Origin of the sequence: Bacillus sp. GMs2/2 (assembly GCF_050172095.1) — a bacterium.
GTDB classification, from domain to species: domain Bacteria; phylum Bacillota; class Bacilli; order Bacillales; family Bacillaceae_G; genus Bacillus_A; species Bacillus_A cereus.
Genome location: NZ_JBNLYE010000011.1, coordinates 1 through 47,245, shown reverse-complemented (window position 1 = coordinate 47,245; position 47,245 = coordinate 1). Strand labels below are relative to the sequence as shown.

The following is a 47,245-nucleotide window of genomic DNA, read 5'->3' as shown; positions in this document are numbered from 1 at the left end:
TCATATCCTTATAAAAGTCGTATTCAGTTAGTTCTCTTTTTTTTTCATTCGCTTCATTATTATACTGCATGAGTTTTTCTGAAGACTGTATTAATGCTTCATTCTTCATTTCTTTCCCACCTTATTATGCACTCACTACGACGTTTTGAAATGTCTTCACCCAATTCCCTTTTTCTTCGTGATGCACTAATTTATTTTCCATATGTTCAATATGCATTTCTGTTATTTCTATCTTATTACATATTTTTTCACTCGCATCCTTTAACGCATGATTCATTCTAATCCCTATATTCATTTCCAGCAAATCGAGAGAACTTAACATTTGATCCATTTTTTTCATTACATCTTCTTTCTGAACCATCGCCATATACAAAACGCCTCCTTCTTTGCTTTTCCTTTGTCATGTAATTTCGCCGAATGATTCACCACTCCTGCCCACATGACAAAACTAGTTGTTATTCGTCAAAGAAATCATTTCGTATGTCATTTATAGAAATGGTAACAATACAAAAAGGAGGTGTATTACAATGGCAAAGAACAAAAATGAAAAAAAGAAAAACCAAAACAAACAACAAAATAAACCCGAGACTGGCAATCCAAAGCTAGATGGTCCAAACTTCCCTGCTACATAAAGCGAGACTTTATTACGAACATTTAAATTTCAAATCATCCTTAATCTCCTACTAGCATTACGTTTTGAAATTAAAGTTGTAGCACGCATAGCAGGATTTTTTCAAATTAAGAAGTCCCGTCTTCAAAATGGAAGACGGGACTTCTTTTTTATTATATCATGAACTCATCGATTCTTTTAGCAAAACGGTTTACGATAGATAGCCTATAGATTTGTTCTCTCTTTCTTCTATACCATTCTGTTATATTAACTTCCCCTTTAGGTTCTTCAAGTACAAATAGCACATTCATTTTCATATTTGCACAAAACCAATCTCTCATTTTTATTTCTTCATGTAAAATAACAGGATAAATATCTCTAAGTGTTGGCGTATAAGACTTTCGAGTTTCCTTTGCGTAAACTTCATAATCTTCTCTAGACCCAGTATGTGTAGTTTGCAGTGCAAACTTATAAAACGAACCATTATAAATTGGATGAAACAATAACCATGCTAATTTTTTTCCTAGTTCTATACGCTTTTGTAACGTTTCAAATTGATAAACCGAAAACCCATACATTCTCCCTTCAATTGTTGGGAAGATAACTGCACTAATATGAAGTCTTTCTTGTACTTTAAAAAGCGCAGTATGGAATACATGTTTTTTAAAATATGTGTTCTCAATGACTGGTTTTTGAATTTTATTTTGTTCATTTATAATAAGCGCTGTCATAAGTCTATTCATATCTCTTCTTTCCCAGAAAAGTAACCATTCTTTTTCCATAAAAATTGATACATTGAAGTATTGCAACAAATGAAAGAGAGGTGCATGTCTCTTCTTACTTTCCTCATACAATAATAGCTGAGGAAATGCATCTAAAAAAATAATCCAATTAGCCTGTTCGTACAGAAGAAATAAATGTTTTTTTACCGTTCTAGGTAAAACAGTAGCATAATATCTCCCTTCTAAATCAGTCATATTCCAGCCCGCATTTCTCGAAACCATACTCGCTAAAAAGGCCCACCTGATTTCACTATTTCTTAAATAATATTCTTGATAAGATTGTGTCCGAGAAATATTGTCCACATTAGCTATTTCTGTTTTCTTTTTAATATTGTGAATGATTGCTTTTTCTTCCTCTGTACAAAAATTTTTTTCTCGATTTTGTTTAATTTTCATATAATCATTCCATGTAAACATAAATAAGTCATCATACCTTTCATCAAAAAGGTCACATCTTTTTTCATTTTTTGATATAATCACCTTTGTAAGTAATTCTTAGCAAGTTGGGGGTGGACACACTATGACCATTCGTTACCCAAATGGAAAAAGGTATAATCAAGCTTCACAACCTCAAAAAACACCTATAAAAACACATACTTATAGTAATAGAGGTATGTCCCTTGAAGAGGAATTGAATGAAACAAATCAATATTACTTAACCCATAATATTGCATGTGTACATAAAAAGCCTACACCTCTTCAAATTGTAAAAGTAGATTACCCCGCTCGAAGTGCTGCAGTGGTAAAAGAAGCGTATTTTAAACAACCTTCTACAACAGATTACAACGGTGTATACAAAGGGAAATACATCGATTTTGAAGCAAAGGAAACCAAAAATAAAACTAGTTTCCCACTTCAAAACTTCCACCTTCATCAAATTGAACATATGAAGCAAGTGGTTGCTCATAATGGAATTGCATTTGTTATTATTAAATTTACACTTTTTGATGAATTTTATTTACTAGATGCAAAACATATTATTGCATTTTGGAATCGTCAAAATACTGGTGGACGCAAGTCGATTACGAAAGAAGAAATAGAAGAGCATGGATCCTTATTATCATGCGGTTATCACCCTCGGATTGACTATATCCGTGTACTAGACATGGTTTATTTTTCGTGATAGAGTCATCACTAAGGCTCTTTTTTCGACTTTTGGGGGAGAGAATGAAAGGTAGGAGAAAGTATAATGTCAGATAATTATCGTTCTCGTACAGAACGAAATCATGTGAAAAATCAAGAGAAAAAAACACATAAAGAAGAAAAACCAAAGAAAAAAGGCTCCTTTTTCAAGAAATTCCTTATAGGTTGTCTACTTCTTGGTATCGTTGGTCTTGTAGCCGGCGTTTCCGCTTTCTTTGTTATGGTAAAGGACGCTCCAAAATTAGACAAATCCAAACTTGTTAATCCTTTATCAACAAAGTTTCTCGATAAAAACGGAAATTTCTTCTATGAATACGGTGCTGAAAAACGAACACATGTTACTTATGATCAAATTCCAAAAGTAGTTGAAAATGCATTTCTTGCAACTGAGGATTCGCGTTTCTATGATCATAATGGAATTGATTTTAAACGAACTACAAAAGCAGTTATGGAAAATGTCACTGGTGGTTTCGGTTCCCAAGGTGGTAGTACGATTACACAGCAAGTCGTTAAAAACTACTTTCTAACGATGGACAAAACTGCTAAAAGAAAAGTGCAAGAATGGTACTTATCTTACAAATTAGAGCAACAATACTCTAAACATGAGATTTTAGAAATGTACTTAAATAAGATTAATTTAGGTAACCGTTCATACGGTATTGCGACAGCAGCGCAAAAATATTATGGTAAAGATTTAAAAGACTTGCAATTACATGAAGCTGCTATGCTCGCTGGTTTACCCCAAGGTCCAAACATTTATGATCCAACAAAAAAGGAAAATGTTGAACGAGCAACAAATCGTCGTAATGTCGTATTATCATTAATGAATCGACATGGTTATATAACAAAAGAAGAAATGAATAACGCCGTTAAGATTCCAGTAACTGAGGGCCTTCAACCGTCTTCAGAAGTAACTGAGATGAAGTATCAAGCATTTTTAGATGCGGTTGTAAAAGAAGTTGAAAAAGAATATCCTGATGTAAATATCGGTTCAGATGGTTTAACGATTCATACAACACTTGATCAAGATGCTCAAGATTACGCCGACAAAATTATGGATGGCAATCTTATTAAGTATCCGGACGATCAATTCCAAGGTTCATTCGTATTTATGGATACACAGTCTGGAGAAGTTCGAGCAATTGGTGCTGGACGTAAAGAAAGTAAGTCTACTTTCAAAGGTCATAATATGGCAACTGATTTAAAACGCCAAGTTGGTTCAACAATGAAACCAATTTTCGACTACGGTCCGGCAATTGAAAATTTACAATGGTCTACATACCATCAATTAAACGACTCAGAGTATACGTATTCCAATGGTAAGAAAATACAAAATGCAACAAAGAGTTACAAAGGTGACGTTTCACTACGTGAAGCTTTGAAAAAGTCATTAAACATTCCAGCTTTAAAGACAGCACAAACAGTTGGTCTTAATAAGTCAAAAGAATTTGCTGAAGGTTTAGGCATGACCTTTAAAGAAGGAAAAGTCTACGAATCAACAGCAATCGGTAGTAACGATAGTTCTCCATTAGAAGTAGCAGGTGCATATGCAACCTTTGGTAATAGTGGTAACTATAATAAACCACACTTCGTAAAAGAAGTAACCTTCCCGGACGGGAAAAAGAAAAGCTTTAAACCGAAAGAACATCGCGCAATGCAAGACTATACAGCATATATGGTTACTGACGTTCTTCGTGACGTAGTAAAACCTGGTTCTGGTGGTACAGGTCCAACAGCATACGTTTCAGGTGTTGACGTAGCAGGTAAAACAGGAACACAAAACTTTGATGAATCAGTTCTTCAAAAATATGACATCCCAGCTGATGCAAACAGAGATAGCTGGTTTGCTGGATATACGCCACAATACACAATGGCTGTTTGGACCGGTTACGAAAAAGATGGTCCAAAAAATTATGTTAGCGATCGCTCCACTAGAATTGCACAGCAAATGTTCCAAGTAATGATGAGCAAATTCGCTACAGATAAATCACGCTTTGAACGTCCTTCTTCTGTACAAGAAATAAACGGAGAGTTATACGTAAAAGGTGCGAAAAAAGATGCAATTAAACAAATTAAAGTAGATGCCCCTAGTGGTCTGAATGTCACTTTTGATGGCGCTAGCACAGTTACACTAAACTGGTCTGGACCAGCAGAAGTTGATGCATATGCAGCCAGCTATAAAGCAACTGACGGTTCAAGTGGTAGCCTATCAATAAGTGGTACGACAGCTACTCTTGGTGGTATTAAACCAGGTGTTACTTACAGCTTCTCTGTAGTAGCGAAAAAAGGTACTGGCACAAGCCCAGCAGTTGGTGCATCCTTCACTGCGCCTGGCGGAACTCCAGATGCAAAAAAAGCTGAAGAAGAGGCTAAGAAAAAGGCCGATGAAGAAGCTAAGAAAAAAGCTGATGAGGAAGCCCAGAAAAAGGCTAATGAAGATAAAGTAAAACAAGACGAAGCTAAGAAAAAGGCTGAAGAAGAGGCTAAGAAACAACAAGAACAGCAACAGCAAGAACAACAACGTAAACAGCAAGAACAACAACGTAAACAGCAAGAAGAAGCTCAAAAGAAAGCTGATGAGGAAGCTAGAAGGAAAGCTGAAGAAGAAGCTAAGAAAAAAGCTGAAGAAGAAGCTAAGAAGAAAGCTGAAGAAGAGGCCAAGAAAAAAGCTGAAGAAGAGGCTAAGAAACAACAAGAACAGCAACACCAAAATCCCGGAGGAGATACACCTCACGCAGACGGTGCTGTTGTTACAACAGAGTCCTAATATACAAAAAAGAAGTCCGTTTCTCTTAACGAGAAGCGGACTTCTTTTTTGTTATCATTTTCTTTACATACAGCTTTTCTATTTCGATATACAACTGCGCTAATTGAATATAAGAATGATAATTACTCGGTTTCTTTATAATGAATGAATATCTTTCCATAAAATTAACAGGTTGCACTTTTAATTTATTCGTATTTATTTGCATTTCATTCAAACTATGAACAGGTTGTTCATTTAGCCAATAGACAACCGATAACAAGTGAGCTGCAAAAAGAATCATTGGTCCCTCAGCCTCTTGCTTATTTCTATTTCGAAACAGTATAGCAATGTCTTCATGCTTATTTTTCCATACATTCAACATCGCTGGAATGCTGTTTTCAATTTCCTTCCATGGCTCATACTGTCTTTCAATATCAAATATAAAGTAAGTATTTTGTATTATCTCTTCAAAAGAATTGTCTGTATGATACTTAATTAAATTTACACTTTCTTTAAAAAATGGTAAACAGTGAAATTCTTTCGGTATTTCTATAACTCGTTCCATCCTTTATTTCACCTTCATTCGCTTCTTTCCTTCACGACATACTTCTAACAGTCTGCATTCCTCACATTGCGGTCGTTGTGCTTTACAATGATAACGTCCAAAGAAAATCATACGATGATGTGTAACTCCCCACTCATCCATTGGTACTTTCTTCATTAATGTTTTTTCTACTTCTAACACAGAGTCTTTCCATCTACACATAGCTAATCGTTTACTCACTCGCTCCACATGTGTATCAACAGCAATTGCCGGAATTCCAAACGCTACGGAAACTACAACATTCGCTGTTTTCCTTCCTACACCTGGTAATTTCGTAAGTTCATCTCGATCGTTCGGTACTTCTCCATTATAGTCATCTAATAACATTCGGCATAATTTTTGAATGTTTTTTGCTTTATTTCTATACAATCCGATAGAGCGTATATCTTGTTGTAATTCTTCTAGAGAAACACTTAAATAATCTTCTGGTGTTTTATATTTTTGAAATAAATTTCTTGTCACTTTATTTACAAGTACATCCGTACATTGTGCAGATAACGCCACCGCGATTACAAGTTCAAATGGATTATCATGAACCAATTCACAATGTGCTTCTGGATACATATCCGCCATTGTGTCTAAACAATAACGGATTTGCGTTTTGTTAAGCATATTTTTCCTCCTATATTACTGCTCCAACCAATTATAAAAAGGCACTTTTCCAGTAAATTTCGTCTCTTGTTTTGTCATTTGTTGTGCCCTTTGTTGATTCGCTCTAAATTTTTGACCTTGATTTTGAGCCTGATCTACCGTTTTAATTCCATTCTTTTTCCACTCAAATAAAATACGATCAATATATCGGAAATTTAGTTTTCCACTCATTACAGCTTCTCTAAGAGCCGCTTGAATTAAATTTGGATGATGTTGATCTTGGTCCTCCCACATCCCTAACGTTTCACATTCGAACGGCGAAAGTGGTCTTCCAAATTCTTTTTCAAATACTGTATATAAATTTACTTGTAGCTGTTTTTTTTCTTTTTGCTCTTCCTCTATTGATTCATCCATTAAGAAATGTAATATTTTTTCCCATAACGGTTGTAAAGAATAACTTTCGCACATCATCGCTTCTGATCTTTGTCCACCTTCTAGTGATAAAAAACCTTTTTGAATCAACGTCTGAATTACTTCCATACATTTCATTTCCGTTATCGTCATCCGTTCAGAAATCTCTGAAGGAGTCGGAAACGAATTACCTGATTCTAAAAATGTGTGTACATGAAGTACAACCATAAATTCCGTCTCATTTAAACCTAATTTTTTATAATGCATCATAAGCAATTTTGGAATTGCAATGCTTCCCTGCTCAAACCACTGTAACATCATTTTCTTTTTCATCACCAAACACCTCGCTCTCTAGTATAACACACCTTTAGCTATTTCTTTTTGCCACAATCCGTCAAAAAAACCTCCCCATTAATAGGGAGGTTTTTTATATTACATGAATGAAATATAAAATTAAGCTTGCACTTTACTTTTCATAAATGTATGGATGCGCTCTAATGCTTTCTCTACTTGTTCAAGAGATGTCGCATATGATAAACGAACATTATTTGGAGCACCAAATCCTGTACCTGGTACAAGAGCCACTTTTTCCTCTTCTAATAGAGCTTTTGCCCAATCATCAACTGTTGCATATCCTGATAAAGCTACAGCTTCTTTTACGTTAGGGAATAAGTAAAATGCCCCTTGCGGTTTAATACAAGTAAAGCCAGGGATTTGAATTAATTTATCATAAATGATGTTTAATCTCTCTTCAAAGGCTTGACGCATTGTTTCCACAGGTTCTTGTGAGCCTGCATATGCCGCAATTGCGCCGTATTGAGCGATTGAAGTAGGGTTTGACGTACTATGACTCGCTAAATTCGTCATTGCTTTAATAAGCTGCTTATTTCCTGCAGCATATCCAATACGCCATCCTGTCATAGAATGAGATTTAGATACACCATTAATAATAAGTGTTTGTTCTTTTAATGCATTAGAAAGCTGGGCAATTGAAGTATATTCTACGCCACCATAAATTAATTTTTCATAAATTTCATCAGAAACGATTAAAATATCATGTTCTAAACATACTTCTCCAAGCTGTTGTAATTCTTCTTTGCTATAAATCATTCCTGTTGGATTGCTCGGTGAATTAATAATAACTGCTTTCGTTTTCTCTGTAATTGCCTCACGCAGCTGCTTTGCTGTAATTTTGTACTCATTGTCTTCTAAACCTTCTACATAAACCGGCTTACCGCCAGCAAGCTTTACTTGCTCTGGATAGCTTACCCAGTAAGGAGTTGGGATGATAACTTCATCTCCCTCATCAAGTAATACTTGGAATAATGTATATAATGCATGCTTTGCACCATTACATACAATAATTTCAGATGGATCATACGCAATACCTTGATCGCGAGTAAATTTCTTCACAATTTCTTGTTTTAACGATTGTAATCCACCTGTTGGTGTATACTTCGTATGCCCTTCTAACATCGCTTTATGTGCAGCATCCATAATATGCTCTGGTGTATTAAAGTCAGGTTCCCCTGCCCCTAATCCAATTACATCATGACCCTCTGCTTTTAATGCTTGTGCCTTTGCTGTAATTTCTAAAGTTGAAGACGGTGTTAAAGCAGCTACTCGCTTTGCTAATTTCATTTGTAGTTCCCCCTACATCTATTTTTCAATGCTATATCGTCTTAAAAATTTTCCATCTTTAAATTCAAGATAGTAATAACTATAACGATTGTCATCATCAATATATGTAACTTCCCATAGTGGTACATCATTTTCAAAGCCTAATTTCACTTTCATAATCTCTTTCGGCTTACTTTTTGATTCCTTACTTTCATTGCCGACTTGCTCTATTGTTCTTTGTATAGCCTCTTTTTCAGAAATACCTTCGCTCTTTTTCCTTACTACAGTATCCCCTTTTTTCTCAGGCACCCAAACGATAAGTTGTTCTCCCTTTTCATCTGTACCTTGCACGACTATATATGCAGATTTTCCGTTGTAATAATCAACAGATTTCACCTTTGTAAGCTTTGCTTTTTCTTTAGCAATTTCTACAAATTTCGACTCTTTTGGAATTTTCTTTCCCATCGCTTTATTATAAACATACGCCCCATATATTCCGCTAGCAACGATAACAATAATGATTGCAAAGATCCACTTTTTCATTGTATCACTACGTTCTGTAAATCGTAAATACAGCTGTTTCTTTATCTTTTTCGTCTAATGCTAGTCCGAACATGAGGTCCTGCTCTTTTAACGTACGATTTAAACTATCAACAATTTTATACAAATCCGACGAATATTTAATACGCGTCGTTGATAGTACTTCGATTTTCTTATCCATGAAAAAACTCCTCCGTTACACAAAAATTTCTAATTATAGAAGAACGCAATGCGGTTACAATAAGAGTACATTCTTTACAACCCCTGCTTCATCACCCATCTATTATAGCAGGACATGTACAGCAAAAAAAGGTTTCAAGTCGAAAACCAACACATTTTGTATACAAGAAGTAAGAAAAATAAAATTCCTCCTACCCACATTTTTTACGCCTGAAGTTTATAAGTACTTCAGGCGTATTTTTCTTCCATTTTTATTCATTTGATGGTTCTTCTAATTGTACTAACAATTCTTCTAATGGTCCTTCATAAAGAGGTACGTTAGGAATCGATTGTAGAAATCGTTTTCCATAGGAAGAACTCGTCAAACGACGATCTAACACTACTACCGTTCCTGTATCTGTATTCGTTCGAATTAAGCGGCCGAATCCTTGTTTGAAACGTAATATTGCTTGTGGGAGCGCTAATTTAGCGAATACATCTTCACCTTGATTTTTTAGCCACTCACCTTTCGCTTCCATCATCGGCTGATGAGGAGGTGTAAATGGTAGACGGACTATAACAAGACAACTTAAGGCATCTCCAGGAATATCTATTCCTTCCCAGAAACTGCTCGTCCCTAATAAAATTGATTTGTCGAACTCTTGAAACTTTCGAATTAAGCGGCTTCGACTTCTATTATTCACACTTTGGGTGAGTAATAAATAACCCTCTAATTCATCATTATTTTTTAAATTCGCATACGCTTCTTTTAACATTTCATACGAAGTGAATAAAACGAGCATTCTGCCTTTTGTGGCTTTTGCTATCTTTGCAATATGTTCCGATACAGATTCAATATATCGCTCATTACTTACTTGCTTAATAAAAGGTACATCCGTTGAAACCATTAATTTCATCTGTTCATCATAACGAAATGGTGACGGAACCTTTAATGTATTTGGAGCGAAATCATGTAAACCAAGTTCCTCTTTTATATAATCAAACGTATCGTTAACTGTTAGTGTTGCGGATGTAAAAATAACACTCTTTTTTTCTGTTAAAAATTCATCAGCAAATCTTTCACCAATATGGACAGGCTGTGCGTATAGAACTGTTGAATGAATCGTCCCTTTCGTTTCAGTCTCCATCCAAGTTACATACGAATTCTTTTCTAATACGAGTAACTGTAATGATTCTGCCATCTTTCTCAGCAACTCAATTAAATGCATAAATTCACCTGTTACAACATGCATCTCCCATTCTAACTTACTTTGCAATATATCCACTTGCTTCTCAAGAGCAGTTACTACCCTTCTTAATTCATATATAAAACGATTTGTTAATTCGACGATACTATCCCACAACTTACCTTTTTCTAGTTCTGCGTTATACCTATAGATGAGCGGCATATTATTCGTTCCTTGCTCTTGCTTTGTTTGTTTAAATATAAAAGTACGTAACATTTGGAAGAGTTCATCCGCATCAAACTTAAGTTCCTTCAAACTATAACTTATCATACGGAAAGTTGAACGAGATGCTTGCTCTGATTTTTTCATCATTTTATATACTTTGGAGAGTACATCTTCTGTTTCTAGCGTCCCAAGACGAGATATAACCAATTGAAAATACATACAAGAGAACTGTTCACCCAATGTTCTACTCGCAGCTTCTTCAATATGGTGAGCTTCATCAAAAATAATATGTTCGCATGAAGCAAACAACGGTTCTTCACTTGAAAAATCTTGAAATAATAACGCATGATTTGTAATAACGATATCTGCAAATAAAGCTTTATTCTTCGCTCGCTGATAAAAACAACGACTAAACCAATTACTTTGCATACCGCCTGGACTATACGCATCGCTACAAATACGATTCCAAAGTAACTTTCCGCCCTCAGGAATATTTAATTCGTCTCGATCACCTGTTTCAGTTTGCAATAGCCAAACTAAAATCTTCGCCTTCGTAAGTGCCATATCATAATTTTTTTCTTCCTCTTGCAAAGCATACTCAAATTTATGTAAGCATAAATAATGCTTTCTTCCTTTTAGAAGAGCTGCCTCAAATGAAAATGGCATTATTTTTTGTAATAACGGAATTTCTTTTTCTAATATTTGTTGTTGGAGTTGTACCGTTTGTGTACTTATAATGACAGGTTCTTCTTTTCTCTTTGCAAAATAAAGACTAGGAAGCAAATAAGCAAGAGTCTTTCCTGTTCCTGTACCCGCTTCAATTAGTGAAAAACGAGAATCTCTTAACGCCGTATATATCTCTTTCATCATCAGTTGTTGACTTTCTCTTCTTTCAAACTTTGGCATATGTGATTCCAATTTATCCATCGTTTTATTCAAGAAAGCATCAAACTTTGATGAACACGTTTCTCCAAGGTTTAAGGAATAGTTCCGCTTTTTCAGCGCAATATTTCGATGTATTTCATACTCCGCTATATCTTCTTTACCGTGCATTACTTTCTTTAAAATATTTTCAGAAAGCACATCAGCTATATCGCTTTGGAACACATCACTTAATTCATAAAGCGATTGCAACGTGACAAGTGGTAACTTTTCAATTTCATTTAAAAATTGTAAAAATAATTCCGCTGTTGCAAGAGCATCACTATCCGCACGATGTGGTTGATCGTGCTCTAGTTCATGCTTCTTAGCTAAATCACGTAATTTATAACTATCGGCTGTCGGCAAAAGAATTTGAGCCAATTCAACCGTGTCGATTTTCGGACAATGTATTTCTGTATATCCAGCTTGCCTTAATTCTTCATTTAAAAAATTCCAATCAAAGTGAACATTATGCGCAACGAAAGCCGCACCTTGTAATAGCTCAACAATCATCGGGGCTACATCTTGAAATAACGGGGCTTGTTTTACAAGACTTTCATCAATCCCTGTTAATTCTGTAATAAATGGTGGGATCTCTCTCTTTGGGTTAACAAAAGACGAAAAAATCTCCAATATCTCTCCATCTTCTACTACAACAGCTGCAATTTGGGTAATTTTATCCTTCCCATCTTTCCAGGAGTTCCCTGTCGTCTCTAAATCAACAACGACATAACGCTTACTCATATATGTAACACCTCAATTTCTTACCTTTCAAACAACAATAATTTATATAATGTTACTATACCACGTTTTATCTCATCTTAATGAAAAGATGCACAAAAAAGCTATCTCCGCAATGGAGATAGCCTTTCTACTTATAATATCGTACCCGCTTTTTCAGCACCTAACATTTCAATAATTTGATTATTATCGTCTAATACTGCAATTTTTGGTTCTTGTTTATGAATCTCTTCTTCCGTAACTAGCCCATAACAAATAATAATTACTTTGTCCCCTGGTTGTACAAGCCTTGCCGCAGCACCGTTTAAACAAACAACACCACTACCGCGTTCCCCTTTAATAACGTATGTCTCTAAGCGAGCACCATTATTATTATTTACAATTTGGACTTTTTCGTTTTCTACAATATTTACTGCATCCATTAAGTCTTCATCAATTGTAATACTACCTACATAATTTAAATTTGCCTCCGTTACAGTTGCACGATGTAACTTTGCTCTCATCATTGTGCGAAACATAGATGCTCCCCCTTATTTAACTGTTAATGTTATATTGTCAATTAATCTTACATTTTCAAACTTAACTGCAATAGCTAAAATGATTCTTCCTTTGACTTTCTCTACCATTGTTAATGACGGATATGCATATAAATCTGCATAATCTACAGTGCCTTTCGTATGCGTCTCAATATACTCTTTCACAAGATTTGTAATGATTTCGGGATTACGTTCACCTGCCTCAATTCTTTCTTTCGCTATACATAGGCTGCGGTATAAATGAAGAGCTTCTTCACGTTCATCTTGTGATAGGTACACGTTACGAGAACTTTTCGCTAAACCATCTTCTTCCCTTACAATATCAACTGGTACGATTGTAACTGGAATATTGAAATCAGTTACAAACCCTTCAATTACTGCAACTTGTTGAGCATCTTTCATACCGAAATAAGCACGCTTTGGCAGCGTAATATTAAATAGTTTCATTAGTACAGTTGCAACACCAGCAAAATGACCAGGTCTTTGTTGACCGCATAATACGTCCGTGCGCTTCACAACTTCTACCGTTGTTGTTTGTTCTGCTGGATACATTTCTTCTACACTCGGATAAAATAAATAATCTACACCGTTTTCTTTTGCTACATTTTCATCTCTATCAATATCACGAGGATATCGATCTAAATCTTCATTTGGGCCAAATTGTAGTGGGTTTACAAATACACTTAAAACTACAGTTTCATTTTCTTCTCTTGCCTTACGTAATAAAGTAGCATGGCCTTCATGTAAATAACCCATTGTTGGAACAAAACCAATACTCTTTCCACTTGCACGAAGTTCGCTCGTAATTTGCTGCATCTCTTGCACTGTAGTTACGATTTTCATTATTGTTTTCCTCCATATAACGCTAAGCATTCTTCCTCTTTCATTGTGAACGAATGTTTTTCTTCAGGAAATTGCCTTGTCTTTACTTCAGTAACATATTGTGAAATCCCACGCACAATCTCCTCTTGAACAGACGTATATTGCTTCACAAATTTCGGAACACGATTTACGCCGTATGAGATAAGATCATGATAAACAAGCACTTGCCCATCTACTTTTTGTCCTGCGCCAATCCCAATTGTCGGTATTGTTAGTTGCTCTGAAATAAGTTCTGCTAACTGCATTGGTACACATTCTAACACAAGCGCTATTGCACCAGCTTCTTCACATTTCTTTGCATCTTCTATTAATTTTTTTGCACTCTCCGCATCTTTTCCTTGCACTTTATATCCACCCAACACTCCTACAGATTGAGGGGTTAAACCTAAATGCGCTACAACAGGAATTCCTGCGTTCGTCAAATATTGAATCGTCGATATAACTTCTCCAGCACCTTCTACCTTCAGTGCGTGTGCCCCGCTCTCTTGAACGATGCGGCGTGCATTCACCATCGTTTCTTGTAATGATACGTGATACGACATAAATGGCATATCAGTTACAATAAACGTCTCTTTCGCTCCGCGGCGTACAGCTTTCGTATGATGAATCATATCCTCTACTGTTACAGGTACTGTTGAATCGTATCCGAGTACAACCATTCCAAGAGAATCTCCAACTAGAATCATATCAACTTTAGCTTCTTCTGCTAATTTAGCAGATGGATAATCATACGCCGTTAGCATTGTAATCGGCTCACCTTGCTCTTTCATCTTCAAAAAATCTGTTTTTGTTTTCAAAAACTACTCCTCCTTTATGCAGGAGAGAGGAGATGGCCGAAATCATATAAAAAAACCCCTCTGGCCATAAAAGGGCAGAAGGGTTGTGTGTTAGTCGGCATTATTCATCCCTCTGTCCCAGTCCGTTATTGGATCAAGGCAGAATCCAAGTTATTATTTTTCGTATGACTTCGAATCATGGTGCAGTTCGCTCTGATACTGCCCACATTCGAACTAATTATAGCAAACTACAAAAAGGAATTACTACATTTTTTCGAAAAAATAATTTTTTATTCTTATTACGGTATATGAAATTTAACAAGAGAGTATATATGCTATACAGTTTTTATGGATAATTCAATCCTGAAAAGATACATGTTTTTTCAACGCATGTTAAAAAAGTCCAAGTTAATTTTTTCTGTAATCAATTTAACTATATAGTATAACTCTTAAACTAATGATGCAGGTTAATTGAGGAAAGTACTTAACAAAGGAGAATTGCAGATGTCTATGAACAGGTGGTTATTTCGATTCAGCAGTTTGCTTGTAATGATTGTATGGTGGATGTCTTTAGGATCCTCCCAAGTATTTGCCTCAGTTCATGTCGTAACACAACCCACCGATTTAACGAAAGTGATTGAGGTTGAACTAAATGATGATTACTTTAATCCAAATGTCATCACGATTCCGCTTGAAGGATCAACAACATTACTATTGAAAAATAAAGGTAAAAACGAGCACACCTTTACAGTGAAAAAACTCGGTATTGACGTCGTAGTCCAGTCAGGAAAAGAAAAGAATATTACCGTGAAACCTAAAAATACTGGTACATATGAATTAATATGTCGATACCATCTTCTTAAAGGAATGACAGGCAAAGTAATCGTCAAATAACATGCCAGGTCAACTCGACGGAAGCTATTTTGAAATGAACTTTAAATATGAAAAGAATTTATTATCATGTTACAAATTCAACTCAAAACTATTGAAATAAAAAGAAGTTCCAAAAGAGGAACTTCTTTTACTTAATTTCGATATCTGCAGAATGAATATGATGTACTTTCCCCTCATGATCCTCCAGAAGTAATACACCATCCTCTGTGATTCCTTTTGCTAACCCCGTAATTGTCTCTCTCATCGTTCGAGCGGTAATTTCTTTCCCGATGCTCACAGCGTAACTTTCCCAAAGAATTTTAATGACAGAGAAACCATTTTGTAAATATTCTTCATATAATTTTTCTAGTTGTAAATAGATTTGTTGCATAAGTTCTGCACGAACAATCGGCTTACCTGATTCAATCGCTAATGAAGTAGCGATGTGCTGAATTTCTTCATCAAAATGTTCTTGCTTTTGATTCGCATTAATACCGATGCCCATAATGACAGCATTAATTTTATCAGGATCCGCTTGCATTTCTGTTAATATACCTACAGCCTTTTTACCTTGAATTAAAATATCATTTGGCCATTTTATTCCTACGTTTACACCTGTACATTTTTCAATTGCCTGTGCAACACTAACAGCCGCTAACAAAGTAAGTTGCGGTGCATGATGAACTGGGATTGACGGGCGTAAAATAATACTCATCCAAATCCCTGTTCCTTTTGGTGAATGCCATTTTCTGCTTAAACGACCTCTTCCCGCTGTTTGTTCTTCTGCTACAACGACAGTTCCTTCTTCTGCACCTTCATAAGCAAGTTTTGCTGCAATGTGCTGCGTTGATTCAACAGTTTCTTCAAAATACACTGTTCTACCAATCCGCTTCGTTTGTAGCCCTAACTGAATTTCATTAGCAGTCACTTTGTCTGGCTTACTTGCAATTCGGTAACCTAATCGGCGCACAGCTTCAAGTTCATATCCCTCACTCCGGAGATCCTCCATATGTTTCCACACAGCAGTTCTTGAACAACCAAGTTTATCACTAATTGTTTGGCCGGATACAAACTCGCCATCCGCTTCAGAAAAAACTTGCAATAACTGCTTTCTTATAGTAGATTGCATCCTTGCAGCCACTCCCTTATACGCTCTTTCTCATTAACTACGTTTCCTTGTACGATTGCTTCTTCGATTTTCTGAAGCATTTCAGCAACCCACGGACCAGGCTTTTTGTTTGCCCAGTTTAATAAATCATTACCAGTCACATTCATTTCTTGACGTTCCTGGATTGGCAATGCATGAAACATTAATTGTACTCGTTCAACAGATGTAGGGTCATAGCTTTCAATCATCGCTTCATGTACTCTCTCTGCCATTTCAGCGATATGAATTCCCGTTTTATAAAGAAGGACTGTATCCCAATCCTTCTCCTTTCTAGTACGAATTGCCAATAAAACTGCAACAATATCTTTTATTTTTTTATTCGAAAACTTCCATTGACGTAAAAAGACAGATGGATGTTCTTCTCCGATACAATATAAGAAAAATGCCCACGCCTCAATATCCGTTTCGAAAGAATCCCATTTATACTGCGTAGCTTTTAACAGTCTCTCTTCTGACATTTGTAAATATGGCAAATGAGAAAATAGCTTCGTCTCTACTAATTCTTTGAGACCTTTCACACAATATGTACCAGTTAACAGTTTCTCAAACTCTACTGTAATACGCTCAATTGCTATATGTTCTAGCAAATGCCCATGCGTTTCAATCGCTTGCTTCGTTTTCATTTCTAATGAAAAACCTAACGTGCTTACAAACCGAATACCACGCATCATTCGCAGGGCATCTTCTTGAAAACGATCCGCAGCATTTCCAACTGTCACAATTTTTCTCTGTTGAATGGCTTCCTGTCCAGCAAATAAATCAACCATTTTGCCTTCTTCTGTCATAGCAATTGCATTCATCGTGAAATCACGACGTTTTAAATCCTCTTCTAATGAACGAACAAATTGAACACTACTAGGTCTTCGAAAATCTTCATATTCGCTTTCTGTTCGAAAAGTAGTTACCTCATAAGGCTCACCATTTTCTACAACAATTACAGTTCCATGCTCAAGACCAACAGGAACATTTCTTGGGAATATAGCCATCACTTCTTCTGGTAGAGCAGATGTCGCAATATCAATATCTCCAATCGGCCTATCGATAATAAGATCTCGTACGCTCCCACCAACAAAGTAAGCCTCATGTCCTTGTTGCTTTAATGTCTCAATAATAGAACTAGCTTTTTTAAATCTTTCCATTTTTGTCATCCCTTAGTACGTCATAGTAAATCGTTTCATATTGTGAAACAATTTTTTCTGAGCGAAATTGCTCATAAACACTTTCTCTTGCTCGTTCTCCCATATTACGGTGAAGTTCCTCGTCCTTTAATAGCTGAATAGCTTGATTTGCCACTCCTGTTGTATCGCCAACTTCACATAAATATCCTGTTTCCCCGTGTTGAATAACCTCTGGAATACCTCCAACCCGCGTTCCGATACAAGGTACACCACACGCCATTGCTTCTAATAAAACAAGACCAAAACTTTCCTTCTCTGATAGAAGCAACATTAAATCACTCATCGCAAGTAGTTCTGCAACATTATCTTGCTTCCCTAGGAATAAAACGCGATCTTCAATATGTAAATTCTTCACTATCTGTAAAATCGTACAGAATTCTGGTCCGTCTCCAACAAGAAGCAACTTCGCATCTACTTCTTTAACAATTTTAGCAAATGCCTGAACAACATCCTGCACACGTTTCACTTTACGGAAATTCGAAATATGAATAAGTACTTTTTCACTCTCACTTATACCGTATTCTTTCTTTAATTGAGACATATTACGCTTGAAATATACACGTTCGTCTATAAAGTTATATACCGTTTGAATTTCTTTACTTGGTTTTACAAGCTCATGTGTTTCGTTAATTAATGAATGCGAGACAGCAGTGACAACATCTGATTGCTCAATACCAAAACGAATTAAATTATTTAACGAAGGGTCGGAACCTAACACAGTAATATCTGTTCCATGTAAGGTTGTAACAATTTTAATACGCTCTCCGATCATTTGTTTTGCTAAATATGCACAAATTGCATGTGGTATTGCGTAATGCACATGTAAAATGTCTAAGTTTTCTCTTTGTGCAACCTCGGCCATTTTACTTGCTAACGCTAAATCGTATGGTGGATATTGAAATACAGAGTATTGATTTACCGTCACTTCATGAAAATAAATGTTTGGATATACTTTATTTAACCGGAATGGTAAACCCGATGTAATAAAGTGAATTTCATGCCCACGTTCCGCCAATTGCTTTCCTAATTCTGTTCCAACAACTCCAGAACCACCTACAGAAGGATAACATGTAATACCTATTTTTAATTTCATTTACATCCCCCTAATAAATCAGCATGTAATAAAACCGGTTTCTTACTCATAAATCCCTCGGCATACAAGACTCCAACTTCTTTTCCAAACATCTTCTCACGAGCGATTACAGTTTCAACGTAACCTTCTGTTAACGGTGTCTTAACACCATCGCTCCCTGTTGAAAACTGACTTTCATACGCTTCTAATGCTTCCACCTTTATAGAGAGGTACTCACTTATATCTATACAAAAATTCGGTTTATGAAAACCATTAATCATATAATTATAAAAAGACTCCACACGATGTGGTGAAAGTTCCGGCATATATTTACGGATTCCTGCTGAAAAAATAGCCTCTTCCACAAGCTTTGCACAATTTGCATGATCTGGATGGCGATCTTCATAGTACGGTGCAAAAACTAGTTTTGGTTTATATGTACGGATCACCTTGACAATTTCACGTATATACTCTTCTTTCATATACAAACCACGGTCTGGCATCGCTAAATTCAGCCTCGTTTTTACTCCCATTATACGAGCTGCAACCTTCGCTTCTTCTTTTCTCAACTCTATCGTTCCATTTGAAGAAAGATCAGCTTCTGTTAAATCACAAATACCTACTTCATACCCTTGCTTTGTATATTTAGCGATGGTACCAGCCATGCCGATTTCAACATCATCGGCATGAGCACCAAACGCTAATATATGTAATCCACTCATAATTGTTCCCCTCATTTTCTTAACTTACGATAATCTAAATCTCCTCGCTCTAATGCGTGCATTAACATTTCAGCACTTGCCATATTCGTTGCAAGTGGAATCGCATATACATCACATAAACGAAGCAATGCATTCACATCCGGTTCATGCGGCTGTGCTGTTAATGGATCGCGGAAGAAAATCACCATATCTAAGTCGTTCTTTGCAATCATTGCACCAATTTCTTGATCTCCACCAAGAGGGCCAGATTGATATCTTGTTACAACTAATCCAGTCGCTTCCATAATACGAAGCCCTGTCGTTCCTGTTGCAAATAATTCATGTTGTTCAAAAATTGGTTTATATGCGTATGCAAACGAAACCATATCATTTTTCTTTTTGTCATGTGCGATTAAGGCAATTTTCATCCGTTGTCTCCCCTTTAGTCGATAATATTTTCTAAACCGTACACAAGATGATCAAGGTTCATTACTGTCTCAATTGATAGTTTTACACCTGACATAAATGATGCACGATTGAATGAATCATGACGAACTGTTAACATTTGTCCATCTCCACCGAACATTACTTCTTGGTGTGCAATAAGCCCTGGCAAACGTACACTATGAATGTGAATACCGTCTACATTTGCACCACGTGCACCTGCTAGTTGCTCTACTTCTTTTGGATGACCTTGCTGCTTTGATTCACGATTTTGACGAATTAACTCTACCGTTTTTACAGCTGTACCAGATGGTGCGTCTAATTTTTGATCATGATGTAATTCAATTACCTCAACATCTTGGAAATATTTCGCTGCCATTTGTGAGAATTTCATCATAAGAACTGCACCAATTGCAAAGTTTGGAGCAATAATTGTTCCTACTGCTTTTTCTTTTGCATTCTCTGTTAAACGTGCCAATTCTTCTTCTGTAAATCCAGTTGTACCAATAACCGAACGAAGTCCACGCTCAACTGCAAGTGTAACGTGTTGTTTCCCCACTTCTGGTGTTGTTAAATCTAACAACACATCTGCTTCTACTTCATCTAAACAAGTATGTAAATCAGCGTAAATCGGTGCATGTAATGCTGGCATGCCAGGTAAATCAGAAATCTTCTCACCACCATGCTTATAATCCACTGCTGCTACTAAATTAAAATGTTCCGTTCTTTCCATAAGAAGAACTGCTTCATGTCCCATACGTCCTCTTGGTCCGGCGATAATTACTTTAATTTCTTTCATTATTCTTTCTCTCCCTCATCAATACGTGTCCAGCGATCTTTATCACGTGTATTAAATTTATTCATTACAATGTTATGTGCTGTCTCTAAATCAATATTTAAACTATTTGCCATACAAATCATAACAAATAATACATCTCCAAGCTCTTCTTCAATACTTCTTTCTTTTTCAGTTGTTTTCTTCGGTTTCTCACCATAATAATGATTTACCTCTCTTGCAAGCTCTCCCATTTCTTCCGTTAAACGAGCCATCATTGCAAGCGGACTGAAATAACCTTCTTTAAACTGACCAATATATGCATCTACTTCTTTCTGCATATCTTTCATCGTTTTTGCTTCCATACTATTCACCTCTAATCCTTCCTCTTTCATGTTAGCCAATTCATCGCGATTTGACAAATATTATTCCCCGCCAAACACCTATTTGCGACCCATTTTTGGATAGACTATAATAAAGTGAAACTTCTTTTGCGTTTTTTTGCAAAAGATTAGTTGAACTAATCGGGTTCCTACGGCTGGTTCTCCTTTCTTCAGAGCTTTATCTCCTACCAGCCGTTGGTACGGGGTAAAGTGAAACTTCTTTTGCGCTTTTTGCAAAAGATTAGTTGAACTAATCGGGTTCCTACGGCTGGTTCTTTGCTTCATCTCCTACCAGCCGTTAGAGCGGGATAAAGTGAAACCTTCTTTTGTGCTTTTCGCAAAAGATCAGCCCACACCAATCAAATTCTTACTATTTTCACTAGCAACTAGAAATTACTTATTATTATGTTTTACTGTTTCAGCGGAGCAATGCAATCATTACATAATTAGGGGGATTTCTATATGACATCAAAATTGAAGATGCGAAATATTATTTTTATTTTAATCGGTTCCGCTATATTTTCTTTCGGTATTGTCAATATCAATATTGAAAACCACCTTGCAGAGGGTGGGTTTACTGGTATTACACTATTATTGTATTTTTTATTTAAGTTTGATCCTTCCTACTCAAACTTAATTTTAAATATCCCTATATTTTTTATTGGTTGGAGGTTACTTGGCAGAACGACATTTTTATATACATTAATTGGCACCTTTAGCGTATCTTTATTTCTATGGATTTTCCAGCGTTACGAAGTACTCAACTTACATTTAAACTTGCAAAATGATATGACACTCGCAGCTTTATTCGCCGGGGCATTTATCGGTATCGGCCTTGGAATAATATTTAAATATGGCGGGACTACTGGCGGTGTAGATATTATCGCACGACTAGCTCACAAATATGTTGGCTGGAGTATGGGGAAAACAATGTTTATGTTTGATGCTGTCGTTATCGTAGTCTCTATTCTTACCTATTTATCATACCGCGAGGGCATGTATACGCTAGTTGCTGTTTTTATCGGTGCTAAAGTCATTGATTTTATGCAAGAAGGAGCTTATGCTGCCAAAGGAGCGACTATTATCTCAGAGAAAAACGATGAAATTGCTGCCAAAATTTTATCTGAAATGGAGCGCGGAGCAACCTTTTTAAAAGCTGTTGGATCGTATACAAAAGTGGAACGTAACGTATTGTATTGCGTTGTTGCTAAAAATGAAATCGTGAAATTAAAGAATATCATTACTTCTGTAGATCCTCATGCTTTTGTCGCTGTAAGTGATGTACATGATGTAGTTGGTGAAGGATTTACGTTAGATGAAAATAAAAACCCTTTACATAATTAAATGTAACTAGAAAAGCGCCTTAGCTTTTCTAGTTTTTTATTACAAGTCTTTTAAGCTTCTCAAAATCCTCATGAATAAGCTCCAATAAACTCCGATTATAAAAAATGGAAGCTGGATGAAAAGTCGGAAAAACATGATATTCTTTCTCTGACCATGTAAACTCTGCACTTTGCATATCCTTTAATTTTTGAATGGGCTGTTTTAATAATTGCCCGTGTACATCTGTGATTTTTTTATTTTTTCCTGTTAAACGTTGAAGACCGATATTTCCAAGCGTGACGATAAGCTTCGGATGTATTTTCTCTAATTCATAATCTAACAAAGGCGCATGGGCAACTATTTCTCCCTGATTTGGCGTTCTATTATACTTTTTTTGTATGATTTCACCATTTCTTTCTTTTTTCTCTCGCCATTTATAAGGTCTACTTCGAACAGCGCTCGTAATATATACTTCTTCCCTTGTAACATCAATACGCTCTAAAAAATCCATTAATTGTTTTCCCGCCCTCCCGCTAAACGGAATCCCATTATGAATTTCTGTTTCACCAGGCGCTTCTCCTAACAACATAAATTTGGGATTTTCAGGACCTTGTCCACTTAAAAAACCTTCTAGTTGATAAGGAGCACTGCGCTCTTGCACTTGTTTTACTAAATGGTCTGGATATTTCATTTCCCCCCACCGCCTTTCCGCATTACTTCTATTATTTCTATTTGCAATACATTATATAATTCAATCCATACAACAAAAAAAGACTATCAAAATTGATAGTCTTTAGTCGTCGCTACGCTGCATACCAGTATACATTAATACGAGACGTAATAATTCAAATACCGCTACAGCTGCAGCTGCTACATATGTTAATGCTGCCGCATTTAATACTTTACGAGCTTGCCCATATTCATCTGTTGATACAATACCTAACGCTTCAATTTGTTGCATTGCGCGCTTTGACGCATCAAACTCAACTGGCAATGTAACGAGCTGGAACACAACACCTGCTGCCATTAAAATGATACCTAATAACAACAAACCAGACATTTGTGCAAATATACCGATTAGGACGAAAATCCAAGACATATTCGAACCAAAGTTTGCAACTGGCACTAACGAATGACGAACGCGCATAAATTTATAATCTTTTGCATCTTGAATTGCGTGTCCTACTTCGTGTGCTGCAACTGCTGTACCAGCAACTGAATGTCCATAATAGTTATCTGTTGATAATCGAACCGTCTTAGCGGTTGGATCATAATGGTCTGATAAATGACCTGGTGTTTCTTCTACAGCTACGTTGTATAATCCATTTTCATCTAAAATTTTTCGAGCCACTTCCGCTCCTGTCATACCTGATGTTGAATAAACTTGTGAATACTTGCTATAGGCACTACGTACTCTTGACTGTGCATACAACGGTATGATCATTATGATCGCGAAGTAAATTAAATAAAACATCATGAACCTCCATTGAAGTTTTAATTATAGTACTTCTCATTCTATTTTCTTCTGCTACTATTGTCAATGAATAAACCTTACAATCCATATCTTTATTTATTGCATTATCTATTTTTAGAATGTACATTACTTTTTCTTTTTTCTCTCTCTCCTTTATACTTTCTCCATCCAACATAAGTTAATGTGAAGAAAATAAGTCCCCCAGTAATTGTCATAAACCAAATGAGAGAGGGTGCAATTTCATCTTTTTTTACTGTGTGAAATATCTTTTGCAAATCCCCTTTAATAATCCCTAATTGCATTTGGCCGCCTTTCGTTTTTAACATAACGTTACGAAATTCATCTAAATAAGATAAATGAACATTTACACGCTGAACCTCGTTTTCTGGCAAAGCAATCATTAAGCTTGGATAAATAATATTGAATTCATTTAAAAACGTATTTAACGTTTGTTGAAACTGCCCAGCATCTTCTTTTTCCATCGCTTTTTCCATTTGAGAAAAGGCATCCATTACTTTCCTTTCTCTTTCCATCCAAAGTGGTTGATATTTCGATACTTGTGCATCAACAGCAAGTTGTAATGCCAGCACATTATCAATTTTAGCTTGCTTACCTAAACCTTCTTCAGAGAGCGATTGTTGCGCCTTATCGTAAGCTAAAGAAATAACTCTAACTTGATCTGGTGTTACTTCCTGCTTCTTTTCATTCCCCTTTATTAAAAATTGCTCCGAGAAATGTTGTAATACTTGTACCGCTTTTTCATCTTCATTACGCTTCACTAACTGTAACGAGTCGTCTAACAACCCTGTTAGCTCATTCCACTCTTCAGCATATATACGTAACGGAAACATTATAATTAGAAATGCTATCAATCCAATTAATGTTCTCTTCATCCCGGTCCCCCCTATAACTACTAGTACAAAATATGTTAATTTGGACAAGAATAGAACAGAACTAGACCGAAAAATATATTATCATTTTACAAAGAAAAAAATTCTCTTTAAGCAGAGAATTTTTTCTGTGACATCCTTTTCTTTTTTACGAAATATCGATATAAACTGTAACAAAGTATACTACCACCTAAAATGAATAATAAAATAGCACACGCAGCATCCATAAAGAACTCTTCTGGTAACATTAATATAATTGGATCTTTTTCAGGATCAAAAACCCAATAATCATTACTAAATAAAAGTTTATGGAATAATACAAAACTCTTTTCAAAATTAATAGCAATTGGTAACATAAGCGCTATCGGAAAAATGATTGTTAAAATCGATCCATGCAGTAAAAACTTTTCATTTTTCTTTTTTAATAAATAAATTCCGCCTATCACTGCAATCATAATTGTCGCATACATCACATATTGAATCTTTACTAAAATATTTTTAACATCTACAAAATGAATACGGCCATTTGTGGACATATCTAATGTTGGCAAATGTAATGCTCCGTCATAAAACGGGGATAAATATGTAATAAGCACATCGTAATTTCTTTTAATTTCATCCTTCGTCATATCCGCTAAATCAGGAATATTTAAAAAATCAATTTCAAAATAATACAGCCATTTTCCATAGATAACTGCCGTTGTTGCGAGTGCAAAAATAGAAAATGCTATGCTATATGAAACAACTAAAGTAATCAATCGATCCAATATTTTTGTACCACTCTTATTTTTCTCCATGTTCTCCCCCTAAATGTTCTAACCATCATAAAGAAAATTGTTTCCTTTGCTCACGTAAGCAACAATAATATGTAATACATAGTACAGCAATACTTAACCAAAACGTAAAATAACCAATTTCCTCTACAAACAAATGCATAATTCCATATCGCGGCATTTGCCAAAATAAATAATCAATTGCATCGTTATGCAACGTCCACACAGCTGCTACTATAAAATGCCATTTTTTTATGCGATAGAATGGAGCATATAAAAATCCTTGTACTGCCATCGCAAAGTGCGAAAGCATTAACATGTAGCCCATAAGGCCAATAGGCCCTTTTACGTAAATCATAATCCCGTTTACAACAACAGCCCAAATACCATATTTTATTAAAGTTACAATCGCTAACGCTTCTATTAATCCCCAGTTTCTCTTTGCCAAAAAAGCAATTAAAACAAAGACAAAAAAGAGACTCGCCATAGGACTATCTGGTACAAACGGCCAAAATATAGGTGACGTTTCTTTCAATTGATTTCCGTACCATATAAATCCGTAAATTGTACCTAATATGTTAACAATTAATAAAAATAATAATACCGAGCGTTGTCTTAACATTGCATACAAGTACACCAATCCGTATGTCCAACACCTTTCAAGCAAAGTAATTCATTCATTAAATCCTACTCTATTATAACAAACTTCATCCAACTAAATAGAAAAGCTGACTACAAATTTTGTAGTCAGCTTTTTATTATTTTTTATTATACTTTGCAACGAATTCCGAAAGCTTCTTCAGTTCCTCATCCGTACCTTTAAATACACCTTTAGGCATTGAACCTTTTCCCTCTTTCGCAATTTTAGCAATTTCTTCTGGCTTTAAAGTTAAGTTTTGCAGTGCCGGTGCTGCTGCCCCGCCCTGTAAATTGTCACCATGACATGTTAAACAAGTATTTTTTTGCATTAATTTATAGCCATCATCATTTTTATCAACTGGCGCTGTTTTTACAATTGCTCCTTGTTTTTTTGCAGCTTCCCAGTCGTGGTGTGCTACAGATTCCCAAGTTAAAAAAATAATCGATGCAATTGCTAAAAGCATAAATCCAGTTGCCACAGGACGCTTCAATGGACGTCTTTCTGGACCTCGATCAAGAAATGGAGCTAACAGTAATGCTCCAAACGCAATCCCTGGCATAATAAATGCTCCAATTACAGTAAATGAACCGGAAGCATAAGAATACTTTAATAACTGATACAAGAATAAGAAATACCAATCTGGAAGTGGTATATATCCAGCATCAGTTGGGTCCGCCATTCTCTCAAGCGGCGACGGATGCGCCACTGTTAAACATAAATAACCGATTAAAAAAACTGCACCAACCATCCATTCTTTTAACAAGAAGTTCGGCCAAAATGCTTCTGTTTTCCCTGGGTATTCAGAATAGTCTTTTGGAATATTTGGTTTCCGAGCTACTGGTACCCGAGAATCTCCTACAAACTTCATCCCTTTGCCGCGATGCATAATCTCCCTCCTTTTGTTCTTTCCCCTTTAATTTAGCAATCTCTTATAGTGGACCGGAAATACCTTGTTTGCGAATCATGATGAAGTGGAAGGCCATTAAACCTAGAAGTGCTGCTGGTAAGAAGAAGACGTGAATAGCAAAGAAGCGAGTTAATGTTTGAGCGCCAACAATTTCGGAATGACCAGCGAGTAATGTTTTAATATAAGGACCAATGAGCGGTGTTTGCTCTGCAATTTGAATCCCTACTTTTGTAGCAAATAAAGCTTTCATATCCCACGGCAATAAATATCCGGTAAAACCAAGACCTAACATAACAAAGAAAATAAGAACACCAACAATCCAGTTTAACTCACGGGGCTTTTTATACGCACCTTGGAAGAAAACTCTGAGTGTATGTAAAAACATCATTACAATTACGAGACTAGCACCCCAGTGGTGCATACCACGAACAATTTGCCCATAAGCAACTTCATTTTGTAAATAGTAAACTGATTCCCAAGCATTTTTAATATCAGGCACATAATACATCGTCAAAAACATTCCAGATAAAATTTGAATTACAGTAACGAAAAAGGTAAGTCCTCCAAAGCAATAGACGAATGCAGAGAAGTGATGTGCCGGGTTTACATGTTCAGGTACTTCATGATCAGCGATATCACGCCATATTGGTGTAATATCCAATCTTTCATCCACCCAATCATAAATTTTATTTAACATCTACTTTGCACCCCCTCTTGGCTTCGCTTTTCCTAGATACAGCGTTCCATCTTTCACTTTAGACTCGTACACATCAAGCGGAGCAAGGGGTGGCGTACCTTTAATGTTAATCCCATCTTTTGTATAACGCCCCCCGTGACATGGGCAAAAGAATTGATTCGGATGTGCTTTGTCCGAATTCCAGTTAACTGTACATCCTAAATGTTTACATACTGGAGAGAACGCAACAATGTCTCCGCTTTCATCTTTATGAACCCAAGCCGATTTTGGTTCTTCAGACTTGTACCAACCATCAACCTGCTTCACTTTAAAATCGAAACGCTTCGGCTCTGTTGTAATATCCTTTACTTGCGCAACAGCAACCATATCTGTTCCCGCTTCTTTTCTTAACACCGGATCAAGCGCAAATCGCGTCATCGGCATTAAAATACCGGCAGCCATAAAGCCTCCTACCCCTGTGAGTGTGTAATTTAAAAATTGTCTTCTTGACACGCGATGTTCTTTGTCGCTCACGAAAATTTCCCCCCTCTATCAGAAATTGTCCCCTCGTGATAAATTATATAAAAAATAAAAACTAGGACACTATCATGATATAATACGCTCATGCACAGGTCAATATCATACTACTCATAATAATAAGAACTTTCTGTTTATTGCGAGTTTCCCCATTTCTCTTCCAACATCACCATTATATTTTTTATATGTGCATGAATAACTTCTCTTTTTGCTTGATCACTAAATTGTTCTAACGCTAATGAAGGAAACCAAAATAAATCTCCCTGTAACTCTTGCATATCCTCTTTCCATGAAAAATCACTTGTAACATAAGCAATATGCTTAAAACCTTCACTTCGTAAATGATTTGTCCATTCTTGCAAACGACCTTTTTCATTCTTTTGACTTTCTACCAAATACGTAAACGCAGGCAGTAAAAGCACTCTTCCTTTATACTCTCTTTCCAATTCCGTGCTCAACAATTCGATAAATTCACCTTGTTCTACAACCATTTTCATTTCTTTTGCTGCCGAAATTGATAACAGCGGTATTACTCCTGTATCAACATACTCTCTTGCTTGCTCAAACTGTTCTACATCTTTTACAATCCACTTCAAATCCCTTCCCTCCTTCACTTGTAAATGACAGAACTTTCACTTTATATATATTAAACCACACTAAAAGAGGTAAAAAAAGAAAAACTACCCAATATAGGTAGTTTTTCTTGATAAAAGTCTGAAATTTGTAAAAATTAATTAATCCAAATAAATTCTATAAAGTCTTTAACTCTGCCGTTAATCTATGAAACGCTTCCTTATCTTGCTTATCTAACGCTTCATCAATTTGTTTCAAAAGGCGTTCTCTCCTAAACGAAAATACACTTTCTTCCAAAAACCTTTCTGCAAGTAAACGATCTTTTTCATTTACTTCAATATGCTTTGGTAAATATGGGTTTTCTTCTAATACAGCTACATAATTCGCATTTTGAAACGATGATTTAAAGTTGAGTTGAATATAAATATCCTCATCTCGATTTAAACGAATATCATGAAACGATTTTTCAGCATCTGTTGTCATAACATTTTGTTTAAAAAAGTGAAACGGTGTGTCTTTCACACAATTCGCTGACATCACTAAGCCACGCGGACAATATTTTGCATGCTCTACGAAGTGGACTTTATGCATCAATTGGTCGTGACTCATTAAATAATTCAGAATCCATACACATTCACGCTGTTTCAGTTGGTAATTATTCAAAAACCATTTTACAAAATCCTTCTTCTCGTTTACAGAAACAGGGGTATTCATAGCAATTAAGTCCCTCCTCTGTCTTTCTCTTTTCTTTTTAGATTCAAGAAGCGGCATTCAGTTTCCTTCCAACTTATGAAAAATCCTCTAAATTATATAACAACTCTTCAATATGAATTTGTGTCGGGTCTAGTTGTAATAACTGGGTAAATACTTCTTTCGCCTCTTTTCGTTTTCCTTCTTCCAATAAGAAATAACCGTACTCTTCTAAGAAGTCTGGATGATTCTTAAAAGAAGTATATGCACTTTCATAGTGTTTTAATGCATCCGAATACATTTCTAATTGTTTTTTTGCATACGCAAGATCCCAAAGTAGTTGTGTATCTGGTTCTCCACTATCAATAGCACGCTCTACAATTGCAATTAACTCTTCGTACTTTTCTTGTTCTTTTAAGATATATGCATATTTTAATGTTGCACCTAAATGCCCTGGATCTAACTCAAGCGCTTTTTGAAGAACTTCCTCTGCTTCTACTATTTTTCCTAATTTCGCCGCAATGTTCGCTAACTCTACATAAAATGGAACTGAAAGCTCATCTACTTTAATTCCTTCATGAAGCGTTTCATAGCTTTCTTGAAGCATTCCTTCTTTTTCATAGCTTTTCGCTAAATACATGTACAGTGATGCGTACTCAGGGTCTAATTCTTTTAGTTCTTGCCAAGCACCAATTGCTCTCTGATATTCTTCACCTTGGTATAATGTAAAGGCATATCCAAATAATGAGTGAATATCTTTTTGTTCCTCTAGGCCTGCTTCATAATAAGAAATCGCTTCTTCCCAGTTTCCGATCGCGCTTAACGTTTCTGCGAGGCGAAGTGCGATCACAACACCACCCATTACTTTATGTTCCGCTAATAGCGATTCATAATAAGTAATTGCCTTTTGTTCTTCACCTTTACTACTATATAATTCTGCTAACCCAAACGTAATAACAGGTTCATCAGGCATCATTTCTTTCGCCTTTAATAGTTTTTGCTCTGCTACATCATCAAAACCTTGCATTTGGAATAAATCTGCAACAAGTAATAACGATTGAACATATAAATCGTCATTTTCTGGAATATCATGAAGCACTTCAATCGCTTCATCTTCTTTATCTAGATCAATATATAATTCTGCTAAAAATACAGTGAATTCACTTTCTTCTGGATACAGTAAACGTAAGTCTTCAGTAATTGCTAATGCCTCATCTGTAAATCCAAGCGTATGATAGTAACGAGCGATATCATACTTCTCTTCATCATTCGCAATTTTTAATTGTTCTTTTAATAATTGTAATCCTTTTTCCGCTTCACCATTTTCAATATATGAAACAGCTTGTTCAAACTTTTGCATAAACGTCTCCTTTAATTCTAAAAAATATTCTCTTCTGTTCATTTATCATAAGCAACTCACTGTTAGAACGCAACCTTTAGAATGAGCATGCTTCTTCTTATACTTCTTCTTACAGAGTAGTTAATTGTTCAAAAGGTTCGGATATGACACCGATACCTTATCATCATCTTCTATTGTACCGCTTTCTTTTATGACCGTGCAAATAACTTCTCTCACTAATTATCAAGCCATACAAACCGTGGTTTACAGAATAACTTAATTAGCAGTCTTCAACCTTTATTTTGAATGCGATAAAAAAGGCTCCTATACTAGGAGCCTTCACAATCTCTTAAGAATATGTTTCTTCTTTCTGTACTTGCTCATTTACAAGCTCTTTCAGCAACTCTATAATTTCATCATTTTCTTCCTTCAAACCGACAGTAATACGAATACCATCATCGATACCAAATGCAGCACCAGAACGAACGATATATCCTTTTTTCATTAATCGTTCGAAAGCTTCATTACCCGGTATACCAAGTTTTAAGAAAATGAAATTTGTTTGAGATGGATAATAGAATACGTTATATTCTTTACAAAATGCATAATACTGATTTAAACCTTCAGCATTCTTTTGCACACAATCTTGTAAAAAGGCTTGATCTTCTAATGCAGCGAGTGCTACAGATTGGGCTACAGTTGATGTATTGAATGGTAACCTAGCTACTTCTAGCTGTCCGATTAACTTCGCATCCCCAATCGCATATCCGATACGAAAAGCAGCTAAACCATATGCTTTTGAAAACGTGCGTAAAACCATAAGATTTTCATACTTTTCAAGAAGTGGTAATGTTTGCGGATAGTCTTCTGCTTCCGCGTATTCATAATATGCTTCGTCCATAATAACGAGAGCCGACTTAGGAACTGATTCTAAAAATGAAAGTAATTTTTGTTTCTCAACATATGTACCTGTTGGATTATTCGGATTACAAATCCATACAATTTTCGTTTTCTCATCTACTTGCTCTAGCATTGCATCTAAATCGTGAATACCATCTTTAAGTGATACTTCACGAACTTCTGCTCCTTCAATAACAGCATGGTGATGATATTGTGAAAACGTAGGATTCGCCATTACAACGTTTGTTCCTTCATGTAATAACGCTCGGCTAATCATTTGAATGACTTCATCTAATCCACTACCAAATAGTAATTGTTCTGCTTTTACACCTAAATGTTTCGCTACTTTTGTCCGAAGTTCAAAGGCATATCCATCTGGATAAAGGGCATATTGGCTCGCTAAAGAAGTTAATGCTTCTGTCACACGTGCTGAACAACCGAATGGATTTTCGTTGGATGCTAATTTCACAATTTTTGATAAACCATATTCTCTTTTTACTTCTTCAATGTTTTTCCCAGGCACATACGCTCTCAAAGTTAACAATTGCTCTTTCACTCTCATTTTTCTTCCCCCAGTCATTTCATTCAATTTGATTACAATACGGTTATAGCCCCTTACTGTAATCTTTTGTCATAACCGTCACTATTACGAGAATACCTCTAAATGAGCACTTCACAGCACTTCGCTATCATTTTAAACCATATCTTTTTGAAATGCCTCTAACGCAATATGAACAGTCTCATCTGAAATAGATACGACATTCACTACCCCATATTCCTGCATAAGCACCATATGAATTGCTCCTGCATTTGCTTTCTTATCTTGTTTCATCAATTGAACGAGGCGCTCTACATTCAAATCTCTTGGCATTTTTGGATAGCCGTATTTCAAGAACCACTGCTTCATATCTTCATAAGCAAGATCAACCTTGTACACTTGCTCACTTAAAAATATGGCGAATAACATTCCAACCGCTACACCGTCACCGTGAGTAATATTTCCATACCCTAGCTCTTTTTCAAGAGCATGTCCTAACGTATGTCCAAAGTTCAAATGAGCACGTACACCCTTCTCTGTTTCATCTTGTGACACAACATTTGCCTTTACAGGAATCGCCTTCGTTAATATATGGATTAACTTCTCATCATGAAGATCCGCTAATGTTTGCACTTCTTCTTTTAACCAATGGTATAGCTCCACATCACCGATAAGAGCATGCTTTATCACCTCTGCATAACCTGAACGCCACTCTTTTTCAGGAAGAGACTGTAAAAACGGTGTATGATATACAACTGCTTCTGGCTGATGGAATGCACCAATCATATTTTTACCTAACGGATGGTTAATCGCTACTTTCCCACCCACTGCGCTATCGTGCGCTAATAAAGTTGTCGGAACCTGCACAAAGCGAATACCACGCATAAACGATGCAGCAACAAAACCAGCTAAATCTCCAATCATTCCGCCTCCAAGTGCAAGAATTAAAGAATTTCTATCTAATTTATTTTCAAGAGCCGACGTATGAGCCGCATAGAAATTTTCGAAAGACTTCTCTTTTTCGCCACTTGGTACAACAAACGAAAACACGTGCTGCTCTACTTGTAATGCATCGATAACTTTCTGTAAATGTAGTGATGCAACAGCTTCATCTGAAATGATCATTACGTTAGATACCGCTGGCTGCATATTTTGAACGATCGTTGTTAAGTTTGACAACGCTTCTTTACCAACATGTACATCATATTCTTTTGATTTCGTTTGAATATGTATGTTTCCCATTAAAATCCCCTCGCATATTCATTATGTTTCTCAATATTTTCACGAATTAGTTCCATACGATCTAATCCGAATTGTTCTATTAAAGCTGTCGCTAATTCCCAAGCCACAACCGCTTCTGCAACGACACTAGCTGCTGGCACTGCACAACTATCTGAACGTTCAATGCTCGCTGTAAAAGGCTCTTTCGTATCAATATCTACACTTTGAAGAGGTTTATAAAGTGTAGGTATCGGTTTCATCACACCGCGCACAACAATTGGCATTCCAGTCGTCATACCGCCTTCTAGTCCACCTGCATTATTTGTTCTTCGTGTATATCCATGCTCCTCATCCCACAGAATTTCATCATGAACTTCACTTCCTGGTCTATGCGCTGCTTCAAAACCAATTCCAATCTCGACACCTTTAAAAGCATTAATACTCATAATTGCAGCTGCTAATTTCGCATCCAGTTTTCGATCATAATGCACGTAGCTACCTACTCCAATTGGCATCCCTTCCACAATTACTTCAACGATTCCACCAATTGAATCACCATTTGCTTTCGCATCATCAATCGCTTGCATCATTTGGTTACCAGCTTCTTCATCTAAGCAACGTACAGGAGATGCTTCTGTAATACTCTTTAATTCTTCAATTGAACTATACGTAATCTCCTTAGCTTGTACACCGCCAATTTCAATTACATGGCCCGCCACTTTAATACCAAGTTCTGCTAACACCTTTTTAGCAACCGCACCAGCAGCAACACGCACCGTCGTTTCGCGCGCTGACGAACGTTCCAGTACATTCCTCATATCTCTATGACCATATTTAATCGCACCATTTAAATCAGCATGCCCAGGCCTTGGTTTTGTCACTTTCCTTTTCATCTCTTTTTCTTCTTGCTCAGTTAAAGGCTCCGCCCCCATAATTTTTGTCCAGTGTGCAAAATCACGATTTTCAACAACAAGTGCAATAGGGGAACCTAATGTTTCTCCATGTCTAACACCACTTAAAATTTGCACTTGATCCGTTTCAATTTGCATGCGTCTACCGCGCCCATATCCCTTTTGCCTTCTAGCTAACTCTTCGTTTATATCATCTGCTACTAAAGACAATCCTGCCGGGACACCTTCTATAATCGTTGTAAGTTGTGGACCATGAGATTCACCAGCTGTAATATATCGCATACGTTATTCCTCTTTTCGTATATGTATTTATCTCACTATATTAACTTTTATCATTCTAAAAATATTAAAGAAATTATATCATAAATCGACCATTTTCTTATTCTATATTTCCGATAGGCCTAATTTAAATATCAACATATCATAACAGCTCAAACTTCGTAACTAACTGAAAATAAAAAAAGTGCAAGAAGAATACCCCTATTCTCCTTGCACTTTTTACTATTATCACAGTGATTAAAGCGTTTACAAATTATTTCAAAATAATTAGTAAATCCATTCATTCATTAATTTTGAGTAGTCAACTAATTCTTCTTCTTTAAAGAAAATAGCAATCTCGCGCTCTGCGCTTTCTAAAGAATCAGAACCATGGATAATGTTTTTCGCAACAGTTACACCGAAATCTCCACGAATTGTTCCAGGAGCTGCTTCATGTGGTCTTGTTTTCCCCATCATGTTACGCGCTGTATCTACTACACCTTCACCTTGCCATACCATTGCGAACACAGGTCCAGATGTAATAAAGTCTACTAACTCACCAAAGAAAGGTTTTTCCTTATGCTCAGCGTAGTGTTGTCCAGCAATTTCCGGAGTGACTTGCATTAATTTTGCACCAACTAATTGAAAGCCTTTTTTCTCAAAACGAGCTACAATTTCCCCAATGAAGGCACGTTGTACACCGTCTGGTTTTACCATTAGAAATGTTTTTTCCATAAAAAATCTCTCCACTTCTGAATTATGTATGTAATTGTATATCCCCACACACATATTATCACCCTTATCACAATTGTGCAATAGTTTTGAAATAGAGAGATTATTTTATTTTTTAGAATAAACATTAAAATTTTCGTTTTCCAATATACTTTGCAACATTTTGTAATGCGTACTTTGCTTTTCCACGTGGAAGTGGTTTTATTATTTCTAAAGCTTTATGTAAATAACGTTCACTAAACGCAAATGCTTGATCAATTGCTGTACTATTTTTTACAGCATCAATAATTTCTTGCATTTCACTTGCTGTTGAATTTTCATGTACAGATGTGATTTTCTGACGAAGTACTGGATCTTCCATCGCATATAAAGCAGGAAGTGTAATATTCCCTTGTAGTAAATCTCCGCCAGCAGGTTTTCCAAGTTTCTCTTCTGTAGAAACGAAGTCTAAAATGTCATCAATAATTTGATAAGACATTCCTACAAAATACCCATACCAAAATAGACGATTTACCGTATCACGATTAGCACCAGCAGCAATCGCTCCCAATTGACAACTCGCGGCAATTAATAATGCTGTTTTTCGCTTTATTCTTCTTAAATACGTTCTTAAATTTTGGTCATAATTGTATTTATCTTTAATTTGTTCAATTTCACCTTTACAGACTTCTAAAATAGTATGTGATAACGCTTGATGCGCCTCTGGAATTTCGATATTTGTTATACATTCAAGAGACTTAGCGAACAGATAGTCCCCTGTATACATCGCAATACGATCTCCCCATTTCGCATTCACAGTCGCACTGCCGCGTCGTAAAAATGCAGCATCAATAACATCATCGTGAACAAGAGAAGCCATATGAATAAGTTCTAACGCAACAGCAACATGCTTAATCGCATCTAACTTATAATCTCCAAATTTCCCTGCAAGCAACACAAATACAGGACGAATTCGTTTCCCACCAGCTTCAATAAGCTGTAATGCTGCCTCTTCTACTAATGGCTGTTCAGAAGCGACTGTCTTTTTTAATTCTTTTTCTATCACATTAATATCCGATCGTAAAAAAGAGTACATAAGTTGTAACTTCATATTGTTCACCTTAACCTAAAACTTCTTTTTTCTATTTTGATTCTGGTTTAATACCTAAATGCATCGCTGCTACCCCGAAAGTAAATGGTTTCACTTGCACACGTTCAAGTCCAGCTTGCTCAAACATTTGAGCCAATTCTTTCATCCCTGGGAACGTACTAGCAGATTCTTGAAGCCATGAATATTCTTTATAACTTTTCGCAAACATCTTTCCAAATAACGGCATGATATATTTAAAGTATAAAATATACCCTTGTCGAAAACCAATCATTGTTGGTTGAGATGTTTCTAAACAGATTACTTTTCCACCTGGTTTTACTACACGTGTCATTTCTTTTAATACGTGCATATAATCCGGTACGTTACGTAAACCAAACCCAATCGTCACATAATCAAACGTATTATCTTCAAACGGAAGTTCCATTGCATTCCCATGTAGAAGTTCTACTTGTTTTAATTGTAACGCCTCTACCTTTTGCTTACCGACAGATAACATATTTTCACTGAAATCTAAGCCAACAACCTTTCCTTGTTCACCTACGGCTCCAGCTAGCGCAATTGTCCAATCTGCGGTTCCACAGCATACATCAAGCGCTTGACTACCTGGTTGTACATCCATAATTCGCATCGTTTCTTTACGCCACGCTTTATGTCTTTGAAAGCTAATTACAGAATTCATCACATCGTATTTATCAGAAATCTTTTCAAATACGTCATGTACTCTTTCTTCTTTTGATTGTTGCATGCTCGTACCTTCTTCCAATGTAAAATTGCTTATGTCTTCTATTTATTCCTTAACACAGAATTTATTTCATTTATGTCTGTGTGATTTTCTAAAAATTGTTTTTCTTTCTTTCTCAATTCCTTCATCCAACCATTAATCACTACTTCTGCTTTATCCCCTAAAGCATCTTGCATAGCTTGAAAAACAGGTGAATGTTGCTTATCAGCATACAATTGAATTTCTTTTTGAAGGCGATTTCCACCTAATACGTATGTAATAAATGGCTTCCAATGTGATAAATGAAAATGATCACATGTTTTTTGAAGGAGCGCAGACTCAATCGCTACTACGCTTTTCATTATGTCATCCGTCGTTTCATGCGCTTTTTGGTATAACATAATTTTGTGTTCATTTATCTCTTTAATTCCTTCAGCAAGTGCACGAATTAAAACAATATCACGATTCATAGACAATAAATAATAATATAGTCCACTATAGTAATCGCCTGCAAGTACTGTTAATTGACGACATTTATGGAATTCAATCTCTTCCTCGCCTGCTTTATTTGATACCCTTTCATGCGTATCAAGCGCAATTTGTACAAGCATAATTGTTACTACGTAATGCTCAATTTGTTCTATATGTAAGTTTGCACTCTTTAAAGCACCATATAACAATGCTATCTTTTCTTCATCAATAAATGGTTCTTCAATATAGTTTATAAAGTAAGGATGGCGTAATTTCTCCATCAATTTTTCTTTTATACCCGCATACCCTCCGTAGATGTCACACACAAAAAATCACCCTTGTTTTCTAATTCATAAAACTTATTATAACACATACACTCTATTTTCTATAACCAAAACTTGGCTACACCTGCCATTCATGTAAGCAATCTTTCTAATCTCACTCTGTCTAGTTAAAACTATATCATTTATTTACTAAAAAAAAAAAGAAAAGCAGTTTCCCGCTTTTCTTTACTTCGTTTTAATAAACGATAAAATTTCACTGCGCGCTGCAGCATCATTTTCAAGCACACCACGCACTGCTGTCGTTACTGTTTTCGCACCTGGTTTTTTTACACCACGCATCGTCATACACATATGTTCTGCTTCTACTACCACCATTACACCATGAGGCTCTAGTACTTCCATAATAGAGTTCGCTACTGTTGATGTAATACGTTCTTGCAGTTGTGGGCGACGTGCAATTGTATCTACGGTACGAGCTAATTTACTTAACCCTGTCACCTTTCCACCTTGCGGAATATATGCAACGTGAGCAACTCCATAGAATGGAACTAAATGATGCTCACACATCGAATAAAATGGTATATCTTTTACTAGTACAAGCTCTTCGTGATCTTCTCCGAATACTTTATGCAAATGCTCTTTCGGATCTTCATGCATACCTGAGAACACTTCTGCGTACATTTTTGCAACACGCTTTGGTGTATCAAGTACTCCCTCACGATTTGGGTCATCCCCAATCGCCTCTAAAATAAGGCGTACTGCATGTTCAATTTGTTCTAAATTAACTTTTGCCATCCGCTAGCCCTCCCGAAAACCTAAAAGTGATACGAACACATTCTAGCATATTTATGTTTTTAAAAGCAAAAAGAAGAGTTCCCAAAAAGGAAACTCTTCTTCCCTGTTAATATGTAAGGATTATTTAACCGCATCTTTTAACGCTTTACCAGGTTTGAATGCAGGTACTTTACTTGCAGCGATTTCAATCTCCTCACCTGTTTGTGGGTTACGACCTTTACGAGCCGCACGCTCACGAACTTCGAAGTTACCGAATCCGATCAGTTGTACTTTATCACCTTGTTTTAAAGCTTCTAAGATAGAATCAAAAACAGCGTCTACTGCTTTTGTTGCGTCCTTTTTAGAAAGGGAACTTGCTTCTGCAACAGCATTGATTAAATCTGTCTTGTTCATGCCATTCACCTCCTCCCAAAGATAAGACTGTATAATGATCATAAAATGAGTCTTACTTTCATTTGTAGGCAATTTTTGCAAATTCTATACTACAAAGATGTAGATAAATCATTATCAACGCCTATATTATACGATTCTCCTTTATAATTCAATATTTTTAAGGAAATTGTTACTCTGAAAATGTGAAAATCTGATGAAACTTGACAATTTACAACAATGTATTAGATAATGACTGTTTATTTTTCTATTTTATAATCAAAAAAACAAAAAATCCCTCTACAGTGAGAGGGATTTTTTCTTATAGTATAATCGCAATTAATCCGCCAGATCCTTCATTAATAATTCTTTCTAGCGTTTCTTTTAATTTATATCTAGCATTTTCTGGCATTAAAGATAATTTCGCCTGAATTCCTTCTCGAACAATCGAGCTAAGTGAACGTCCAAATATATCAGAATTCCAAATTGATAACGGGTCATCTTCAAAATCTTGCATTAAATAACGAACTAATTCTTCACTTTGCTTTTCAGTACCAATAATCGGCTCAAACGTTGACTCTACATCTACTTTAATCATATGAATAGATGGCGCTACCGCTTTTAACTTCACACCAAACCTTGAACCGTGACGAATAATTTCTGGCTCATCTAAGCTCATATCCGCTAATGCAGGCGCTGCTACACCATATCCTGTTTGCTTAACCATACGCAGTGCATCCGCCACTTGATCGTACTCTATTTTCGCATGAGATAAATCGAGCATAAGCTTTAATAAATGATCTTTCCCTCGAATTTCTACTCCTACTACTTCTTTTAAAATCTGATCATATAATTCATCTGGCGCATATAAATCAATCTCCGCCACACCTTGCCCCATATCAATGCCAGCTAGGCTCGCTCGATCAATAAATTCATATTGACTAAACTGCCAAACAACGCGATCCACATCACGAAGACGTTTTATATCCTTCACAGTTTCTTGAACTGCTTCTTGATAACTTTGACGCAACCAATGCCCTTCATTTAGCACCATTACCCAGCTCGGAAGATTCACATTCACTTCTAATACAGGGAATTCAAATAGCGCTTCACGAAGTACATTATATACATCTGTTTCTCTTAAACTCTCCACACTCATTGCAATAACCGGGATATCATATTCTTCTGATAAACTTTGGCGTAATTGCTCTGTATCTGGATGATACGGCTGTACCGTATTAATTATCATAATGAAAGGTTTTCCTACTTCTTTCAACTCATTTACAACGCGTTCTTCTGCCTCTATATAATCTCTTCTTGGAATTTCACCAATTGTTCCATCTGTTGTAATTACAACACCAATTGTTGAATGTTCTTGAATTACTTTACGCGTGCCGATTTCTGCAGCTTCATGGAATGGAATAGGTTCTTCATACCAAGGGGTATTAATCATGCGCGGGCCATTCTCATCTTCATAGCCCTTCGCTCCAGGAACCGTATATCCAACACAATCTACTAATCGAATATTCACTTCAAGTCCTTCATCTACTTCGATAGAAACCGCTTGGTTTGGAACAAACTTCGGTTCCGTCGTCATAATTGTACGACCAGCAGCACTTTGAGGCAATTCATCCTGCGCTCTTTGACGGTCAGACTCATTCTCAATGTTTGGAATAACTACAAGTTCCATAAATTTTTTAATGAATGTTGATTTCCCTGTTCGAACAGCTCCTACAACTCCAAAATAAATATCACCGCCTGTTCGTTCTGCAATATCTTTAAAAATATCTACCTTTTCCAAGTGATTCCCTCCCTCAAAATTTTTGGGAATAATTCCGCGTTTATAGTCAACTAATACCTTCTCTAACGTTGCCTATAATATCTGATATAATATAATGGTATTCTAGAAGTTCGGACAATATATCATATAATTTTGTTTAATTTCATATGACTATTAAAAAATATCTTTTGTTTGCATCGTAAGTTGTATAACATAAAAAACCTTTCTTCTAGAACTTATTCACTAAAAGAAAGGTTCATGACTTATCATTTTAAAAAAATTGGTTCTCCGTCCTTTACTGTGTACGGTAAAGAATAAGCTGGTACAAACGGGGATCCTTTTGAAAGTATATTTCGAATATCTTCTCCCTCCGCAAACTGCCCTTCATTTTTTTTCAAAGCGTCATATAAGTCAATTCTATAATCAACAAAAACTTCTCCTTTTTCATTAATTACAAAAGGAAGTCCTTTACCAGAATATGGGCTTGTCACTTGTGGCACATCTTTATATCCTAGTTTTTTGAAATCCAATTCATATACACCATCTGAAATTACTTTTTTAAAAGGTGGATATTGATGTTCATCACGATATATCCTAAGCTTTAAAGATAGTTCCTGAATTTGTTCAGCCATCCTAACATCAATTAACTTTACTGTTGGATTTGTTTCAACGTCTATTAATACGTATTGATATACTCCTCCACTTTCATACGCATTCCCTGGCGCTTCTTGTATGTAACGCGGGGCAATCTGTTGAAAATCGATCGGATACTTTTGATAAATAGGTGTACTCATATCCCTCGTCTTAATTGGCAATATCCCATCATTTTGCTCCTTAAATGTCACAACAGCTTTTTGAACAACCTGTAGCTGATCTTCATAAGGAACCGCATTTTGCTTCATATTTTCTTTCGGATACAGACACCCCGTTAAAAGGCTCATACAACAAAATATTAAAATAATATGTAATTTTTTCACTAGCATCACCTTTTCATACTAATCTAATTTGCTCTGTATGTAGTATTTTCGAGACCATTCCATTTACTGCTGTACAGGTCCACTAAATACAACAAGAAAAATAACAATTCCTGACACAATCATAAGGGTGTACGCTACTAACGCTGTAATCCCTTTCAAAAATTTATTCTTTATTTTATGTCTACTTAATAAAATAAAACTTACTGCAAAAAACATAAATCCAATTGCCCCTAAAGCTAACCACATTTTCATAAGCCCTTCTGACATATACACACCCCTTTTTATTAATCTATTTTTATACTATTTTAACAAATTAAAATCTTTAAACAAATACAAAAAGAACATTTTACTACAAATTGCAAATATATAACTTTAATCAATAGGTTTTCCAGCATTTCTCACCAATCTAGACAAAAATAAAACCGAAGCGATTGTATCTCTCGCTTCGGTTGACCAAATATGCCCAAAAACAGCTCTATTCCCATTCTTTCATGGCTATCATATGCAATCTACAAACTCTTTGTTTCTCATAATTTATTTTTTAAACATTTTGCTTAACGAGCCAAAATCTGTTGGCATATTATTATTAATAATCGCTTTTACAATTTGATCCTCTTGCTCTTTCGGCACTTCACGTCCCGCCATAAGAGCCACTTGATGAATTAATTGACGAAGTACAGTTTCATCACGTAAATTCGCATTTTGCACGGATGATGCTAATTTAAAAATATCCTCTTTATTTACTTTCGCTTCCTTCTCAATATTATTAAAAATGTTATTATCCATTCTTTTCACCCTCTCCTCAAGTTACTCTTCATCCTATGCAAAAATGAAAAAATGGTGAAAAGACCCAAAAAATAAAAAAAGCGACAGAAGTACAAATGTACTTCTGTCGCTTTTCTTTACAGTAAATCAGGTATAGCTTCCACTTCATGTTTTCGAACACGTCCCATCAATGAGCCTACCGCATCTTTTACGTTATTCCCATTGAACAGCACGTCATATAAAGCAGCTGTAATCGGCATTTCAACTTCCATTTTCTCTGCCAATTCATGAGCAGCTTTCGTTGTTCTTACACCTTCCACAACCATACCCATGCTTTCTAACACTTCTTCTAAAGAGTGTCCTTTTCCAAGCATATTTCCAGCGCGCCAATTTCGGCTATGAACACTTGTACAAGTTACAATTAAGTCTCCCATACCAGTTAGACCAGCAAACGTTAACGGATTCCCGCCCATTTTTCTTCCTAAACGAGCAATCTCTGTTAAACCACGTGTCATCAATGCCGCCTTTGCATTATCACCTAATCCAAGACCATCAGTTATACCAGCAGCTAATGCGATAATATTTTTTAACGCACCACCAAGTTCAACTCCAACGATATCTGGATTTGTGTATACACGGAAATAACTATTCATAAATAAATCTTGTACTTCCTCAGCCGCTTCCATACGCTTTGCTGCAGACGTAACTGTTGTCGCTTGTCGTAAACCGACTTCTTCAGCATGACTCGGTCCAGACAGTACAACAACATCTTTAATTAAGTGCTCTGGAATTTCTTCCTCAATCACTTCCGAAATACGTTTTGACGTACCAGGTTCAATTCCTTTGCTCGCATGAATCCAAGTAATTGGTTCAGTAACAATTTCTTTCATCTCTTGTAATACATCTCTGTACGCTTTCGTTGGTACTACTAGCAGTACTGTATTTACATCTACTAATGCTTCTTCTAAAGAAGAGTAGGCTACGATTGTGCTTGGCAATGTAATGCCTGGGAGATATCGACCATTCTCATGTTTCGTATTAATTTCATCCATAAGTTCTGGGCGATTTCCCCAAATACGTACATCATGTCCATTGTCAGCTAATACCATCGCTAACGCTGTTCCCCAGCTACCTGCTCCTACTACTGTGATTTTTGTCATAAAATCACATCCTCTCCATTAGTCTCTTGCTCTAGCGATAATGTGAATCGGCGTTCCTACGAAGCCAAATGATTCACGTAAGCGATTCTTTAAGAAACGCTCATATGAGAAGTGCAATAATTCTGGATCGTTTACAAACACAACAAATGTCGGTGGTTTTACCGCAACTTGTGTTGCATAGAAAATTTTCAGACGGCTACCATTATGAGTTGGCGTCGGATTCATCGCTACCGCATCCATAATTACATCGTTTAATACGTTCGTTTGAATACGGATACTATGACTTTCATTTACCTCATCGATAACCGGTATTAATGTTTGTGTACGTTTTCTTGTTTTTGCAGATAAGAAAACAATTGGTGCGTATTCTAAGAATTGGAAATGAGCACGGATATTTTCTTCAAATGCTTTCATTGTTTTTTCGTCTTTTTTCACTGCATCCCATTTATTTACAACGATAACAACAGCTCGCCCTGAATCATGAGCATATCCAGCGATTTTTTTATCTTGCTCAATAATTCCTTCTTCACCATCTAAAACGACTAAAACAACGTCAGAACGTTCAATCGCTCTTAGCGCACGAAGTACACTATATTTTTCTGTACTTTCATACACTTTTCCTTTTTTACGCATACCAGCTGTATCAATAATTACATAATCTTTTCCATCTTTACTATATGGTGTATCGACAGCATCACGAGTTGTTCCTGCTACATTACTAACAATTACACGCTCTTGACCAAGAAGAGCATTTACAAGTGATGATTTTCCTACGTTTGGACGTCCAATTAAAGAGAAACGAATTGTGTCTTCATCATATCCATCTTCTTCAATCTTTGGAAAATGTTGTGCAGCTTCGTCTAGTAAGTCACCTAACCCTAATCCGTGTGTACCTGAAATTGGGAATGGTTCGCCAAATCCTAATGCATAAAAGTCATAAATGTCACTGCGCATTTCCGGATTGTCCACTTTATTTACTGCAAGTACAACCGGTTTATTTGAACGATATAAAATTTTTGCAACTTCTTCATCAGCTGCTGTTACACCGTCACGACCGTTTGTCATAAAAATGATAACATCCGCTTCATCAATTGCTACTTCAGCTTGTTGACGAATTTGTGTCAAAAACGGCTCGTCTCCAATATCAATTCCGCCCGTATCAATAATGTTAAATTCATGATTTAACCATTCTCCAGCGCTATAAATACGATCGCGCGTTACACCTGGAATATCTTCTACGATTGAAACTCTTTCTCCAACAATTCTATTGAAAATAGTAGATTTCCCTACGTTCGGGCGACCTACTATCGCTATTACTGGTTTCGGCATATACTTTCATCCTTTCAACTTGCTTCTGTTTATTATGTAAAAAACCCTTCTTTGTGCAAGAAGGGATTTGCATTCCAGAATATTTCTCAACGTATCAAAACACCTCACATTATAACACACGTTGCTAATGTTTCACAATAATATATACATTCTCTTGTAAGCGATGTGCAATACCATCTAAAATTGCCTCTAAATTATTTGCAACAAATTCTAGTTCCTCTGTCGATTCGCAAACGAATAAAGGAGCACCACCTGCAAATTTTTCTGGAGTCGTTGTTATAACTGCCAGAATAACACTTTCTAACATCATCTCTTATCTCCCCTTCCTTTCGGGGCTTCCGATGACATATGGACAGCACTTTCTAACGTTGGTACATTTCCTATGACACCTATCGCTTTCTCTGCATCTTGATCTTGCGGCAGGACAAAAATCCCAACCCTGCCATCCTCTAAATCACGCTTTGCTAACGGTACAAGCGCTGGTGTACCAGAATCTCTATAAATCCCTAACGCTACTGAAACATCGTGTAAAATAGCTTGTCGTTGCCCTAAATTTGAGATTGTAACCATCGCATCAATTGATTTCGGCTTTAAAATAAAACCCATACCATATTTCATAATTTCTTCTTGTCTTGCTGGCAATCCAATATTCATAATGTAAATATTATCAATATATAGCCCCGCTCCTTCAAACCGAAGCGGAACATGCTCGATATCAACAAGATCATGTAACCTTCTGCCAGACATTAATTTTTTCGCAATAAAAAATGCGATGATCGCCATAATTACTCCAGCAATCCACGAACGAAACCCTATATATGCAAACGTCGTCACAAACGACGTTAACATCGCCAAATAGTTGCGACTTTCAAAAACTAATGCAATTCCTTCAATGTATGTATTTCCACGCGGTACGAGCTCATACCCATCTAATTGTTGAAGCGTATTTCTTTCCATATTACGTACATCACGAAATTGTGTCGCTGCTAATGTAAGAAATGTAATGGCAGAAAAATCTTTTTTCAAAATAGACGGGATTGCAATCGCTCCTAAAGCAGCTGCAATTAACCCCATTGCAATATGAATAATTTTCCCATGTAGCCTCGTCGGATATTGCCGCGTATCCGTCCGAAGCATTAGCACCCTTGTAACTGTCCCCGCTATTACGCCGCATAAAATGGCTGGTGTATATTCAGTCATGTATTACCCTCGCCTTTCTTTTACGTGTTTTTCTCTTAAACCGTTCCATGTATACTGATGCTTTTGCAATCCAAAACAATATTGCCATGAATAATGTAGAAATGGCGACGATATCAAAAAATGCTAAACTACCGTAATCATATGGAAAATTCAATTTCCTAAAAATAAATGTCACTAGCAGCTCTCCTTGTAACATCCCTACATATAGAGAACATAATCGTAATATGCGATCTCCATGCAATAACACCGATGCATACACAAGAGCACTACTTAGCAGAAACACTCTATCCACCACAATCCAAATCGGATCATATATTTCTAACAGATGAAAACTTGTATATAACATTGCAATAATAAGCGCCGAAAGTAAGCTATATAATTTTTTCCAGACAGAATATAGCGTGATCCCTATAAAAGAAATAATACAAAGTAAAAGAGCATTTACTGATACCACGAATGAGGCGATCGTTACATGTAACGGAGAGCAAATTATAAAAATCAGTATACAAGCGCCTAACTTCCACCGAATAAGGTCCTTTTTCATAAAAAAGGTTACAATGATCCACCCTATCCAAGCTACAAAATAAAAAGTACTTCCATCCATCAACTTCACCTCCTATGTTTTCCATTATGGGAACTTTTTATGAAAGTTAATCCACTTTATTTACGCATAGTTTTTTCTTATAACAGCAACACTTTTAACAAGGAGGTGTTATTCATTATGGGTAAAGATCGCCAAGAACGAAAACTACGAGAATCACGCCGCGTTGAATCCGATCGTGATCAATCACTACAATATCCAGGTGCAACTGGACTTGATACACCAGAACAGGCTCGAAAACAAAACCAGCACT

At 36.2% G+C, this 47,245-nt stretch carries 54 protein-coding genes and 1 pseudogene; 6 read left to right on the top strand and 49 right to left on the bottom strand.

Annotated features, from left to right (window positions below; genetic code table 11):
* Both ACQGS6_RS03745 and ACQGS6_RS03740 read right to left on the bottom strand, forming a co-directional pair.
* Nucleotides 1–109: pseudogene (locus ACQGS6_RS03745) on the bottom strand (YppE family protein); the annotation flags it as partial.
* 15 nt (nt 110–124) lie between these two features.
* Complete coding sequence (locus ACQGS6_RS03740) at nt 125–367, bottom strand: hypothetical protein (protein ID WP_001252036.1); 243 nt, start codon at nt 365–367, stop codon at nt 125–127.
* An 85-nt stretch (nt 368–452) separates the two neighbouring features.
* Between ACQGS6_RS03740 and ACQGS6_RS03735 the strand changes: the two genes are divergently transcribed.
* On the top strand, nt 453–632 hold the full coding sequence (locus ACQGS6_RS03735) for a hypothetical protein (RefSeq protein ID WP_001987054.1): 180 nt from the start codon (nt 453–455) through the stop codon (nt 630–632).
* Nucleotides 633–783: 151 nt separating this feature from the next.
* On the opposite strand, the gene ACQGS6_RS03730 is transcribed toward ACQGS6_RS03735, so the two are convergent.
* Nucleotides 784–1,809 carry a DUF2515 domain-containing protein gene (locus tag ACQGS6_RS03730; RefSeq protein WP_000495653.1) on the bottom strand — a complete coding sequence of 342 codons (1,026 nt, stop codon included), beginning with the start codon at nt 1,807–1,809 and terminating at the stop codon, nt 784–786.
* A 103-nt stretch (nt 1,810–1,912) separates the two neighbouring features.
* On the opposite strand from ACQGS6_RS03730, the gene recU reads away from it, so the two are divergent.
* The gene (gene recU / locus ACQGS6_RS03725; RefSeq protein ID WP_000155598.1) at nt 1,913–2,515 is read left to right on the top strand and encodes a Holliday junction resolvase RecU; all 603 of its coding nucleotides are present in this window, start codon (nt 1,913–1,915) and stop codon (nt 2,513–2,515) included.
* A gap of 66 nt (nt 2,516–2,581) precedes the next feature.
* Complete coding sequence (locus ACQGS6_RS03720) at nt 2,582–5,302, top strand: PBP1A family penicillin-binding protein (RefSeq protein ID WP_426964885.1); 2,721 nt, start codon at nt 2,582–2,584, stop codon at nt 5,300–5,302.
* A gap of 25 nt (nt 5,303–5,327) precedes the next feature.
* On the opposite strand, the gene ACQGS6_RS03715 is transcribed toward ACQGS6_RS03720, so the two are convergent.
* The 10 genes from ACQGS6_RS03715 to panB all read right to left on the bottom strand — a co-directional run bounded on the left by ACQGS6_RS03715 (nt 5,328) and on the right by panB (nt 14,495).
* The gene (locus ACQGS6_RS03715) at nt 5,328–5,846 is read right to left on the bottom strand and encodes a YpoC family protein (protein ID WP_000442650.1); all 519 of its coding nucleotides are present in this window, start codon (nt 5,844–5,846) and stop codon (nt 5,328–5,330) included.
* A 3-nt stretch (nt 5,847–5,849) separates the two neighbouring features.
* Complete coding sequence (gene nth / locus ACQGS6_RS03710) at nt 5,850–6,497, bottom strand: endonuclease III (protein ID WP_000933034.1); 648 nt, start codon at nt 6,495–6,497, stop codon at nt 5,850–5,852.
* A gap of 15 nt (nt 6,498–6,512) precedes the next feature.
* Entirely contained in the window at nt 6,513–7,220 is a 708-nt protein-coding gene (gene dnaD, locus ACQGS6_RS03705; RefSeq protein ID WP_000728552.1) for a DNA replication protein DnaD, read from the bottom strand.
* A 120-nt stretch (nt 7,221–7,340) separates the two neighbouring features.
* Nucleotides 7,341–8,528: an aspartate transaminase AspB gene (gene aspB, locus ACQGS6_RS03700; protein ID WP_000761571.1), complete on the bottom strand. Its 1,188-nt coding sequence runs from the start codon at nt 8,526–8,528 to the stop codon at nt 7,341–7,343.
* 18 nt (nt 8,529–8,546) lie between these two features.
* Nucleotides 8,547–9,050 carry a DUF5590 domain-containing protein gene (locus ACQGS6_RS03695; protein WP_000758739.1) on the bottom strand — a complete coding sequence of 168 codons (504 nt, stop codon included), beginning with the start codon at nt 9,048–9,050 and terminating at the stop codon, nt 8,547–8,549.
* A 7-nt stretch (nt 9,051–9,057) separates the two neighbouring features.
* Nucleotides 9,058–9,228, bottom strand: coding sequence for a YpmA family protein (locus ACQGS6_RS03690; protein ID WP_000358352.1), 171 nt, complete (start codon nt 9,226–9,228; stop codon nt 9,058–9,060).
* A gap of 250 nt (nt 9,229–9,478) precedes the next feature.
* Nucleotides 9,479–12,283: an ATP-dependent DNA helicase DinG gene (dinG, locus tag ACQGS6_RS03685; protein WP_000044957.1), complete on the bottom strand. Its 2,805-nt coding sequence runs from the start codon at nt 12,281–12,283 to the stop codon at nt 9,479–9,481.
* Between the two features lie 131 nt (nt 12,284–12,414).
* Nucleotides 12,415–12,798, bottom strand: a complete 384-nt coding sequence (gene panD / locus ACQGS6_RS03680; protein ID WP_000490182.1) for an aspartate 1-decarboxylase — start codon at nt 12,796–12,798, stop codon at nt 12,415–12,417.
* Between the two features lie 12 nt (nt 12,799–12,810).
* Nucleotides 12,811–13,659 (bottom strand): pantoate--beta-alanine ligase, encoded by an 849-nt coding sequence (gene panC / locus ACQGS6_RS03675; RefSeq protein ID WP_000707027.1) that lies wholly within the window; start codon nt 13,657–13,659, stop codon nt 12,811–12,813.
* Nucleotides 13,659–14,495 (bottom strand): 3-methyl-2-oxobutanoate hydroxymethyltransferase, encoded by an 837-nt coding sequence (panB, locus tag ACQGS6_RS03670; RefSeq protein WP_000853122.1) that lies wholly within the window; start codon nt 14,493–14,495, stop codon nt 13,659–13,661. The genes panC and panB overlap by 1 nt, the downstream gene beginning before the upstream one ends.
* Nucleotides 14,496–14,978: 483 nt before the next feature.
* Between panB and ACQGS6_RS03665 the strand changes: the two genes are divergently transcribed.
* Entirely contained in the window at nt 14,979–15,368 is a 390-nt protein-coding gene (locus ACQGS6_RS03665; RefSeq protein ID WP_000062393.1) for a cupredoxin domain-containing protein, read from the top strand.
* Between the two features lie 127 nt (nt 15,369–15,495).
* Here ACQGS6_RS03665 and ACQGS6_RS03660 read toward each other — a convergent pair whose 3' ends face one another.
* From ACQGS6_RS03660 to ACQGS6_RS03630, 7 genes are read right to left on the bottom strand one after another with little or no spacing between them, the layout of a single operon-like run.
* Nucleotides 15,496–16,476, bottom strand: a complete 981-nt coding sequence (locus ACQGS6_RS03660; protein WP_001192063.1) for a biotin--[acetyl-CoA-carboxylase] ligase — start codon at nt 16,474–16,476, stop codon at nt 15,496–15,498.
* Entirely contained in the window at nt 16,461–17,654 is a 1,194-nt protein-coding gene (locus ACQGS6_RS03655; RefSeq protein ID WP_025967076.1) for a CCA tRNA nucleotidyltransferase, read from the bottom strand. The genes ACQGS6_RS03660 and ACQGS6_RS03655 overlap by 16 nt, the downstream gene beginning before the upstream one ends.
* Nucleotides 17,641–18,786 carry an N-acetyl-alpha-D-glucosaminyl L-malate synthase BshA gene (bshA, locus tag ACQGS6_RS03650; RefSeq protein ID WP_000768305.1) on the bottom strand — a complete coding sequence of 382 codons (1,146 nt, stop codon included), beginning with the start codon at nt 18,784–18,786 and terminating at the stop codon, nt 17,641–17,643. The genes ACQGS6_RS03655 and bshA overlap by 14 nt, the downstream gene beginning before the upstream one ends.
* Entirely contained in the window at nt 18,783–19,487 is a 705-nt protein-coding gene (gene bshB1 / locus ACQGS6_RS03645) for a bacillithiol biosynthesis deacetylase BshB1 (protein WP_000015673.1), read from the bottom strand. The genes bshA and bshB1 overlap by 4 nt, the downstream gene beginning before the upstream one ends.
* An 11-nt stretch (nt 19,488–19,498) precedes the next feature.
* Nucleotides 19,499–19,894, bottom strand: a complete 396-nt coding sequence (gene mgsA / locus ACQGS6_RS03640) for a methylglyoxal synthase (RefSeq protein ID WP_000684765.1) — start codon at nt 19,892–19,894, stop codon at nt 19,499–19,501.
* A 14-nt stretch (nt 19,895–19,908) separates the two neighbouring features.
* Nucleotides 19,909–20,709 carry a dihydrodipicolinate reductase gene (gene dapB / locus ACQGS6_RS03635; protein WP_000658809.1) on the bottom strand — a complete coding sequence of 267 codons (801 nt, stop codon included), beginning with the start codon at nt 20,707–20,709 and terminating at the stop codon, nt 19,909–19,911.
* Nucleotides 20,709–21,050, bottom strand: a complete 342-nt coding sequence (locus ACQGS6_RS03630; RefSeq protein ID WP_002108639.1) for a nucleotide pyrophosphohydrolase — start codon at nt 21,048–21,050, stop codon at nt 20,709–20,711. Before ACQGS6_RS03630 ends, dapB begins: the two co-directional genes overlap by 1 nt.
* Before the next feature lie 480 nt (nt 21,051–21,530).
* Between ACQGS6_RS03630 and ACQGS6_RS03625 the strand changes: the two genes are divergently transcribed.
* Nucleotides 21,531–22,412, top strand: coding sequence for a YitT family protein (locus tag ACQGS6_RS03625; RefSeq protein ID WP_000202121.1), 882 nt, complete (start codon nt 21,531–21,533; stop codon nt 22,410–22,412).
* 28 nt (nt 22,413–22,440) lie between these two features.
* On the opposite strand, the gene ACQGS6_RS03620 is transcribed toward ACQGS6_RS03625, so the two are convergent.
* From ACQGS6_RS03620 to ACQGS6_RS03480, 29 genes are all read right to left on the bottom strand, one after another.
* Nucleotides 22,441–23,082, bottom strand: a complete 642-nt coding sequence (locus ACQGS6_RS03620) for a uracil-DNA glycosylase (RefSeq protein ID WP_000876871.1) — start codon at nt 23,080–23,082, stop codon at nt 22,441–22,443.
* Nucleotides 23,083–23,184: 102 nt separating this feature from the next.
* Nucleotides 23,185–23,868 (bottom strand): zinc metallopeptidase, encoded by a 684-nt coding sequence (locus ACQGS6_RS03615; RefSeq protein WP_058839490.1) that lies wholly within the window; start codon nt 23,866–23,868, stop codon nt 23,185–23,187.
* Between the two features lie 101 nt (nt 23,869–23,969).
* Nucleotides 23,970–24,758, bottom strand: a complete 789-nt coding sequence (gene ypjB / locus ACQGS6_RS03610) for a sporulation protein YpjB (protein ID WP_000831583.1) — start codon at nt 24,756–24,758, stop codon at nt 23,970–23,972.
* Nucleotides 24,759–24,865: 107 nt separating this feature from the next.
* A complete protein-coding gene (locus ACQGS6_RS03605) occupies nt 24,866–25,552 on the bottom strand; it encodes a TIGR01906 family membrane protein (RefSeq protein WP_426964884.1) in 687 nt (228 codons plus the stop codon).
* Nucleotides 25,553–25,577: 25 nt separating this feature from the next.
* Nucleotides 25,578–26,168 (bottom strand): DUF1405 domain-containing protein, encoded by a 591-nt coding sequence (locus ACQGS6_RS03600; RefSeq protein WP_025967075.1) that lies wholly within the window; start codon nt 26,166–26,168, stop codon nt 25,578–25,580.
* Nucleotides 26,169–26,286: 118 nt separating this feature from the next.
* The gene (gene qcrC / locus ACQGS6_RS03595; protein WP_000554603.1) at nt 26,287–27,054 is read right to left on the bottom strand and encodes a menaquinol-cytochrome c reductase cytochrome b/c subunit; all 768 of its coding nucleotides are present in this window, start codon (nt 27,052–27,054) and stop codon (nt 26,287–26,289) included.
* Nucleotides 27,055–27,097: 43 nt separating this feature from the next.
* Entirely contained in the window at nt 27,098–27,772 is a 675-nt protein-coding gene (gene qcrB / locus ACQGS6_RS03590; protein ID WP_000932700.1) for a menaquinol-cytochrome c reductase cytochrome b subunit, read from the bottom strand.
* Complete coding sequence (qcrA, locus tag ACQGS6_RS03585) at nt 27,773–28,285, bottom strand: menaquinol-cytochrome c reductase iron-sulfur subunit (RefSeq protein WP_001280593.1); 513 nt, start codon at nt 28,283–28,285, stop codon at nt 27,773–27,775.
* 137 nt (nt 28,286–28,422) lie between these two features.
* Nucleotides 28,423–28,884: a YpiF family protein gene (locus tag ACQGS6_RS03580; RefSeq protein ID WP_000871314.1), complete on the bottom strand. Its 462-nt coding sequence runs from the start codon at nt 28,882–28,884 to the stop codon at nt 28,423–28,425.
* Between the two features lie 154 nt (nt 28,885–29,038).
* Nucleotides 29,039–29,575 carry a ReoY family proteolytic degradation factor gene (locus ACQGS6_RS03575; protein ID WP_001095925.1) on the bottom strand — a complete coding sequence of 179 codons (537 nt, stop codon included), beginning with the start codon at nt 29,573–29,575 and terminating at the stop codon, nt 29,039–29,041.
* Between the two features lie 73 nt (nt 29,576–29,648).
* Entirely contained in the window at nt 29,649–30,911 is a 1,263-nt protein-coding gene (locus ACQGS6_RS03570) for a tetratricopeptide repeat protein (protein WP_001168671.1), read from the bottom strand.
* 328 nt (nt 30,912–31,239) lie between these two features.
* Nucleotides 31,240–32,352, bottom strand: coding sequence for a histidinol-phosphate transaminase (hisC, locus tag ACQGS6_RS03565; protein ID WP_025967073.1), 1,113 nt, complete (start codon nt 32,350–32,352; stop codon nt 31,240–31,242).
* Nucleotides 32,353–32,484: 132 nt separating this feature from the next.
* Complete coding sequence (gene aroB, locus ACQGS6_RS03560; RefSeq protein ID WP_025967072.1) at nt 32,485–33,570, bottom strand: 3-dehydroquinate synthase; 1,086 nt, start codon at nt 33,568–33,570, stop codon at nt 32,485–32,487.
* A complete protein-coding gene (gene aroC, locus ACQGS6_RS03555; RefSeq protein WP_025967071.1) occupies nt 33,570–34,742 on the bottom strand; it encodes a chorismate synthase in 1,173 nt (390 codons plus the stop codon). Before aroC ends, aroB begins: the two co-directional genes overlap by 1 nt.
* Before the next feature lie 264 nt (nt 34,743–35,006).
* Complete coding sequence (ndk, locus tag ACQGS6_RS03550; RefSeq protein WP_000415883.1) at nt 35,007–35,453, bottom strand: nucleoside-diphosphate kinase; 447 nt, start codon at nt 35,451–35,453, stop codon at nt 35,007–35,009.
* A gap of 124 nt (nt 35,454–35,577) precedes the next feature.
* A complete protein-coding gene (gene hepT / locus ACQGS6_RS03545; protein WP_000776077.1) occupies nt 35,578–36,540 on the bottom strand; it encodes a heptaprenyl diphosphate synthase component II in 963 nt (320 codons plus the stop codon).
* A 31-nt stretch (nt 36,541–36,571) separates the two neighbouring features.
* Nucleotides 36,572–37,285, bottom strand: a complete 714-nt coding sequence (gene menG, locus ACQGS6_RS03540; RefSeq protein ID WP_001187674.1) for a 2-heptaprenyl-1,4-naphthoquinone methyltransferase — start codon at nt 37,283–37,285, stop codon at nt 36,572–36,574.
* A 38-nt stretch (nt 37,286–37,323) separates the two neighbouring features.
* A complete protein-coding gene (locus ACQGS6_RS03535) occupies nt 37,324–38,058 on the bottom strand; it encodes a heptaprenyl diphosphate synthase component 1 (RefSeq protein ID WP_000332850.1) in 735 nt (244 codons plus the stop codon).
* Between the two features lie 183 nt (nt 38,059–38,241).
* Nucleotides 38,242–38,811 carry a GTP cyclohydrolase I FolE gene (folE, locus tag ACQGS6_RS03530; RefSeq protein ID WP_001151482.1) on the bottom strand — a complete coding sequence of 190 codons (570 nt, stop codon included), beginning with the start codon at nt 38,809–38,811 and terminating at the stop codon, nt 38,242–38,244.
* A gap of 120 nt (nt 38,812–38,931) precedes the next feature.
* Nucleotides 38,932–39,204 (bottom strand): HU family DNA-binding protein, encoded by a 273-nt coding sequence (locus ACQGS6_RS03525; RefSeq protein ID WP_001043860.1) that lies wholly within the window; start codon nt 39,202–39,204, stop codon nt 38,932–38,934.
* A gap of 298 nt (nt 39,205–39,502) precedes the next feature.
* A complete protein-coding gene (gene spoIVA / locus ACQGS6_RS03520; RefSeq protein ID WP_000416519.1) occupies nt 39,503–40,981 on the bottom strand; it encodes a stage IV sporulation protein A in 1,479 nt (492 codons plus the stop codon).
* Between the two features lie 245 nt (nt 40,982–41,226).
* Complete coding sequence (locus ACQGS6_RS03515) at nt 41,227–41,937, bottom strand: hypothetical protein (RefSeq protein WP_000733110.1); 711 nt, start codon at nt 41,935–41,937, stop codon at nt 41,227–41,229.
* Nucleotides 41,938–42,000: 63 nt separating this feature from the next.
* Nucleotides 42,001–42,204, bottom strand: a complete 204-nt coding sequence (locus ACQGS6_RS03510; protein ID WP_001289004.1) for a DUF2768 domain-containing protein — start codon at nt 42,202–42,204, stop codon at nt 42,001–42,003.
* A gap of 267 nt (nt 42,205–42,471) precedes the next feature.
* Nucleotides 42,472–42,723: a stage VI sporulation protein F gene (locus ACQGS6_RS03505; protein ID WP_000369754.1), complete on the bottom strand. Its 252-nt coding sequence runs from the start codon at nt 42,721–42,723 to the stop codon at nt 42,472–42,474.
* Nucleotides 42,724–42,839: 116 nt separating this feature from the next.
* Nucleotides 42,840–43,862, bottom strand: a complete 1,023-nt coding sequence (locus tag ACQGS6_RS03500) for an NAD(P)H-dependent glycerol-3-phosphate dehydrogenase (protein ID WP_074625103.1) — start codon at nt 43,860–43,862, stop codon at nt 42,840–42,842.
* Between the two features lie 18 nt (nt 43,863–43,880).
* Nucleotides 43,881–45,191 carry a ribosome biogenesis GTPase Der gene (gene der, locus ACQGS6_RS03495; RefSeq protein ID WP_001125893.1) on the bottom strand — a complete coding sequence of 437 codons (1,311 nt, stop codon included), beginning with the start codon at nt 45,189–45,191 and terminating at the stop codon, nt 43,881–43,883.
* A 124-nt stretch (nt 45,192–45,315) separates the two neighbouring features.
* On the bottom strand, nt 45,316–45,501 hold the full coding sequence (locus ACQGS6_RS03490; RefSeq protein ID WP_000979059.1) for a capping complex subunit for YIEGIA: 186 nt from the start codon (nt 45,499–45,501) through the stop codon (nt 45,316–45,318).
* Nucleotides 45,498–46,391, bottom strand: coding sequence for a YIEGIA family protein (locus ACQGS6_RS03485; protein WP_000141601.1), 894 nt, complete (start codon nt 46,389–46,391; stop codon nt 45,498–45,500). The genes ACQGS6_RS03490 and ACQGS6_RS03485 overlap by 4 nt, the downstream gene beginning before the upstream one ends.
* Nucleotides 46,384–46,995, bottom strand: coding sequence for a YphA family membrane protein (locus ACQGS6_RS03480; protein ID WP_000349095.1), 612 nt, complete (start codon nt 46,993–46,995; stop codon nt 46,384–46,386). The genes ACQGS6_RS03485 and ACQGS6_RS03480 overlap by 8 nt, the downstream gene beginning before the upstream one ends.
* A 117-nt stretch (nt 46,996–47,112) precedes the next feature.
* On the opposite strand from ACQGS6_RS03480, the gene ACQGS6_RS03475 reads away from it, so the two are divergent.
* The coding region (locus ACQGS6_RS03475; protein WP_000513900.1) for a YpzI family protein at nt 47,113–47,245 on the top strand (133 nt) is incomplete at its 3' end.

What these genes read in the sequence shown, in the direction of transcription:
- ACQGS6_RS03740 (WP_001252036.1), bottom strand. Translation starts at nt 367, where the DNA reads ATGGCGATGGTTCAGAAAGAAGATGTAATGAAAAAAATGGATCAAATG.
- ACQGS6_RS03730 (WP_000495653.1), bottom strand. Translation starts at nt 1,809, where the DNA reads ATGTTTACATGGAATGATTATATGAAAATTAAACAAAATCGAGAAAAA.
- recU (WP_000155598.1), top strand. Translation starts at nt 1,913, where the DNA reads ATGACCATTCGTTACCCAAATGGAAAAAGGTATAATCAAGCTTCACAA.
- ACQGS6_RS03720 (WP_426964885.1), top strand. Translation starts at nt 2,582, where the DNA reads ATGTCAGATAATTATCGTTCTCGTACAGAACGAAATCATGTGAAAAAT.
- ACQGS6_RS03715 (WP_000442650.1), bottom strand. Translation starts at nt 5,846, where the DNA reads ATGGAACGAGTTATAGAAATACCGAAAGAATTTCACTGTTTACCATTT.
- nth (WP_000933034.1), bottom strand. Translation starts at nt 6,497, where the DNA reads ATGCTTAACAAAACGCAAATCCGTTATTGTTTAGACACAATGGCGGAT.
- dnaD (WP_000728552.1), bottom strand. Translation starts at nt 7,220, where the DNA reads ATGAAAAAGAAAATGATGTTACAGTGGTTTGAGCAGGGAAGCATTGCA.
- aspB (WP_000761571.1), bottom strand. Translation starts at nt 8,528, where the DNA reads ATGAAATTAGCAAAGCGAGTAGCTGCTTTAACACCGTCTTCAACTTTA.
- ACQGS6_RS03695 (WP_000758739.1), bottom strand. Translation starts at nt 9,050, where the DNA reads ATGAAAAAGTGGATCTTTGCAATCATTATTGTTATCGTTGCTAGCGGA.
- ACQGS6_RS03690 (WP_000358352.1), bottom strand. Translation starts at nt 9,228, where the DNA reads ATGGATAAGAAAATCGAAGTACTATCAACGACGCGTATTAAATATTCG.
- dinG (WP_000044957.1), bottom strand. Translation starts at nt 12,283, where the DNA reads ATGAGTAAGCGTTATGTCGTTGTTGATTTAGAGACGACAGGGAACTCC.
- panD (WP_000490182.1), bottom strand. Translation starts at nt 12,798, where the DNA reads ATGTTTCGCACAATGATGAGAGCAAAGTTACATCGTGCAACTGTAACG.
- panC (WP_000707027.1), bottom strand. Translation starts at nt 13,659, where the DNA reads ATGAAAATCGTAACTACAGTGCAAGAGATGCAGCAAATTACGAGCGAA.
- ACQGS6_RS03665 (WP_000062393.1), top strand. Translation starts at nt 14,979, where the DNA reads ATGTCTATGAACAGGTGGTTATTTCGATTCAGCAGTTTGCTTGTAATG.
- ACQGS6_RS03660 (WP_001192063.1), bottom strand. Translation starts at nt 16,476, where the DNA reads ATGCAATCTACTATAAGAAAGCAGTTATTGCAAGTTTTTTCTGAAGCG.
- ACQGS6_RS03655 (WP_025967076.1), bottom strand. Translation starts at nt 17,654, where the DNA reads ATGGAAAGATTTAAAAAAGCTAGTTCTATTATTGAGACATTAAAGCAA.
- bshA (WP_000768305.1), bottom strand. Translation starts at nt 18,786, where the DNA reads ATGAAATTAAAAATAGGTATTACATGTTATCCTTCTGTAGGTGGTTCT.
- bshB1 (WP_000015673.1), bottom strand. Translation starts at nt 19,487, where the DNA reads ATGAGTGGATTACATATATTAGCGTTTGGTGCTCATGCCGATGATGTT.
- mgsA (WP_000684765.1), bottom strand. Translation starts at nt 19,894, where the DNA reads ATGAAAATTGCCTTAATCGCACATGACAAAAAGAAAAATGATATGGTT.
- dapB (WP_000658809.1), bottom strand. Translation starts at nt 20,709, where the DNA reads ATGAAAGAAATTAAAGTAATTATCGCCGGACCAAGAGGACGTATGGGA.
- ACQGS6_RS03630 (WP_002108639.1), bottom strand. Translation starts at nt 21,050, where the DNA reads ATGGAAGCAAAAACGATGAAAGATATGCAGAAAGAAGTAGATGCATAT.
- ACQGS6_RS03625 (WP_000202121.1), top strand. Translation starts at nt 21,531, where the DNA reads ATGACATCAAAATTGAAGATGCGAAATATTATTTTTATTTTAATCGGT.
- ACQGS6_RS03620 (WP_000876871.1), bottom strand. Translation starts at nt 23,082, where the DNA reads ATGAAATATCCAGACCATTTAGTAAAACAAGTGCAAGAGCGCAGTGCT.
- ACQGS6_RS03615 (WP_058839490.1), bottom strand. Translation starts at nt 23,868, where the DNA reads ATGATGTTTTATTTAATTTACTTCGCGATCATAATGATCATACCGTTG.
- ypjB (WP_000831583.1), bottom strand. Translation starts at nt 24,758, where the DNA reads ATGAAGAGAACATTAATTGGATTGATAGCATTTCTAATTATAATGTTT.
- ACQGS6_RS03605 (WP_426964884.1), bottom strand. Translation starts at nt 25,552, where the DNA reads ATGGAGAAAAATAAGAGTGGTACAAAAATATTGGATCGATTGATTACT.
- qcrC (WP_000554603.1), bottom strand. Translation starts at nt 27,054, where the DNA reads ATGCATCGCGGCAAAGGGATGAAGTTTGTAGGAGATTCTCGGGTACCA.
- qcrB (WP_000932700.1), bottom strand. Translation starts at nt 27,772, where the DNA reads ATGTTAAATAAAATTTATGATTGGGTGGATGAAAGATTGGATATTACA.
- ACQGS6_RS03575 (WP_001095925.1), bottom strand. Translation starts at nt 29,575, where the DNA reads ATGAATACCCCTGTTTCTGTAAACGAGAAGAAGGATTTTGTAAAATGG.
- ACQGS6_RS03570 (WP_001168671.1), bottom strand. Translation starts at nt 30,911, where the DNA reads ATGCAAAAGTTTGAACAAGCTGTTTCATATATTGAAAATGGTGAAGCG.
- hisC (WP_025967073.1), bottom strand. Translation starts at nt 32,352, where the DNA reads ATGAGAGTGAAAGAGCAATTGTTAACTTTGAGAGCGTATGTGCCTGGG.
- aroB (WP_025967072.1), bottom strand. Translation starts at nt 33,570, where the DNA reads ATGGGAAACATACATATTCAAACGAAATCAAAAGAATATGATGTACAT.
- aroC (WP_025967071.1), bottom strand. Translation starts at nt 34,742, where the DNA reads ATGCGATATATTACAGCTGGTGAATCTCATGGTCCACAACTTACAACG.
- ndk (WP_000415883.1), bottom strand. Translation starts at nt 35,453, where the DNA reads ATGGAAAAAACATTTCTAATGGTAAAACCAGACGGTGTACAACGTGCC.
- hepT (WP_000776077.1), bottom strand. Translation starts at nt 36,540, where the DNA reads ATGAAGTTACAACTTATGTACTCTTTTTTACGATCGGATATTAATGTG.
- menG (WP_001187674.1), bottom strand. Translation starts at nt 37,285, where the DNA reads ATGCAACAATCAAAAGAAGAAAGAGTACATGACGTATTTGAAAAGATT.
- folE (WP_001151482.1), bottom strand. Translation starts at nt 38,811, where the DNA reads ATGGCAAAAGTTAATTTAGAACAAATTGAACATGCAGTACGCCTTATT.
- ACQGS6_RS03525 (WP_001043860.1), bottom strand. Translation starts at nt 39,204, where the DNA reads ATGAACAAGACAGATTTAATCAATGCTGTTGCAGAAGCAAGTTCCCTT.
- ACQGS6_RS03510 (WP_001289004.1), bottom strand. Translation starts at nt 42,204, where the DNA reads ATGTCAGAAGGGCTTATGAAAATGTGGTTAGCTTTAGGGGCAATTGGA.
- ACQGS6_RS03505 (WP_000369754.1), bottom strand. Translation starts at nt 42,723, where the DNA reads ATGGATAATAACATTTTTAATAATATTGAGAAGGAAGCGAAAGTAAAT.
- ACQGS6_RS03500 (WP_074625103.1), bottom strand. Translation starts at nt 43,862, where the DNA reads ATGACAAAAATCACAGTAGTAGGAGCAGGTAGCTGGGGAACAGCGTTA.
- der (WP_001125893.1), bottom strand. Translation starts at nt 45,191, where the DNA reads ATGCCGAAACCAGTAATAGCGATAGTAGGTCGCCCGAACGTAGGGAAA.
- ACQGS6_RS03490 (WP_000979059.1), bottom strand. Translation starts at nt 45,501, where the DNA reads ATGATGTTAGAAAGTGTTATTCTGGCAGTTATAACAACGACTCCAGAA.
- ACQGS6_RS03485 (WP_000141601.1), bottom strand. Translation starts at nt 46,391, where the DNA reads ATGACTGAATATACACCAGCCATTTTATGCGGCGTAATAGCGGGGACA.
- ACQGS6_RS03480 (WP_000349095.1), bottom strand. Translation starts at nt 46,995, where the DNA reads ATGGATGGAAGTACTTTTTATTTTGTAGCTTGGATAGGGTGGATCATT.